Below are 44,520 nucleotides of genomic sequence, written 5' to 3' on the forward strand. Positions count from 1 at the left end.
GGCACCGCGTGGCACCGCCAGAGCCTGCCCGATGTCGACTGGCAGGGCGATCTGCTGTCCGTCGCCGCGACCTCGCCGACCGCCGTCTGGGCCGTCGGCCGCGACTCGGCGGGCGGCGCCCGCCTGCTCCGCTACGACGGCAGAGCCTGGTCCGAGAGCCGGGCGCCGCGCGGTGTCGTGCTGTCCAAGGTCGTCGCGGGCGCCGGTGAGACGTGGCTGATCGGCACGCGGGACAACGCGCAGGTACTGCTGCGCCGGGACGGGCGCGCCTGGCAGGACCTGCCGGTGCCGTCAGGAGCCGTGTACGGGCTGCACATCAAGGCGGCCGACGACGTGTGGGCCGCGGGCGAGACCGTCTCGGGTGCGGCCGTATCGCACTGGAACGGGAAGGAGTGGCAGCAGACGGTCGTGGACGGGTTCCCGCGCTCGGCCGTCGGCAGCGTGCTGGCGGTCTCGTCGACGGAGGTGTGGGCGGGCGGCACGGCCGGGTTCGTCGGCGGCCCGGTGGGCAAGCCGATCCCGCCCCTGCTGGTCCGCTGGGACGGGGAGAAGTGGAACCGGGTGACCGTGCCCACCGACTTCGGCGGGATCACCTCGCTGGCTCCCACCTCGTCCGGCGAACTGGGCTGGGTCGCGGTGGTCCGCTCGCTGAAGTGGGGCCCGCCGGGCAGCTATCCGCCGTGGGGCCCCGGGCCCGACTTCCTCGCCTGGAACGGGCAGTCGTTCACCGGGCACAGCGAACCGGCGGTGGCCGGGGAGGGCGACTCCTCGTTGCTGCGGCTGGCGCCGGTGCCGGGCACGTCGACGGTGTGGTCCGTCGGCCGCGCGGCCGGACCCGAGGGCGCCTTCGCCCCACGTATCCTGCGGTTCGGCTGAGACGGCGAACAGGGCCGGACGGGCGGGGCCTTGGACGACAGGGCCCGTCCGGTCCCGCCAACTCACGTTGCCCGTGGGGAAGATCGAACGCCCTCTTCTGCGCGACCGCGCACGGCGTTAGCGTCCCGTGCATGGTGATACCCGCGCGTTTCGAGCGCCCCAGGCGCCCCAGGCGGAGAACGCTCGCCCTCGCATCGGCCGCCCTGCTCGTGCCCCTCCTCGGCGCAGGCCCCTCGGCCCAGGCCGCGGCACATGAGGCCTACCCCAACCCCCGCACCGGCTTCGAGCGCACGAACGGGAAGGAGTGGACCAGCCAGCCCGACGAGACCCGCTTCCTCGACGCCGTGGACGCGGCCAGCGACCGCGTCGTCGTCGACGAGATCGGCAGCACCGCGCAGGGCCGACCGCTGCGCCTCGTCCGGATCGGCGCCGACAGGCCCGCCGACGAGGACACCGTACGACGCGGCAACTCCGTGCTGCTGGTGTGCTCCCAGCACGGCGACGAGCCCTCCGGGCGCGAGGCGTGTCTGTCCACGGTGCGCGACCTCGCCTTCGCCAAGGACACCAAAACCCGGCGCTTCCTGGAGCGCACCCACGTCCTCGTCGTGCCCACGGCCAACCCCGACGGCCGCGCCGCCGACACCCGAGGCAACTCCGACGGTGTGGACATCAACCGCGACCACATCACCCTCGCGACGGCCGAGGCCCGCGCCCTGGCGGCCGTCTCCCGCGACTACCGCCCCGACGTCATGTACGACCTGCACGAGTACGGGGCCAGCGTGCCGTACTACGTCAAGGACCTGCTCTCCCTGTGGCCGCGCAACCTCAACACCTCGGACGCGGTGCACAAGGAGTCCGAGACACTCTCCGAGTCGTATGTGCGCCCCTCCGCCGAGAAGGCCGGGTACAGCAGTGGCATCTACGGCATCTGGACCGACCCGGAGACGGGCGAGCCGGTCAAGCAGGTCGCCGGTGACGGACAGGAGCGGATCTTCCGGAACACGGCCGGGGTCAAGCACTCCATAGGCCAGCTCGTCGAGACGAGGGTCGATCCGCTGACGGACGAGGAGAAGACCGACCCTGCGCTCAACAACCGTCGGCGCGTGGGATCCCAACTCGCGGCGCTGCACGGCGCGTTCGCGTTCGCGGGCGAGCGCAGGGCGCGCGTCGAGGCCGCCACGACGGCCGCGCGGCTGACGGGGTGGGCCGACCGCGGACCCGTCTACCTCGGCGGCGCGGACAACGACCCCGCCGAGCCCGGCGAGATCATCCAGGACCCGCCCTGCGGCTACCGGCTGAGCGCCGCGCAGTGGAAGGACGTGCGCGACGAACTCGCCCTGCACGGCGTACGCGCGCGGGAGAGCGGCAAGGGCGGCGACGGCGGCGCCTTCGTGCCCCTGCGGCAGTCGCAACGGGCCCTGGTGCCGCTACTGCTGGACGAACGCGCCGCGTACGAGCTGACCTCGGCGGAACCCGTCGCCACCTGCCACTGACGGTACGTCACCGCACGCCGCACGCCGTGTCCCCCGGAGCTGGTGGACCGGATTGTCGGCGGGGCCGCACGCGCGACCGGTGCGGTCCCGCCCGGTGCGTTCACAGGGGCGAGAGCTTTCACCACTTTCACGCCGAGGGCCAGACCGGGTTCCTTGCCCAGGCCAGGCGGGCAGATGCCTGATGGAGGTGTGCCCGCACAGCGGCGGGCCGGGGACACGTCGAAGGAACCATGGTGAGCGATACCCTCAGTCTTCCCTCCTTCCGGATGCCGCTTCCCGAGTACGGGACCTCACCTGGGATGGAGGCACTGGAAGCGGATGTATGGCCCTGGCTGGAAGAGCGGCGCCTCATCGATGACGAACGGATCCGTGAACGCCTGATCCGGGCACAGCCTCACTTCACCACGGCCCTCTACTTCCCCCACGCCGACGCCGCGCACCTGATCACTCCGAACCGGTACATGGCCTGGGCCTTCATCGTGGATGATTTCCTCGACGACGCCCTCGGTTCCCCTTACGGCACATCGGTTCAGCAACTCTGTGAAGAACTGGCCACTGTGCCGCTGGGCGAGCGCACACCTACCCACCCGCTCGGGCACGCCCTCGTCGAAATCATGGACATGTTCCGTGCCGAGGGCCGTTCCTCCCAGTGGTGCCACGCGTTCGCCGTGGCCCATGCCGACTGGGTGCGGACCTATCCCGTGGAGAGTGGCCTCACACGGCGGTGTCGCACTCTCCCGTTCGAGGACTATGTGGAACACCGTCGAGCCAGCGTGGGGGAGGAGACGCAACTGCTCCTACAGGAATACGTGCGGGACGTCGATCTGCCTGCCTGTGTACGCAACCTTCCGGCGATGGCCGAGGCCCGGAACCGGGTCAGCGAATGGATCGGTCTTTACAACGACGTCTACTCGGCGGCAAAGGAACAGTCTGTCGGCTACCCGCACAATTCCGTGCTCCTCGTTCATGACCGCCTTGGCCGTTCACTCGCGGAATCCGCCGATGTCGTCAGCGCCGTCCTCAGCGGCCTGCTGGAGCAGTTCGACGCGTGCTGCCGTGCGATCCCCGGCCAGATCCGCGCTGTTCTCCCTGACAGCTCACCCGTAATCGAGGAAGCTCAACACGTGGTAGAGGGGTACCGGCACCTCCTGCGCGGAAATTTCGATTACCACATCGACAACCCCCGGTACGAAGTCATCCCACCCGCCGATCCTCACGACTCCACGTCGGCCACCAGCCGCGCGGCGTCCACCGCGCACCCCCAGGAGACCGTGACCCCGGCCCCACCGTGCCCGTAGTTGTGCACGCACAGCGTGCCCCCCGGCAGGCGCTCCGCCTCCAGCCGCACACGCGGCCTGTACGGGCGCAGCCCCACCCGGTGCTCCAGCACCCGCGCGTGCGCCAGGGCCGGGTGGACGCGGGCGCAGCGCCGGATGATCGCCTCGGCCGTCGCGGGGTCGGGCACCGTGTCGCCCGAGCCGTCCTGGGCCGTGCCGCCTAGGACGGCGCCGAAGGGCTGGGGAAGGATGTAGGTGGTGTGTACGGGATCGCTCACCGGGTCCGCGTACCACTCCTCGACGCCCGGGTTCTCCACGACGACGATCTGGCCGCGCACGGGGCGCATCAGCGGGTCGGGCACCAGCTCGCGGGCGCCGAGCCCCGTGCAGTTGACCACCACGCCCGCCCCGCCACCCGCCCCACTGGCCGTGGCGCCGGCCGCCTCGTCGAGCGTGGTCACCGTGCGCCGCTCGTACCGGCCGCCCGCGCGCTCCAGCCGTCCGCGCAGATACGGGAGATAGGCGCGCATGTCGATCAGCGGGGCCAGCGTCCTGGGCCCCACGAGCGCGGCCCACTCCGGCGGTACCTCCCCGTCCCGCATGAAGCCGGGCACCAGCCGTACGCCGGTCAGGCCCGGCTGCTCGGCCAGCCAGGCGAAGTTGCGGAACGCGCGCACCGACCAGTCGAGCGCCTGCCGCTCCGGCTCGATGCGGTACGGCCAGCACAGCCCGCCCGCGACCGACGAGGTGGTCTCCGGACCCGGGTCGCGGCCCCACACCCGCACGGGCATGCCGCGCTCGGCCAGCAGCACCGCCGTCGTCAGCCCGATGACCCCGCCGCCCAGCACGATCACGTCACCCATGGACGCGACGGTACCCGCTGTCCGCCGGAAGGCGCCGCTGCCCGTGAGTGCGGTGCCCGTTGCCCGAAGGCGCGGCGTCCACTGCCCGGAAGGGGAACCTCCGGGCGACGGCGGGGGAGGGCCCGACGGACGGAGGGAACACGTCCGTACGGGCACGAGTGCCGTCTCTTTCCGGAACGGGCGCGGCCGGGGGCGCGGCCCCCGGGACGTGGCGATACTCGGGCCATGCATGCCGAGTACGCGAGCTTCGCACTGGCTCCGGCGACGCGCACCGGGGGAGTCCTGCCCGGTGGCGCCTATCAGGCACACCGTGACTTCCTCGACTTCGTCGTGGACGGCAGGCCGCTGCTGTCGCGGCTCGACGACGTGGACGCCGTCTCACCGCTCGCCGCCGACCTGGGCCCGACCGTCTTCACGGCCCATGTCCGGCGCCTGCTGCTGGAGTCCGAGGCACCGCTGGACGGCGGGCGCCATGTGCTCTACGGCTGCCCCGAGTGCGAGGACCTGGGCTGCGGCGCCGTCACGGCGGTGATCGAGCGCGAGGGCGACGGGGGGAGTGGGGACGAAGGGGAGGACGAGGGAGAGGAGGCGGCCGTCGTCTGGCGGGACTTCGCCTGGCAGACGGACGTCAAGGCCGACCTGGAGCACGACGGCTACCCCGGCATCGGCCCGTTCCGCTTCCGTGCGCGGGAGTACCGCGCCGAGCTGGAGCGGCTGCTCGCCGAGGGCGGCGCCGAGGCGCCCCCGCGCCGCGTCCTGCTGGTCGGCGCGCGGGCAGCCGTGCTCACACGGCTCGCCAAGGCGCTGCGGCAGACGGGCATCGGGGCCGAGGTCTCCCGCGAGGCGGCGGGCGCCTCGCCCGAGGAACTGCGCGGCTACGCGGCCGTCGCGTTCGACAGCGCTGTGGGAGAGGAGGAGCGGCGCGCCGTACGCGCCGCCTTCGCCGCCGCGGGCTCGGACGCCGTCTTCGTGGAGGGGCCGGCGCCCATCGTCCCCGTGCTCGTCGCGCAGACGGAACAGGCGCTGGGCAGGGGAGCGCGCGGTCAGCGGCAGCTTGTCGCGCTGGAGGCGTCCGGCACGACGGTCACCGTAGGGACGGCGGTTCCCTGCCGGGTCCGGCTGACCGCCTACCGGCTCGACCGCCTCCACCGCACCCGTACCCGCGAGCTGCTGGACACCACCCTGGAGGCCGGGAACCACCGCCTGGAGCTGGACGCGCGCACGGCACGCGGCGAGTCGTTCGTCGTCGCGCGCACGACGAGCAATGTGCTGGTCGTGCCGGTGACGCGCTCGCGCCCCGCGGCGTGAGACGGCCCCGGACCGGCCCCCGGCCGGGATCTAAGCTGGCCGTGTGAACAGGACCGATCGCCTCTACGCGCTCGTCGAAGAGCTGCGGGCCGTGGCACCGCGCCCGCGCAGCGCGCGCCGGCTGGCCGACCACTTCGAGGTCAGCGTGCGCACGATCGAGCGCGACATCGCCGCGTTGCAGCAGTCGGGCGTGCCGATCTGGGCCGAGCCCGGGCGCACGGGCGGCTACTGCCTCGACAGGTCCCGCACCCTGCCGCCCGTGAACCTCACCCCCGACGAGGCCGTCGCGATGGCCCTGGCGCTGCGCCGGATGGAGGGGACGCCGTTCCGGGCGACGGCGGGCTCGGCGCTGCGGAAGCTGGTAGCGGCGATGGGGCGCGACGACGCCGACGCCGCGCACGAGCGTGCCGGGCGCATCCACCTGCTGGGCCCCCTGGGCCCCTCGGACCCGCCAGGACCGCCCCGCCGGTCGGGACCGTCCCATCTGCCGAGCCCGCCCCACCCGTCGGGCCCGCCCGGTCCGGTGCCGCGTGCCGTGGCCGACGCGCTGTCCACCGGGCGCGTCCTGCGCCTCGCCTACGGGGACCGCGAGGGCGACACGACGACGCGGGACGTCGAGCCGCTCGGCTACGTCGGCTCCTCGCACCACTGGTACCTCGTGGGCTGGTGCCGCCTGCGCGACGCCGTCCGCGTCTTCCGCACCGACCGGATCGTCTCCGTCGCCGTCACCGCCGAGGTGCCCGCGCCGAGGGCGTTGCGGCGCGAGGACCTCGACATCCCGTACGGGGAGGTCCGGCAGCTCACCCTGGGCTGACCCATGGGCGGCCGGTCCCGCGTCAGTCGCGCGCGGCGGGCGGAGCGGGCGGGGTGAACACGGAGAAGTGGTTGCCGGCCGGGTCCAGCAGATGCGCGAACGTCACCCCGACCGGATTGACCTTCGGCTCGCGCTGCACCGATCCCCCGGCCGCCTCGACCCGGCGGCACGTGGCCTCCACGTCCTCGACGAGCACGCTGAAGACCGCGTAGCCCGGCATCCTGCCCTCCGTGGCGAACAGTCCGCCGTGCGCCCCGTCCCCGCCGCCCGTGGTGAAGATCTGGTACGCCGGGTCCGTGCTCTTGGTGTCGTCGTGCGCGACGGTCCACCCGAACACGTCACCGTAGAACCGCTCGGCGCCCGCCGGGTCGTCGGTACCGATCTCGAACCAGACGACCTCGTTGATTCCAGGCATGTCGCTCCATCCCTCATGTGCGCCGGGTCCCTCCCGGCCCGTCCTACGTTCCTCGGCGACGGCGACAGCCCCCTGTCGGTGTTTACGGACCGGATCGGACGGGACCGGACGGGATGGGACCGGACGGGACGGGATGGGAGGTTCACAGTTCCTCCGGGTCCAGCGCGGTCAGCTCGCCGTCGAGCCGGAGCCAGCGCGTGATGCCGATCTCGCGCAGGAACGGCAGATCGTGGCTGGCCACGACGAGCGCGCCCTCGTACGCCGCCAGCGCCTCACCGAGCTGCCGCACGCTCGCCATGTCCAGGTTGTTCGTCGGCTCGTCCAGCATCAGCAACTGCGGCGCGGGCTCGGCCAGCATGAGCGCCGCCAGCGTCGCCCGGAAGCGCTCGCCGCCCGAGAGGGTGCCCACGGGCTGGTCGGCCCGCGCGCCCTTGAAGAGGAAGCGGGCCAACTGCGCCCTGATCCTGTTGTGCGTGGCCTCCGGCGCGAACCGCGCCACGTTCCGTACCACCGACAGGTCCTCGTCCAGCACGTCGAGCCGCTGCGGCAGGTAGCGCAGCGGCACATGGGCCACCGCCTCGCCGCTCACCGGCGCGAGCTGCCCCGCGACGGTGCGCAGGAGCGTGGACTTGCCCGCGCCGTTCGGCCCTGTCAGCGCGATGCGCTCGGGGCCGTGCACATCCAGGTGCGCACGGGCGCCGCAGCGCAGCTCCGCCTCGCGCAACGTGAGCACCTGCCGTCCCCTCGGCACGGCGGTGAAGGGGAGATCGACGCGGATCTCGTCGTCGTCCCTGACATGTCCGACGGCCTCGTCGAGCCGTTCCCTCGCCTCCTCCAGCTTCTGTTCGTGCATGATGCGGTGCTTGCCGGCCGAGACCTGCGCCTCGCGCTTGCGCAGCCCCATGATGATCTTGGGCTCGCGCTTGTTGGCCTGCATCTTGTTGCCGTAGCGCACGCGCTTGGCCAGCTTGCTCCGCGCCTCGGCCAGTTCGCGCTTCTGCCGCTTCATGTCCGACTCCGCGACGCGCACCATGCGCTCGGCGGCCTCCTGCTCGGTGGCGACGGCCTCCTCGTACGCGTCGAAGCCGCCCCCGTACCCGTGGATGCCGTCGGCGCGCAGATCGGCGATCTGGTCCACGCGGCGCAGGAGTTCCCTGTCGTGGCTGACCACGATCAGCACCCCGTGCCATCCGGCCACGGCGTCGTAGAGCCGGTGCCGGGCACGCAGGTCGAGATTGTTGGTCGGCTCGTCCAGCAGCAGCACGTCGGGGCGCCGCAGCAGCAGCGCCGCCAGCCGCAGCAGGACGCACTCGCCGCCCGAGACGTCCCCGATGGTGCGGTCCAGGCCGATGTGGCCGAGGCCGAGCTGGCCGAGCGCGGCCAGGGCGCGCTCCTCCACGTCCCAGTCCTCGCCGACGGCCGCGAAGTGCTCCTCGGCCGCGTCGCCCGCCTCGATGGCGTGCAGCGCGGCCCGCGTACGCGCGATGCCGAGTGCTTCGTCGACGCGCAGCGCGGTGTCCAGGGTGAGGTTCTGCGGCAGGTAGCCGATCTCGCCCTCGACGCGCACCGTGCCCCCGGCGGGCGGCAGCTCCCCGGCGACGAGCTTGAGCAGGGTGGACTTGCCGGTGCCGTTGAGCCCGATCAGCCCGGTGCGGCCTGGCCCGGCCGTCCAGTCGAGCGCTTCGAACACGGTGGTGCCGTCGGGCCAGGCGAAGGAGAGGCCGGTGCAGACGACGGACGCGGTGGTGTGGGTTGACATAGGTGCCTCCAGAGGCGTGACACGTGGGCATGTGGCCACGTGACACGCGGGCGCGTAGGGGTGACGGGCAGCGCGTGGAGACACCGGACCCCGCGGACGGCGGGGTGGAGGAGCGGGGAGACGGAGAGGGAACACGGCTCGCGGCTCGCATCCGAGGTCACACTCGTGGGCACACACGACGGGGCGCACGGTGTCTCAGGACCTCAGACGAGCAACGGCCTCTCCTATCGACGGCAACAGGGCCAGTCCTGGAAGGTACGCCGCGGGGTTGGCGCGTGCAAGTCTTTTTCCGCGCGCCGGGGTGTGCTCTCCTGCGGGACATGGTTCCCGCAGCTTCCGCGTCCGCCCCGGTCCCTTACCCCACGGTTCCGCTCCGCCCTGTCGAGGTGCCCGCCGACGAGGCCGAGGAGCGCTGCCGGGCCTTCCACCAGGTGATGTCCCAGCGCCGCACGGTGCGCGACTTCGACCCGGCGCCCCTCCCCGAAGGCGTCGTCGAGTGGGCGGTGCGCACCGCGGCGACGGCGCCCAGCGGCGCCAACGTGCAGCCCTGGCGCTTCGTCGTCCTCACGGACCCGGACCGCAAGAGGCGGCTGCGCGAGGCGGCCGAGGCCGAGGAGCGGGAGTTCTACGGGCGCCGTGCCTCCGAGGAGTGGCTGGCGGCGCTGGCCCCCCTCGGTACCGACGAGCACAAGCCCTTCCTGGAGACCGCGCCCGCCGTCATCGTCGTCTTCGAGGTGCACAAGGGCCCGAACTCGCCGCGCCCGTACTACACGAAGGAGTCGGTCGGCATCGCCGTCGGTCTTCTCGTCGCGGCACTCCACCAGGCGGGCCTGGCCACCCTCACCCACACCCCCAGCCCCATGCGCTTCCTCAACGAGATCTGCGAACGCCCCGCCGAGGAGCGCGCGGCCTACGTCGTGCCCGTCGGCTATCCGGCCCCCGGAGCGCGCGTGCCCGACATCCACCGCAAGCCCCTGGACGAGGTGATGGTGCGGCTGTGACGGCGTGACGGGCCTCGCCGGGCCCCCGGCGGGCGCCCGGCGCCGGAAAATCCGCGCGACCGCCCCGCTCGGCCGCGGCTACGATCAGTTCACTGTGTCTGCCACCCTTCTCGCCAGAGACCTCGCCGCCGGTCACGGCCCGCGCTCCCTGTTCACCGGCCTCGGCCTCGTCGTCGCGCCGGGGGACGTGATCGGGCTCGTCGGTGCCAACGGCGCCGGAAAGTCCACCCTGCTGCGCCTGCTCGCCGGTCTCGACGAGCCGGAGGAGGGCAGCGTGCAGCTCACCCCGCCGACCGCGACGGTGGGCCACCTGCCGCAGGAGCCCGAGCGTCGGGAGGGGGAGACCGTCCGCGGGTTCCTGGCGCGCCGCACCGGTGTCGCACGGGCCCAGGCGGACCTCGACGCGGGCGCGCAGGCCCTCGCCGACGGCAGCCCCGGAGCCGACGACGCCTACGCCGTCGCACTGGACCGCTGGCTCGCCCTCGGCGCGGCCGACCTGGACGAGCGCGCCGAGGAGGTCACGGCCCAGCTCGGCCTCGACACCGGCCTCGACCGCCCCATGACGGCCCTCTCCGGCGGCCAGGCGGCCCGCGCCTCGCTCGCCTCGCTGCTGCTGAGCCGCTACGACGTCTTCCTGCTGGACGAGCCGACGAACGACCTGGACCTGGACGGGCTGCGCCGCCTGGAGTCCTTCGTCACGGGGCTGCGCGCGGGCACGGTGCTGGTGAGCCACGACCGCGAGTTCCTGGCGCGCACGGTCACCGGCGTCCTGGAGATCGACCTCGCGCAGCAGCGGGTCGGCCTCTTCGGCGGCGGCTACGAGGCGTATCTGGAGGAGCGCGAGCGGGCCCGCCGCCACGCGCGTGAGGAGTACGAGGAGTACGCGGAGACCCGCGCCTCCCTGGAGGCACGGGCCCGCACCCAGCGCGGCTGGATGGACAAGGGCGTGCGCAACGCGCGCCGCAAGGCCCCCGACGGCGACAAGCTGCTGCGCAACGCGCGGATCGAGGCCACCGAGAAGCAGGCGTCCAAGGCCCGCCAGACGGACCGCATGATCGAGCGCCTGGACGTGGTGGAGGAGCCGCGCAAGGAGTGGGAGCTGCGGATGGAGATCGCGTCGGCGCCCCGCTCGGGCGCGGTCGTGGCCACCCTGCGCGGCGCGCGCGTGCGGCGCGGTGACTTCGTCCTCGGTCCCGTGGACCTCCAGATCGACTGGCGCGACCGCGTCGCCATCACCGGCGCCAACGGCTCCGGCAAGTCCACGCTGCTGGCCACCCTGCTGGAGCGGCTGACCCCGGACGAGGGCACGGCGACGCTCGGCTCGGGCGTCGTCGTGGGCGAGATCGACCAGGCGCGGCGGCTGTTCTTCGGCGAGGAGGCGCTGCTCGACGCCTTCCGCGCGGCCGTGCCGGGGCTCGAACCCGCCGACGTACGGACGCTGCTGGCCAAGTTCGGCCTCAAGGCCGACCACGTGCTGCGCCCGGCGGTGACCCTCTCACCCGGCGAACGCACCCGCGCGGCGCTCGCGCAGCTCCAGGGGCGCGGGGTGAACCTGCTGGTCCTGGACGAGCCGACGAACCATCTGGACCTGCCCGCGATCGAGCAACTGGAGTCGGCGCTCGCCTCGTACGAGGGCACGCTGCTGCTGGTCACGCACGACCGCCGGATGCTCTCCGCCGTCGAGGTGACGCGCCGCCTGGACGTCGACGGCGGCACGGTCACGGAGCTGTGACGGCGCCGGGGCCGCTCCGCGAGGGAACGGCCCCGGCCCGTACGGCGGGAGGCGCGGGCTACTTGCCGCCGCCCAGGAGGCCCGCGCGGCGCAGCGCTTCCGCCATCTCGTTGTTCGCGGGCGCCGCGTCACGCCGTTTGCCGCCGCCACCACCGCCCTGACCACGGCCGCCGCCCTGTGCGCCGCCGCCCTGGCCCTGGCCCTGCCTGGCGCCGCCGCCACCGCTGCCGCCCTGCCGCTGACGGGGCGCCCCGCCACGGCGCTGCCGCTCGCCGCCCTGGCGCCTGCCGCCGCCCTCGGCGCCGGATCCTGAGCCCGAGCCGTCGGCGGCCTCGTCGTCCAGCCGCAGCGTCAGCGAGATCCGTTTGCGCGCCGCGTCCACGTCCAGGACCTTCACCTTCACGATGTCGCCGGACTTGACCACGTCGTGCGGGTCCTTGACGAACGTGCGCGACATCGCCGACACATGGACGAGCCCGTCCTGGTGCACGCCGACGTCCACGAAGGCGCCGAACGCGGCGACGTTGGTGACGACGCCCTCCAGGATCATCCCGGCCTCAAGGTCCCCCAGCTTCTCCACGCCCTCCTTGAAGCTGGCCGTCTTGAAGGCGGGACGCGGGTCGCGGCCCGGCTTCTCCAGCTCCTTGAGGATGTCGTTGACCGTCGGCAGACCGAAGGAGTCGTCCACGAAGTCCGCCGCGTTCAGCGACCGCAGCACGGCGGTGTTGCCGACCAGCGACGGCACGTCCGTCGCCGCCGCCTTCACCATCGTGCGGACCACCGGATACGCCTCGGGGTGCACGCTGGAGGCGTCCAGCGGGTCGTCGCCGCCGCGGATGCGCAGGAAGCCCGCGCACTGCTCGTACGCCTTCGGGCCCAGCCGCGCCACGTCCTTCAGCTCCGCGCGGTTCTTGAACGGGCCGTTGTCGTCGCGGTGCGCCACGATGTTCTCGGCCAGGACGGTGCCGATGCCGGAGACCCGCGACAGGAGCGGCGCCGAGGCCGTGTTGACGTCGACACCGACGCCGTTCACGCAGTCCTCCACCACCGCGTCCAGCGAGCGCGACAGCTTCACCTCGGACAGATCGTGCTGGTACTGGCCGACGCCGATCGACTTCGGGTCGATCTTGACCAGCTCGGCCAGCGGGTCCTGGAGCCGCCGCGCGATGGAGACGGCGCCGCGCAGCGACACGTCCAGCTCCGGCAGTTCCTGCGAGGCGAACGCGGACGCCGAGTACACCGAGGCGCCCGCCTCGGAGACCATCACCTTCGTCAGCTTCAGCTCGGGCCGCTTGGCGATCAGCTCACCGGCCAGCTTGTCCGTCTCGCGCGAGGCCGTGCCGTTCCCGATCGCGACCAGCTCGACGGAGTGCGCCTCGGCCAGCGCAGCCAGCCTGGCGAGGGCCTCGTCCCACTGCTTCTGCGGGGCGTGCGGGTAGACGGTGTCGGTGGCGGCGACCTTGCCCGTCGCGTCGATGACGGCGACCTTCACGCCCGTGCGCAGCCCCGGGTCGAGACCGAGTGTGGCACGCGTGCCGGCGGGCGCCGCGAGCAGCAGATCGCGCAGGTTCGCCGCGAAGACGCGGACCGCCTCGTCCTCGGCCGCCGTGCGCAGCCGCAGCCGCAGATCGATGCCCAGGTGCACCAGGACGCGGGTGCGCCAGGCCCAGCGCACCGTCTCGGCCAGCCAGGCGTCGGCGGGACGGCCCTGGTCGCTGACGCCGAAGCGGTGCGCGATGGCGCGCTCGTACGAGGAGGGGCCGCCCGTGCCCTCCTCCTCACCGGCGGGCTCCGGGTCCAGGTTGAGGTCCAGGACCTCCTCCTTCTCGCCGCGCAGCATCGCCAGCACCCGGTGGGAGGGCAGCTCGGTGAAGGGCTCGGCGAAGTCGAAGTAGTCCTTGAACTTGGCGCCCTGCTCCTCCTTGCCCTCGCGGACCTTCGCGGCCAGCCGCCCACGGCTCCACATGCGCTCGCGCAGCTCGCCGATGAGGTCGGCGTCCTCGCTGAAGCGCTCGGCCAGGATCGCGCGGGCGCCGTCCAGGGCCGCCGCGGTGTCCGCGACGCCCTTGCCGTCGTCCACGAAGGCGGCAGCGGCGGCCGTCGGCTCCACCGACGGGTCGCCCAGCAGCCCCTCGGCCAGCGGTTCGAGACCGGCCTCGCGCGCGATCTGCGCCTTGGTGCGGCGCTTGGGCTTGTACGGGAGGTAGATGTCCTCCAGCCGCGCCTTCGACTCGGCGGCCCGGATGCGGGCCTCCAGCGCGTCGTCGAGCTTGCCCTGCGAGCGGACGGACTCCAGGACCGCCTCGCGCCGCTCCTCCAGCTCCCGCAGATAGCGCAGCCGTTCCTCAAGGGTGCGCAACTGCGCGTCGTCGAGTGTCTCGGTCGCTTCCTTGCGGTAGCGCGCGATGAACGGCACGGTCGACCCGCCGTCGAGCAGCTCGACCGCGGCCTTGACCTGCCGCTCCCGTACGCCGAGCTCCTCGGCGATCCTGCCTTCGATGGTCGTCGTCACGATGGTTCGTTCCGCCTTCTCGGTGCTGGTTGTCCCCCGGTGAGGCAAGCATTGTGGCAGGTGGCGGCCGAGAGCGGGCGGTCAGACTCGGTCCGGGCCACACCTGTGACCCGGACCGTGACGATGAGCTGTGCCCTTGTAGGCGGATGTGCGCGGATGCGCCCGTGCGCGGCGCGCTAGACGCGGCGTCCGGTCCGGGACGCGCCGCCGAAGAGACGTGCCAGCAGTCGGAAGGGAAGGGTGACGACGGTCGCGATGGCGCCGCCCACCATGCGGAGTGCGTCTGCGATTGCTCGGAACATGGCGTACGGGTAGCCAGCGCCCCGCCCCGTAAACGGCCCCCGCACGCCGGACGCGCGCACCTGCGGCCTCCGGATGCGCGCACCCCCGGCCCCTCCGCGTCAGCCCTTCCCCATGAGGTCGGCCGGGAAGGCGCCCGCGCCGAGGGCCGTCGCGGTGAAGGCGCCGGCCAGCTCGGTCAGCCGCTCGACGGCCTCGGCGCCCAGGTGCTCGTACGGTGCCCGGTCCATCAGGTCGGTCCGGTGCTCCACGTCCTTGCGCAGCGCCGCGCCGCTCTCGGTCAGCTCGCCCGAGGCGTCCAGCAGCCCGCGCCCGCGCAGCCGTTCCTGCGCGGCGGCCCAGTCCTGCTGGTTGTAACCACGGGTGGCCAGCAGCCACTTGGGGTTCTGGCCCTTGCCCGTCGCGCTGTGGCTGACCAGGGCCTCCAGCGGGTCGAGGTCTGCCTGCTGGAGCGCGGCCAGGTGCGCGTCGCCCCGGTGCTCGCGCAGCAGGGTGGCGCCGTGCCAGAGCGCGAGGTGCGCGTCGTCGGGCACGGGGAGGTCGGCGTTGGCCGCGTAGAGCGGCCGTCCCGGACGGGTGCACGCCTCGGCGGCGCGCAGCGTGAGGCGGGCTGCCTCCGCCATCTCCGGCGAGGCGATGGCGTCCTCGCCCAGCAGCCTGCGCAGCGTCGCGTCGGCGGCGCGCAGCCGCGCGGCGATCACGGTGTCGGGGGAGGCGAACTCCCACGCCTCGGGTATGAAGCGCGCGACGAGCTTGTGGTGGAAGTTGTAGAAGGTCGCGGTGACGGCCCCCGCACCCACCGCGCCCAGCGGCGCCGCGCGCGCCATCAGATACACGGCGCTCGGGTCTTCGACGCCGTAGGGGGCCAGCTCTTTGCCCAGGTCAGGGGCGAAGTAGAGGGTGGAGTGCAGCGGGTTGATCACGTTGTGGCAGCGGCGCCCGGCGCGCTCGGGGAGTGACGTCATGCCCGTACGCTACCTATGGGTAATAGCCTCCATGAGCGCTGGGCGGAAGAAAACCCTCCGTGTGCGCGGACCGCACGTTCCCTCCACGCTCTCTCCATGCCCTCTCCACGGCACCCCGTGGTGTCCGGCGCCCGTTTCCCTGCGCCCGCTCACGGCCGCCAGGTGAACCGCGGCGCGCGGTGCTCCAGGAACGCGGCGACGCCCTCGGCCGCCTCCCCGCTGCCCTCCGCCTCGCGCTCCCAGTGGGCGACGCGTGCCGCGTCGGCCGGCCCGTCGGCGAACTCCTTCGCCGCGGCCTGTGTGAGCTGCGAGCGGGCGGCGAGCCCGCGCGCGAAGCCGGTCACGCGGGCTTCGAGCGCGTCGTCCGGATGGGTCTCGTCGACGAGTCCGGTGCGCAGCGCGCGGTCGGCGCCGATCAGCTCCCCGGAGAAGAGCAGGTGCTTGGCGGCCGAGGGGCCGACGAGGCGCACCAGCCGCCGCGTCGAGGAGGCCGGGTAGACGATGCCCAGCTTCGCCGGGGTGATCCCGAAGAGCGCGCTCTCGGCCGCGAAGCGCAGGTCGCAGGCGACGGCGAGCTGACAGCCCCCGCCCACGCAGTGCCCGCGCACGGCGGCCACCGTCGGCTTGGGGAACGCGGCCAGCGCCTCCTCTGCCGCCACCGCGAGCCCTTGCGAGGGACCGGCGGAATCGCGCAGCGTGGAGATGTCGGCCCCGGCGCAGAAGGTGTCGTCGGCGCCGGTGAGCACGAGGGCCCTGACGTCGGGGTCTGCGGCCAGCTTCTTGAGCAGCGGGGGCAGTTCGCGCCACATGCCGGGCGTCATGGCGTTCCGCTTGGCGGGGTGCCTGATGGTGAGGGTCGCGACGCCGTCTTCGGTCCGGCTGAGCAGGGCGGGCGGGGCTGGCTCCATGAGTCGGATCGTATCCGCGGAGCAGTCAGGGACAGCCGCGGCGTACATGCAAGATCAGTCACAGAACTGATCGGCGCGTAAGTCTTCTGTCAAATGCCATCGATAAGTGCCGACTTGCAGTCACACGACCGGACCAGGGCCGTTCCCTATCAACACTCGTGCAAGTACAGATGCACGTACGGTGCGGAGAGCGGGGTGCGGGAGAGATGGAGAGCCGCGGGAGTTTCCCGCCCGAAGCGGGAGGTCAGGCACCCGTCGCGACACCGGTGGCGACGCCGGTCGCCACACCGGTGCAGGAACGTGCCGAACCTCGCCCGCGCGAGGGGGCCTGGAGATTCACGGCACCCGCGCTGGATTCCTCGGTACCACGGCTGCGGCACACCGTGCGCGACCTGATCCGGCGCCAGGACCCGCTGATCCCCGACGACCTGGTCCAGGGAGTGCTGCTCATCCTCTCCGAGCTGGTCACCAACGCCGTGCGGCACGCGGCCCTGCTCTCCCCGGAGATCGGCGTCGAGGTGTCGCTGACCGGCGGCTGGGTGCGGGTCGCGGTCGAGGACAGCCACCCCTACCGGCCGAAGGCGCTCGCCGCCGACCCCGAGCAAGAGGAGACCGGAGGGCGCGGGCTGCTGCTCGTCAAGACCATCACGCTGGAGGCGGGTGGCATCTGTGACGTGGAGCAGACCTGCACCGGCGGGAAGGTGGTCTGGGCCGCGCTGCCGCTGCCCGTCGGCTGACCGCCCTTCGGCCGGCCGTCGCCTGCCCGCCCGCCTCCGGCCGCCCCGTGCGGGCCGCCGCCCCGCCGCGCCCTCGCCGCGGGGCGTCCGCCCCGTGGTGAGCCGCCGATCCCCGCCGACCGGCTCACCGCCGGCCGGGGCGGCCGCCGTCCAGGCCGCCCCGGCACCCCCTCCAATGCCGCTCGGGCTCACCAGCCCGCGGCCGCTCCCGTCACCTCGCGGATGCCCGGCCTCGCCGCGTCCAGCACCGTCATGAACCAGGCCGAGAAGGGCTGCGAGCCGTGGCGCTCGGCCAGCTCGTCGGGCGTCACGAACGCCGTCTCGCCGATCTCCTCGGGGTCCGGGCGCAGCGGGTCGCGGATCAGCCCGGCGAAGAGGTGGTTGTACTCCTGCTCGACGAGCCCTGAATCCGGGTCGGGGTGGTTGTAGCGCACGGTGCCCGCCTCCCGCATCAGGAAGGGCGCGGCGCCCAGTTCCTCGCCCACGCGCCGCGCGGCGGCGACGAACGGCGGCTCGGCGGGGTAGGGATGGCCGCAGCAGGTGTTCGACCACACGCCGGGCGAGTGGTACTTGCCCACCGCCCTGCGTTGCAGCAGCAGTCGGCCCGTATCGTCGAAGAGGAAGACGGAGAACGCGCGGTGCAGTCGTCCGGGTGCCACGTGGGCGGAGAGCTTCTCGGCGGTGCCGATCGTCGTCCCGTCCTCGTCGACCAGTTCCAGCAGGATCGGGTCCGCTGAGCCGTTTGCCATGTTCATCCTTCTATTGGGCCTATCCGACGACGCGCCCCAGTGTGCCGTAACTCAGTGGCACAGTTTCGCTTCATGCGCCGCATGTCCGCGCGGCTCGAGCTGGAAGGTGCAGTGTTCGACGTCGAAGTGGTCGCCCAGGCACTCCTGAAGCTCGTGCAGTATCCGGCCCTGGCCCACGGAGTCCAGCGTCTCCCGCGCCACGACGACGTGCGCGGAGAGCACGGGCAGCCCGGACGTGATCGTCCAGATGTGCAGATCGTGTACGTCCTCGACGCCCTCGACGGCCAGCATGTGCGTGCGCACCTCGTCGACCTCGACGTCCCTCGGCGCCGATTCCAGGAGCACGTCCAGCGCCTCGCGGGCCAGCTTCACCGTACGGGGCACGATCATCAGCCCGATGACCAGGGAAGCGATCGGGTCGGCCGCCTGCCAGCCGGTCGTGACGATCACCGTGGCGGAGACCAGCACCGCCACCGAGCCCAGGGTGTCGGCCAGCACCTCCAGGAACGCGCCCCGCACATTCAGGCTGTCCTTCTGGCCGCGCATCAGCAGGGAGAGCGAGACGGCGTTGGCGACGAGGCCGACGGCGGCGAAGACGATCGCCAGCCCGCCCTTGGTCTCGGCCGGGGTGACGAAGCGGTCGACGGCCTCGTAGAGGATGTAGCCGCCCACGACGAGCAGCAGCAGGCAGTTGGCGAGGGCCGCGAGTATCTCGGCTCTCGCGAGGCCGAAGGTGCGGCGCCCCGTGGCGGGCCGGTTGGCGAAGTGGATCGCCACCAGGGCCATGCCCAGGCCCAGCGCGTCCGTCGCCATGTGGCCCGCGTCGGCCAGCAGCGCGAGGGAGTCGGCGAGGATGCCGCCGATCACCTGGAGCACGAGGACGGACAGGGTGATGCCCAGCGCGATCCGCAGCCGCGTCCGGTACGCGGCCGCCGCCGTACCGTCCCCCTGCGGCGGGGGTCCTCCGTGATCGTGCCCTGCGCCCATCGCTGAAGCCTCCCGAATCGACGGTTCGCACCGTGCTCACACCGGTCGCTCTGCACACCGGCCGACTTCAGTGAACTAGGGGAGGGGGGTATCTGGCAACGCGACGCTGAACACCGTTGTCATGTGCCCTGACCTGCGGTTTTCTTTCCGCAGGTCAGGGTGGGCGCGGGCCGGGTGGGGGGCCTTCCCGCGTCCTTACGCCGCCTCGGGATGACGCAGCAGCCAGCCCTCCCAGGCCGAGGCGACCATCGCGCGCACATCGTGCCGTGCCGTCCAGCCCAGCTCCTTGGCGGCCAGCTCGGCGGAGGCCACCACCCGCGCCGGGTCCCCGGCGCGGCGCGGGTGGACCTCGGCCGCGGGCTCGCGCTTGCCGGTGACCTCGGCCACCAGATCGGCCATCTCGCGCACGGACACGCCCTTGCCGGTGCCGATGTTGACGGTCAGATCGCCGCCCGTGCCGTCGGGCAGCGGCCCGTCGAGGCGGCGGGCAGCCGAGACGTGGGCCTCCGCCAGGTCCTCGACGTGGATGTAGTCGCGCACACAGGTGCCGTCGGGCGTCGCGTAGTCGTCGCCGAAGATGCGCGGGGCCTGACCACGGGTGAGCGCGTCGAAGAACATCGGGACGATGTTGAAGACCCCGGTGTCCGACAGCTCGGGGTGCGCCGCGCCCGCCACGTTGAAGTAGCGCAGACAGGCGGTGTCGATGCCGTGTGCACGCCCCGTGGCCCGCACCAGCCACTCGCCGGTGAGCTTGGTCTCGCCGTACGGGTTCATCGGCACACACGGCGTGTCCTCGGTGACGAGGTCCACATCCGGCATGCCGTACACCGCCGCGGAGGAGGAGAGGACGAAGCGGTGGACGTCGGCGGCGACGCACGCCTCCAGCAGCACCGTCAGCCCGTGCACGTTCTCCCTGTAGTAGAGCAGCGGCTCCTCGACGGACTCCCCGACCTGCTTCTTGGCCGCCAGGTGGATCACTCCGTCGATGCCGTGCCCGGTGAGCGTGCGGTCCAGCAGCGCTCTGTCCAGGACCGAGCCCCGCACCAGCGTGAGCTTCCCCCCGCTACCGCCGTCGTCCTCGATCCGCCGCAACCGCTCCGCGATCCCGCTGGAGAAGTCGTCCAGCAGGACGACCCGCTCACCGGCCTTCAGCATCGCCCGCGTCACATGCGCGCCGATGTAACCCGCCCCACCTGTGATCAACCACGTCATAACGGCACCCTATCCGCCGGGTGGGAGCCCTCCGGCTCCGTCCCGCAGTTGTGAGCCGACACCATGATCGGCAATGCTGTCACCCGGCACGGCAAGACGAGTCCGGTGAACGCGTGGTGAAAGCTCGCGTCGGCCATCCGATAGCCTCTGCCGACGTGCCGCCCGCCCCTCGAACGGGCGATGGCGCACCCTGACCGCTGCCCGGCCACTCCCAGGGCCCGGCTCCGCGGACATGTCAGCTTCCAAGGAGTGAGTTCGTCTGTCGACCGCCATTCTCACCGGTCCGCCGGTCGCAGGGTCGTCGCTCGAAGGCGGCCTGCGGTCGCTCGGCTTCGACGTGCGCGTGGCGGACGACGCCGCCGGAGTGGCCGCCGAGCTGGCCGCCGTCCCCGCGCGGGAGCGGGTCGCGCTCGTGGACCCGCGCTTCGTGGGACACGTGCACAGCCTCCGCCTCGCGCTGACCGACCCCCGCTTCCCCGCCGCAGCCGTCCCCGGAGCGCTCACGGCCCAGCCGGAGGCCCGCGCCGCGCTGGCCGGCGCCCTCGCGGACGCCGCAGGGCAGGGCACCCCGGAGCCCGTCGGCGCCCCCGAGCACCCCGGCACCTCCGGCACCCCCGGCGAGGCCGCCACCGCCGTCCGCGCGCTGCCCGACACCCTCGGCGCCCTCCTGGAGGACGGGGGGACGGCCGTGCACCGCCCTGACCTGGGCGTCCTCGTCGCCGCCGTCCCCGACAGCGAGGACGCGCGCGCCGAGGCACACCGGGCCGTGGAAGCGGTGGACGACGAGTCCGTACGGCTGCGCTCGGCGGTGAAGGCCCGCGACGGCTTCTTCACCACCTTCTGCGTCAGCCCCTACTCCCGCTACCTCGCGCGCTGGTGCGCCCGCCGCGGCCTCACCCCGAACCAGGTCACCACCGCCTCCCTGCTCACCGCTCTGCTCGCCGCCGCCTGCGCGGCCACGGGCGAGCGCGGCGGCTTCGTCGCGGCCGGTGTCCTGCTGCTCGCCTCCTTCGTGCTGGACGCGACCGACGGACAGCTCGCCCGCTACGACCTCCAGTACTCCACCCTCGGCGCCTGGCTGGACGCCACCTTCGACCGGGCCAAGGAGTACGCGTACTACGCGGGCCTCGCCCTGGGCGCGGCCCGCGGCGGGGACGACGTATGGGCCCTGGCGCTCGGCGCGATGGTGCTCCAGACCGCGCGGCACGTCATCGACTTCGCCTTCAACGAGGCGAACCACGACGCCGACGCCAACACCAGCCCCACCGCCGCGCTCTCCGGGAAGCTCGACAGCGTCGGCTGGACCGTCTGGCTGCGGCGCATGATCGTGCTGCCGATCGGCGAGCGCTGGGCGCTGATCGCCGTCCTCACCGCCTGCACCACCCCGCGCGTCACCCTGATCGTCCTCATCGCCGGCTGCGCCCTGGCCGCCTGCTACACCACGGCGGGCCGTCTGCTGCGCTCGCTGACGCGCAGGGCGCGCCGTACGGACCGCGCGGCGCTGGCCCTGGCCGAGCTGACGGACAGCGGCCCCCTCGCGCAGGGCTTCGCCGCCGCGTTCGGGCGGGTGCGGCTCGGGGGCTTCGGCGTCCCCGCCGTCGCGCTCCTCGGCACGGCGGGGCTGCTCGCCGCGGCGCTGTGGGCCCCGCTGGGCAGCCTCTGGGTCTGCGTGGCCGCGCTCGGCTACGCGCTCCTGGCCGGGCTCGCCGTCGCGCGCCCCCTCAAGGGCACGCTCGACTGGCTCGCGCCGCCCCTCTTCCGTATCGCGGAATACACCACGATCCTTGTCATCGCCGCCCGCTCGGGGGTGAACGGCGCCTTGCCCGCGGCTTTCGGGCTGGTGGCGGCCGTCGCCTACCATCACTACGACACGGTCTACCGCATCCGCGGTGGCACCGGCGCCCCGCCGCAGTGGCTGGTGCGGTCGATCGGGGGGCACGAGGGACGGACCCTGCTGGTCACGTTCGCCGCCGCCCTCTGGCTGGGCGGTCTCGCGCACTCCGACCGCAGCTTCACCATCGCGCTGACCGCGTTCGCCGTGGTCATCGCGGTCGCGGTGCTCATCGAGAGCATCCGTTTCTGGGTGTCCTCATCCGCACCCGCCGTACACGACGAAACAGGAGAACCCGCATGATCGGCCTCGTGCTGGCCGCCGGCGCCGGACGGCGTCTGCGTCCCTACACCGACACCCTCCCCAAGGCCCTGGTGCCGGTGGGCCCGGAGCTGGAGGGCGAGGAGCCCAAGAGCGTCCTCGACTACACCCTCGCCAACTTCGCCGAGGTCGGCCTGACCGACGTCGCCGTCGTCGTCGGGTACCGCAAGGAGGCCGTCTACGAGCGCAAGGAAGCGCTGGAGCAGAAGTACGGCGTCAAGCTCACCCTCATCGACAACGACAAGGCCGAGGAGTGGAACAACGCCTACTCCCTCTGGTGTGCCCGCGAGGTCATCAAGCAGGGTGCCCTGCTCGCCAACGGTGACACCGTGCACCCCGTCTCCGTGGAGAAGACCCTCCTGGACGCGCGCGGCAACGGCCAGAAGATCATCCTCGCCCTCGACACGGTCAAGGACCTCGCCGACGAGGAGATGAAGGTCGTCGTGGACCCCGAGAAGGGCGTCCAGCGCATCACCAAGAAGATGGACCCGGCCGAGGCGTCCGGCGAGTACATCGGCCTCACCCTCATCGAGCCCGAGGCCGCCGAGGAGCTGGCCGACGCGCTGAAGGCCGTCTTCGAGCGGGACCCGCAGGAGTTCTACGAGAACGGCTACCAGGAGCTGGTCAACCGCGGCTTCAAGATCGACACCGCGCCGATCGGCGACGTCGACTGGGTCGAGATCGACAACCACGACGACCTCGCCAAGGGCAGGGAGATCACGTGCCGGTACTGACCCGCCTCATCCCGTCCCCGGTCGTCGTCGACATCAGCCGCGGCGCCCTGGACGACCTGGCGGGCCTGTTGGCCGATCAGCGGATCTCCTCCAACGGCAAGCTCGCCTTCGCCATCAGCGGCGGCTCAGGCGCCGCCCTGCGCGAGCGGTTCGCGCCCGAGCTGCCCAACGCCGACTGGTACGAGGTCGGCGGCGGCACCATCGACGACGCGATCAAGCTCGCCGACGCGATGAAGACCGGGCGCTACGACGCGGTCGTGGGCCTCGGCGGCGGCAAGATCATCGACTGTGCGAAGTTCGCAGCGGCGCGCATCGGCCTCCCGCTGGTCGCCGTCGCCACGAACCTCTCGCACGACGGTCTCTGCTCGCCCGTCGCGACGCTCGACAACGACGCGGGCCGCGGTTCCTACGGCGTGCCCAACCCGATAGCGGTCGTCATCGACCTCGACGTCATCCGCGAGGCCCCGGTCCGCTTCGTGCGCTCCGGCATCGGCGACGCCATCTCCAACATCTCGGCCGTCCGGGACTGGGAGCTGGCACACGAGACGCGCGGCGAGGACATCGACGGCCTGGCAGCCGCCATGGCCAGGCAGGCGGGCGAGGCCGTGCTGCGGCACCCCGGAGGCGTCGGCGACGACGCCTTCCTCCAGGTGCTCGCCGAGGGCCTGGTGCTCACGGGCATCTCGATGTCGGTCGCCGGGGACAGCCGCCCGGCCTCCGGCGCCTGCCACGAGATCAACCACGCCTTCGACCTCCTCTACCCGAAGCGCGCGGCGAGCCACGGCGAGCAGTGCGGCATGGGCGCCGCGTTCGCCACGTTCCTGCGCGGGGACAAGGAGACGGCGCATCTGATGGTGGAGGTGCTGCGGCGCCACGGCCTGCCCGTCCTGCCCGCCGAAATCGGCTTCTCCGTCGAGGAGTTCGTGAAGGTCGTCGAGTACGCGCCGCAGACCCGGCCAGGGCGCTACACGATCCTGGAACACCTCGACCTGTCCACCGACCAGATCAGGGACGCGTACGCGGACTATGCAGAAGCCATCGGTAGCTGAGCTGCGGCCGGTCGTTCACCCCGCCGGGGTGAAGGACCGACGCAGCGGCGAGCACTGGGCGGGCCGGCTCTACATGCGGGAGATCTCCCTGCGTGTGGACCGGCACCTGGTGAACACCAGGGTCACGCCCAATCAGCTCACGTACGTGATGACCGTCGCAGGCGTGCTCTCGGGACCGGCGCTGCTGGTCCCGGGGATCGGCGGCGCGGTCCTCGGCTGGCTGATGGTCCAGCTCTATCTGCTGCTCGACTGCGTCGACGGCGAGGTGGCCCGCTGGAAGAAGCAGTTCTCGATGGGCGGCGTCTACCTGGACCGCGTCGGCGCCTACCTGTGCGACGCCGCGCTGCTCGTCGGCTTCGGCCTGCGCGCCGCCGATGTGTGGGGCGACGGCAGGATCGACTGGCTGTGGGCGTTCCTCGGGACGCTCGCCGCGCTCGGCGCCATCATGATCAAGGCGGAGTCCGACCTCGTCGGCGTCGCCCGTCACCAGAGCGGGCTGCCGCCGGTGAAGGAGGAGGCGTCGGAGCTGCGCTCGTCCGGCATGGCGCTGGCACGCAAGGCCGCGGCGGCGCTGAAGTTCCACCGGCTGGTCCTGGGCATCGAGGCGTCCTTCCTGATCGTCGCGCTGGCGGTCGCCGACACGGTGCGGGGCGACCTGTTCTTCTCGCGCCTCGGCGTCGCCGTCCTCGCGGGCATCGCCGTCCTCCAGACGCTGCTGCATCTGGTGTCCATCCTCGCCTCCAGCAGGCTCAAGTGACGGAGGGAGAGCGGCCGATGAAGCTGGGAGCCGTCATCCTCACCATGGGCAACCGCCCCGAGGAGCTGCGCGCCCTGCTCGACTCCGTCGCCAAGCAGGAGGGCGACCCGGTCGAGGTTGTCGTGGTGGGTAACGGCGCGCCGCTGCCGGAGTTGCCCGAAGGTGTACGGACGGTCGAGCTTCCGGAAAATCTCGGCATCCCCGGTGGCCGCAATGTCGGGATCGAGCAGTTCGGCCCCTCGGGCGCCGAGGTGGACGCGCTGCTCTTCCTCGACGACGACGGGCTGCTGCCGAACGGCGACACCGCGGCGCTCGTGCGGGAGGCGTTCGCCGCCAACCCGAAGCTGGGCATCATCAGCTTCCGCATCGCCGACCCCGACACGGGGGAGACCCAGCGGCGCCACGTGCCCCGGCTGCGGGCCGCTGACCCGATGCGCTCCTCCCGTGTCACCACCTTCCTCGGCGGCGCGAACGCGGTGCGCACGAGGGTGTTCGCCGAGGTCGGCGGCCTGCCCGACGACTTCTTCTACGCCCACGAGGAGACCGACCTCGCCTGGCGCGCGCTCGACGCGGGCTGGGCGATCGACTACCGCGCGGACATGGTGCTGTACCACCCCACCACCGCGCCGAGCCGGCACGCGGTCTACCACCGCATGGTCGCCCGCAACCGCGTCTGGCTCGCCCGCCGCAACCTCCCGGCCCCCCTCGTCCCCGTCTACCTCGGCGTCTGGCTGCTGCTGACGCTGGCGAGGCGGCCCTCGCGCCCCGCGCTGCGGGCATGGCTGGGCGGCTTCAAGGAGGGCTGGACCTCGGCCTGCGGTCCTCGCAGGCCGATGCGGTGGCGTACGGTATGGCGGCTGACCCGACTGGGCCGCCCTCCCGTGATCTGACAAGCTCGACCCTGAGAGCATCAGTCCCCAGGTACACCTGCGCAGTGTGAGGACGAAAGTTTCCAACGTGACCGAGACAACGCACGGCGGTGCGGTCGGCGTGACGCCTCCGCCATCACCGGACGACCGTCTGTCCCAGGCCGAACTCGCGGCCAAGTACGGCCTGACGGTGAGCGGGGCGCGACCCTCGCTGCCCGCCTATGTACGCCAGCTCTGGGCGCGGCGGCATTTCATCCTCGCCTTCTCCCGGGCCAAGCTGACGGCCCAGTACAGCCAGGCGAAGCTCGGCCAGCTCTGGCAGGTGGCCACGCCCCTGCTGAACGCCGCGGTCTACTACTTCATCTTCGGCGTCCTGCTGGGCGGCCGTGACGGTACACCCGGCGGCAAGGAGAACTACGTCCCCTTCCTGGTGACGGGCGTCTTCGTCTTCACCTTCACCCAGACCTCCGTGCTCAACGGCGTCCGGGCGATCTCGGGGAACCTCGGCCTGGTGCGGGCGCTGCACTTCCCGCGCGCCTCGCTGCCGATCTCCATCTCGCTCCAGCAGCTCCAGCAGCTCCTGTACTCGATGATCGTGCTGGTCGTCATCCTCTTCGGCTTCGGCCAGCTCCCCCAGTGGTCCTGGCTGCTGGTGCTCCCCGCGCTCGCCTGCCAGTTCCTCTTCAACACGGGCATGGCCCTGATCATGGCCAGGATGGGCAGCAAGACGCCCGACCTGGCGCAGCTCATGCCGTTCGTGATGCGGACGTGGATGTACGCCTCCGGCGTGATGTTCCCGCTGGAGCACATGCTGAAGGAGCGCGCCGGCGCCTCGCCGTGGCTCGTCGACATCCTCCAGGCCAACCCCGCCGCGGTCTACATGGACCTGATGCGGTTCGCCTTCATCGACGGCTACACCAGCGCCGACCTCCCGCCGCACGTGTGGGCGCTGGCCCTGGGCTGGGGGCTGCTCGTGGGCATCGGCGGATTTGTATTCTTCTGGAAGGCGGAGGAGCGTTATGGCCGTGGCTGAGCAAACGGAGAAGGCCGGGCAGAGCGCCGTCGAGCAGGCCCCGCAGGACCGGGCGCCGCAGGAGCCGTGGGTCCCGACCGTCATCGCCGAGGATCTGCACATCGTCTACCGCGTCTACGGCGGCGCCAAGGGCAGGGGCAGCGCCACCGCGGCCCTCAACCGCATCGTCCGGCGCAAGCCGGGCGGCGGCGGCATCCGCGAGGTGCACGCGGTCAAGGGCGTCAGCTTCACGGCGTACAGAGGTCAGGCGATCGGCCTCATCGGCACCAACGGATCCGGCAAGTCCACGCTGCTGCGTGCCATCGCCGGGCTGCTGCCCGCCGAGTCCGGGCACGTCTACAGCCACGGGCAGCCCTCGCTGCTGGGCGTGAACGCGGCCCTCATGAACGACCTCACCGGCGAGCGCAACGTCGTGCTCGGCGGCCTCGCGATGGGCATGACCCGCGAGGAGATCGACGAGCGGGCCGAGAAGATCATCGAGTTCTCCGGCATCAACGAGAAGGGCGACTTCAGCACCCTTCCGATGCGCACGTACTCCTCTGGCATGGCGGCGCGGCTGCGCTTCTCCATCGCCGCGGCCAAGGACCACGACGTGCTCATGATCGACGAGGCGCTGGCGACGGGCGACAAGAAGTTCCAGAAGCGCTCCGAGGCCCGCATTCGCGAGCTGCGCAAGGAGGCGGGCACCGTCTTCCTCGTCAGCCACAACAACAAGTCGATCCGCGACACCTGCGAGCGGGTCCTGTGGCTGGAGCGCGGCGAGCTGAAGATGGACGGCCCGACGGAGGAAGTCCTCAAGGAGTACGAGAAGTTCACGGGCAAGTAGGCAAGCAGGCGGGGGCGCCGTCCGAGGCGCCCCCTTCCCTCGTTTCCCACGTCACGCACACAGCGGCCGATCCGGACCCCCGTCCAGGATCGGCCGCCGTGCGTGGTGCGGGGCCCGCTCAGACCCCGGCGGGGGTGCGCTCCCTCTCCGCGTCCCTGGGGTCTCGCCCGTCGGCCTCGTTCCCGGCAGGCACTGACTCGTCCAGGCCGACGCGCGCGTGCAGCCGCCGCAGCGCCTTCGGCGCGTACCAGGCGGAGCGCCCCAGCAGCCGCATCGCGGCGGGCACCAGCACACCGCGCACCGCGACCGCGTCGATGAGGATGGCCAGGCCGCTGCCGAGCCCGAACATCTGGAGGAAGCTGACGCCGCTGGTGGCGAAGGCGAAGAAGCTGACGGCCAGCAGACCCGCCGCCATGGTCACGATCCGCCCGGTGCGCGAGAGCCCGTGGACGACGGCGGTGCGGTTGTCGGCGCCCGACTCGTGCAGCTCCTTGATGCGGCTGGTCACGAAGACCTCGTAGTCCATGGACAGGCCGAAGACGATGCAGAACATCAGCACCGTCATCGAGGTGTCCATCGGCATCGGCGTGAAGCCCAGCACGGACGAGAGATGGCCGTCCTGGAAGATCCAGACCATGGCCCCGATGGCGGCGGTCAGGCTCACCGTGTTCAGCGCGAGGGCCCGCAGCGGCTGCACGACGCTGCCGGTGAAGAGGAAGAGCAGCGCGAACGTGGTGACGACGACCATGCCGACCGCGAGCGGCAGCCGGTCGCCGATCGAGCGCTTGGAGTCGACGAGCTGCGCGTCCGTGCCGCCGACGAGCGCCTCGGTGCCGCCGGGCGCCGGGACGTCGCGCACGGTCCCGACCAGGTCCTGCGCCGCGCCTGACTTGGGCTCAAGACCTGTGGTGACGGTCAGGAGCTGTGCGTCCTCGCGCCCGAGCGCGGCCTCCGCTGGCCCGGGGCGCGCGGCGCGCCCGTCGGTGTACGTGCCGGTGGCGGCCTGGACGCGGGTGACGCCGTCGAGCCGGGAGAGCCGCTCGGCGTACGCGGCCAGCGGACCCTTCGCGACCGGGCCCGTGGTGACGACGCGGACCGCGTCCGTGTCGCTAACGGCGAAGTCCTCGCGCAGCGCCGTCGACACCTGGCGGCTCTCGGCTGCCTCGGGCAGCACCCGCTCGTCGGGGGTGCCGAAGGACGCGCCCAGCAGCGGGCTCGCGGCGAGCAGCAGCACGGCCAGTACGGGCAGCGCGGTGAGCGCGGGGCGCCGCATGACGGTGCGCGCGAGGCGGCCCCACAGCGGCGCTTCGGGCTTGCGGACGGCGTCGGCCCACGGGAGGCGGCCCGCGTTGACGCGGTGCCCCAGCACGGCGAGCAGTGCGGGGACGACGACGAGCGCGGCGACGGCGGCGATGGCCACGACGCCGATCCCGGCGTAGGCGAAGGAGCGCAGGAAGAACTGCGGGAAGAGCAGCAGCGCGGCGAGCGCGGCGACCACGGTGGCTGCCGAGAAGGCGATGGTGCGGCCCGCCGTGCGCACCGTCGTGCGCAGCGCGTCGGGCACCTCGTCGCCCTCGGACAGGCGCTCGCGGAACCGGCTCACCAGCAGCAGCCCGTAGTCGATGCCGAGCCCGAGGCCGAGCGCGGTGGTGAGGTTGACGGCGAAGACGGAGACGTCGGTGACGCTGCCCAGCAGGTACAGCTCGGCGAAGGTGCCGAGGATCGCGATCAGTCCGATGGCCAGCGGCAGCAGCGCTGCGACGAAGCTGCCGAAGGCGATGACGAGCAGGATCAGGGTGACGGGCACGGCGATGGCCTCGGCGACGGCGAGGTCGCCGGAGACCTGCTGGGTGACGTCGTTGTTGAGCGCGGCGGGCCCGCCTGCCCGGACGGTGAGGGCGCCCCTGTCGCCCGCCCACTTCCGGGTGACGTCCTCGGCGTGCTCGCTGACGGTGGTGCTGTCGCCCTTCACATGGGCCAGCACCAGGGCCTGGGTGCCGTCCTTGGAGGTGAGCGCGGCGCCGCCCCTGTCCCAGTACGAGGAGACACGGGTGACCTGGGCCTCGCCCTTGAGCCCCGAGGTCAGCTCGCGGCCGGCGCGCTCGGCGGCGGGGGAGCGGAGGCCGCCTTCGTCGGCGCGTACCAGCAGGACGAGGTTGTGGTCGCCGCCGAACTTCTCGTCGATCAGCGTCTGGGCGCGGCTCGACGGCGCGTCCGGGTCTTCGAAGCCGCCGCCCTGGAGCTTGCCGAAGGCGCCGAAGCCCACGGCGCCCATGACGGCCACGGCGAGAAGGGTGAGCAGCAGCAGGGCCCGTGCCCTGCGCAAGGTCAGCTCTGCGATACGTCGGAGCACGGTGGTTTCCCCCTGGGTCTGCGCACGGCGAGAAGACACGGCGAAGGTGCGCGGCGCCGCGATGTTTACGGTGTCAACATGGACTGTCGCAGGGGATGTTAATGCTGTCAACATCGGGCAGGATGGAGGCATGCAGGCGAAGACCAGTGCGACCCCCGGGCCCGGCGACGACGAGGGCTCCGGCTCCGCTTCCACCACTTCCGCCAGGGGCGCCGGGTCGGCGCAGGCGGGTGCGGCGGGCAAGGCGGGCTACCACCACGGCGACCTGCGCAACGCGCTGACCGAAGCCGCCACGGCACTCGCCCGCGAGGGCGGCCCCGAGGCCGTGGTGCTGCGTGCCGCCGCGCGCCGCGTGGGCGTCTCGCCCACGGCCGCCTACCGGCACTTCGCCGGGCAGGCCGAGCTGCTCCACGCGGTCAAGGAGCGCGGGCAGTGGCGGCTGGCCGAGTTCATGGCGCAGTCCATGGGCGAGCCGGAGGGTGGGGGCGGGGGTCGAGACGAGGGCGAGGGCGCCTCCGGCGCTCCCGATCCCGCCGAGGTCGTGCGGCGCGTGCGCGTCATGGGGCACGGCTATGTCGCCTTCGCACGCGCGGAGCCCGGCCTCTTCCGCGCGGCCTTCTGTCATGAGCCGTTGACCGGGGAGTCGGGCCCGACGGCCACCGGGCTCCCGGACTTCGCCTCGGGTGAGGGGTGGGAGTTCAGCTCCTTCGGGCTGCTGGTGCAGGCCATGGACGACCTGGTGGCGTGCGGCCTGATGCCCGCGGACCGCAGGCCCGGTGCCGAGATCACGGCCTGGGGGATGACGCACGGTCTGGCCATGCTCTTCCTCGACGGTCCGCTCTCCGGGCTGGCACCCGAACAGATCGACGGGGTGGTCGAACACGCCCTCTCCGTGACCATTGCCGGGCTTACCGCACCTTGACCTGTTCTCAACTCTCCCGGCTCGTACAGACGATTGATGTACGGCGTAAGCTGTGCGAGTGCTGAATCACGTCATGTCGCGTCAAGATGCCTGTGTCATGCCTTGTCATTGATCATTTCGCAAGACCGATTCGCGCGGCGTGTCCGAAAAGGGATGTTCTGTGTCGGCAGTGTAGAAACGGAGATGTGACGGCAATGGCTACGGGCAGTACGCGGTGACCGCGGATGCCGACGCGCAGACGCGCGCCGTACTCGCCAAGGCCGCGCGCGAGAACTTCCCCGTCGCCCCGTGGTTCCTGCCGCGCGAGTGGCGCGACGATCTGATGGCCGTCTACGGCTTCGCGCGCCTCGTCGACGACATCGGCGACGGCGACCTCGCCCCCGGCGGCCACGACGCGGCGCTCCTCGGGGTCGCCCCCGGGCAGGCGGGGGACCGGCTCGCGATGCTCGACGCCTTCGAGGCAGACCTGCGCCGCGTCTTCGGACACACCGGCGCGACGGCCCCCTCCGCCGCACCCGTCGGCGCCCCCGCGCCCCCCGGACCCGCACCGGGGCCCGCGCCCGCGCCCGGCGCCGCCGTCGCCCCGCCCGGCCACCCCCTCCTGCGTGCCCTGGTCCCCACCGTGCGCCGCCACGGCCTCACCCCCGAGCCGTTCCTCGGGCTGATCGAGGCCAACCGCCAGGACCAGAAGGTCCGCCGTTACGCGACGTACGACGAACTGCTGGCCTACTGCGAGCTGTCGGCGAACCCCGTCGGGCGGCTCGTTCTGGCCATCACCGGCACCGCCACACCCGAGCGCGTGCGGCACTCCGACGCCGTCTGCACAGCCCTCCAGGTCGTCGAACACCTCCAGGACGTCGCCGAGGACCTCGGCCGTGACCGGATCTATCTCCCCGCCGAGGACATGGACCGCTTCGGCGTGACCGAGAAGGACCTCGCGGCGCCGAGCGCGGGCGCCGCCGTGCGCACGCTCGTGGCCTTCGAGGCCGAGCGCGCCGAGCGGCTGCTGGAGCGGGGCGTTCCGCTGACGCACAGCGTGCGCGGCAGGCTCCGCCTCCTGCTCGCGGGGTTCACCGGTGGCGGCCGCGCGGTCGTACGGGCCCTGCGCGAAGCGCGCTACGACGTGCTGGCCTGCCCTCCCCGGCCCACCAAGCGCGGCCTCCTCCTCGAAGTGGTCGCGACACTGCGAAGAGAGGGGTGACCCGACCGTGGACAGAGCCCGGCCGGCAGCGAAGCTGCCCCCTGCCGTGGCGGCGGCCTACAGCTACTGCGAAGCCGTCACCGGAGCGCAGGCCCGCAACTTCGCCTACGGCATCCGGCTGCTGCCGACCGGCAAGCGCCAGGCGATGTCCGCGCTCTACGCCTTCTCCCGGCGCGTCGACGACATCGGCGACGGCGCCCTGGACGCGGCGGCGAAGAAGTCCCGGCTGGAGGAGACCAGGGGGCTCCTCGCCCGGATCGCCGAGTGCCGCGTCGACGAGGACGACACCGACCCCGTCGCCGTCGCGCTCAGCGACGCCGCGCGCCGGTACCCGCTGCCGCTCGGCGGGCTCGACGAACTGATCGACGGCGTGCTGATGGATGTGCGCGGCGCCGAGTACGAGACCTGGGACGATCTCAGGGCCTACTGCCGCTGCGTCGCGGGGGCGATCGGTCGGCTGTCGTTGGGGGTGTTCGGTACTGCACCAGGCGCACGCAACACGGCGCACGCCCCGGAGTACGCCGACACACTCGGCCTTGCGCTCCAACTCACCAATATTCTCCGCGATGTGCGGGAAGACGCTGACAACGGACGTACGTACCTGCCCCGGGAGGATCTTGAGAAATTCGGCTGCGCGGCGGGATTCCACACCGACACCCCGCCGCCCGGAGCGGATTTCGCGGGACTGGTGCACTTCGAAGTCCGGCGCGCACGCGCCCTGTTCACCGAGGGGTACAAGCTGCTGCCCATGCTCGACCGCCGCTCAGGCGCCTGCGTCGCGGCCATGGCGGGGATCTACCACCGCCTCCTCGACCGCATCGCCGCCGACCCCCACGCCATCCTGCGGGAGCGGGTCTCGCTGCCCGGAAGGGAGAAGGCGTACGTCGCTGTCCGCGGCCTCTCGGGCCTCGACGCCCGGCAGGCCGCCAGGAGGAGCGTGAGCACATGAACCGCCCAGAGCCCGGGGCCGGTCCCCCCGGCAGTGGTCCCGGCAGCGGCGGACGGCGCCGGGCCGTCGTCATCGGCGGCGGCATCGCGGGCACCACGGCGGCCCTGCGGCTCGCCGACGCGGGGGTCGAGGTCACCCTCGTCGAGACCCGCAGACGGCTGGGCGGGCTCGCCTTCTCGTTCCGGCGCAACACGCCCGAGGGCACCCTGACCATCGACAACGGACAGCATGTGCACCTGCGCTGCTGCACCGCCTACACCTGGTTCCTCGACCGCGTCGGCGGCGCGGACCTGGCCCCCGTGCAGCGCCGGATGGACGTCCCCGTACTCGACGTCGCACCGGAGCGCCCACGGCTCGGCAGGCTCCGGCGCACCGCGCTGCCCGTCCCGCTCCACCTCGCCGCGAGCCTCGCCTCCTACCCGCACCTCTCGCTGGCCGAGCGCGCCGCCGTCGGGCGCGCCGCACTCGCGCTCAAGGGGCTCGATCCGGCCGACCCGGCGCTCGACGGCATCGACTTCGCCACCTGGCTGCACCGGCACGGCCAGTCCGAGCGGGCCATCGAGGCGCTGTGGGACCTGGTGGGCACCGCCACCCTCAACGCCCGCGCCCCGTACGCCTCCATGGGCCTCGCCGCCATGGTCTTCAAGACCGGGCTGCTCTCAGAGCCGGGCGCCGCCGACATCGGCGTCTCGCGCGTGCCGCTCGGCGACATCCACGACACCCTCGCGCGTGCCGCGCTCGACAAGGCGGGCGTGCGCGTCCTCCTCCAGAGCCGCGCCCGCTCCCTCGTGCCGGCGCCAGGGCCGGTCGGGGGCTGGCGGGTCGGCGTCGAGAGCGGCGGCGGGCCCGTCGAGGAGCACGAGGCGGACGGCGTCGTCCTGGCCGTACCGCAGACCGAGGCGCACGGGCTGCTGCCCGAGGGCGCGCTCGTGAACCCCGGCAGCCTGCTGGAGATCGGCACGGCGCCGATCCTCAACGTCCACGTCATCTACGACCGTAAGGTGCTGCGGCGGCCCTTCTTCGCCGCCCTCGGCAGCCCCGTCCAGTGGGTCTTCGACCGCACCGCTCCCTCCGGCCTCACGAGCGGCCAGTACCTTGCCCTGTCACAGTCGGCGGCCGGTGACGAGATCGACCGGCCCGTGGCAGTCTTGCGCGAGCGCTATCTCCCCGAACTGGAGAGGCTCCTGCCCGCGGCACGAGGTGCGACGGTGCGGGACTTCTTCGTCACCCGCGAACGCACCGCCACCTTCGCACCGTCCCCCGGAGTGGGACGGCTGCGCCCTGGGGCCCGCACGGGGGTGCCCGGTGTCTTCCTCGCGGGCGCGTGGACCGATACTGGCTGGCCGGCAACTATGGAGAGCGCTGTACGCAGTGGGGCGACCGCCGCCAGGGAAGCCCTCACGGCCTTGGGCAGACCGCACGACGACGACCCGGTGCCCGGCACGGAAGGAAGGGCGGTGGCATGACCATCGACAGCCCCATCGAGGCAGCGAGCAGCACGGCCAGCACAGCGGGCAAGGCGAGCACGGCCAGCACAGAACGTGAGGGAGAACCTGTGACCACGGCGAACGAGCGCACCGTCGTCGACAACGCGAGCGTGAAGGCGCTGCTGGAGCGCGGGCGCACGCTCGCGACGCCGGTGCTGCGCGCCGCCGTCGACCGGCTGGCCAAGCCGATGGACACCGTCGCGGCCTACCACTTCGGCTGGATCGACGCCGCGGGCCGCCCCTCCGAGGGCGACGGCGGCAAGGCCGTACGCCCCGCGCTGGCGCTGCTCTCCGCCGAGGCCGCGGGCGCTTCCCCGGAGACGGGGCTGCCGGGCGCCGTCGCCGTCGAGCTGGTGCACAACTTCTCGCTGCTGCACGACGATCTGATGGACGGTGACGAACAGCGCCGCCACCGCGACACCGTCTGGAAGGTCCACGGCCCCGCGCAGGCCATCCTCGTCGGGGACGCGCTCTTCGCGCTGGCCAACGAGATACTGCTGGAGCTGGGCACGGCGGAGGCGGGCCGCGCCACCCGCCGTCTCACCACCGCCACCCGCAAGCTCATCGACGGGCAGGCCCAGGACATCTCCTACGAGCACCGCGAGCGGGTCACCGTCGAGGAGTGCCTGGAGATGGAGGGCAACAAGACGGGTGCCCTGCTCGCCTGCGCCGTCTCCATCGGCGCGGTGCTCGGCGGCGCCGACGACCGTACGGCCGACGCGCTGGAGTCCTACGGCTACCACCTGGGCCTCGCCTTCCAGGCCGTCGACGACCTGCTCGGCATCTGGGGCGACCCGGACGCCACGGGCAAGCAGACCTGGAGCGATCTGCGGCAGCGCAAGAAGTCCCTGCCCGTCGTCGCCGCGCTCGCCGCGGAGGGCCCCGCCTCCCGGCGGCTGGCCGAGCTGATGACGGCCGACGCGAAGAAGAGCCAGGCGGAGTTCGAGGACTTCGACGAGGCGGAGTTCGCCGCGCGTGCCGCGCTCATCGAGCAGGCGGGCGGGCGCGAGTGGACGTCCCAGGAAGCACAGCGGCAGCACACCACCGCCATCGCCGCGCTGAACACCGTGGACATGCCGGGGCACGTGCGCGACCAGCTCGTGGCGCTGGCGGACTTCGTGGTCGTACGACAGCGGTAGGACCCCGTCGCGCAAACGGCCCACAAGTGGCTGGCCCGACCGTGAAGCAGGGGGCAAACTCGCTAACTTCGGACACATCGGAAGGGGAAGCGATGACAGCCACCACAGACGGCAGCACCGGGTCCGTGGGCCCACGCGCGCTCTCCGCCACGAAGCACCCGGGGGAGGGGCAGAGTCCGGACGCCGCGGACCCGGACGGCCCCGAAGCCCTCGCGGCGCGCGTCACGGCGCGCGCCGTCGAGCATCTGCTGGCCCGTCAGGACGAGGCGGGCTGGTGGAAGGGCGATCTGGAGACCAACGTCACCATGGACGCCGAGGACCTGCTGCTGCGCGAGTTCCTCGGCATCCGCGACGAGGCCACCACCGAGGCCGCGGCCCGCTTCGTCCGCGCGCAGCAGCGCGAGGACGGCACCTGGGCCACCTTCCACGGCGGTCCTGGCGACCTCTCGACCACCATCGAGGCGTACGTCGCGCTCCGGCTCGCCGGGGACGCGCCCGGCGAGCCGCACATGGAGCGCGCCTCGCGGTGGGTCAGAGAGCGGGGCGGGGTCGCCGCGAGCCGCGTCTTCACCCGCATCTGGCTGGCGCTCTTCGGCTGGTGGCGCTGGGAGGACCTGCCGGAGCTGCCGCCCGAGCTGATCTACCTCCCCAAGTGGTTCCCGCTCAACATCTACGACTTCGGCTGCTGGGCCCGCCAGACCATCGTCCCGCTGACCGTCGTCTCGGCGAAGCGCCCCGTGCGCGCCGCGCCCTTCGCCCTGGACGAGCTGCACCGCGATCCCGCGCGGCCGGGCCCGGCGCGACCCATGGCCCCCGTCACGAGCTGGGACGGGGTCTTCCAGCGGCTGGACCGCGCGCTGCACGCCTACCGCAAGGTCGGCTCCCGCAGGCTGCGGCGCGCCGCGCTGCGGGACGCGTCGCGCTGGATCATCGAGCGGCAGGAGAACGACGGCTGCTGGGGCGGCATCCAGCCCCCCGCCGTCTACTCGCTGATCGCGCTGCGCCTCCTCGGCTACGACCTCGACCACCCCGTCATGCGCGCCGGACTGGAGTCCCTGGACCGCTTCGCCGTCTGGAAGGACGACGGCAGCCGCATGGTCGAGGCGTGCCAGTCCCCGGTCTGGGACACCTGCCTGGCCACCATCGCGCTCGCCGACGCCGGGCTGCCCCGCGACCACCCCGCGCTGGTCAAGGCCGCCGACTGGATGCTGGGCGAGGAGATCGTACGGGCCGGGGACTGGGCCGTGCGCAGACCCCAACTCCCGCCCGGCGGCTGGGCGTTCGAGTTCCACAACGACAACTACCCCGACATCGACGACACCGCCGAGGTCGCCCTCGCGCTGCGCCGCGTGCGCCATCAGGACCCGGTACGGCTCGACGGCGCCGTCGAGCGGGCCGTGCGCTGGACCTTCGGCATGCAGTCGCGCGACGGCTCCTGGGCCGCCTTCGACGTCGACAACACCAGCCCCTTCCCCAACCGCCTCCCCTTCTGCGACTTCGGCGAGGTCATCGACCCGCCGTCCGCCGACGTCACCGCGCACGTGGTGGAGATGCTCGCGGCCGAGGGCAGGCAGCACGACCCGCGCTGCCGCAAGGCCATCGCCTGGCTCCTCGCCGCGCAGGAGGCCGACGGCTCCTGGTTCGGCCGCTGGGGCACCAACTACCTCTACGGCACCGGCTCGGTCGTCCCCGCGCTCGCCGCCGCCGGGCTGCCCGCCTCGCACCCCGCGATCCGGCGCGCCGTGGCCTGGCTGGAGAGCGTGCAGAACGAGGACGGCGGCTGGGGCGAGGACCAGCGCTCCTACCGCGAGGCCGACTGGGCGGGACGCGGCGCGTCCACCGCTTCGCAGACCGCCTGGGCGCTGCTCGCACTGCTCGCGGCCGGTGAGCGGGAGTCGCCCGCCGTCGGACGCGCGATCGGCTGGCTCGCGCGGACGCAGTGCGAGGACGGCTCCTGGGACGAGCCCTACTTCACGGGGACGGGCTTCCCCTGGGACTTCTCGATCAACTACCACCTGTACCGGATGGTCTTCCCCGTCACCGCGCTGGGCCGCTATCTGCACGGCGACGGACTCGTACCCCGGGAATCCTGATGGGCGCGGCGCGGGGTCCGGTTCCGGAGGGCGCGCCGGACGTGCGGGGCGCCCCCGGGGCCTCCGGCACCCCGGGGGCCGCTTCGCCGGATCCGCTGCTGGTCGCCTGCGCGCTGGGCATCGAGCGGCTCGCGCTGCGCGGTGCCGCGCAGCGCGCGGGCGCCGCCGTCACCCTCCTGCGGACGGGGATGGGCCCGCAGGCCGCGGGCGCCGCCGTGGCCGCCGCGCTGCGCGGCGAGCCGGTGCCGGGCCGTACCGCCGTCGTGGCCACCGGCTTCTGCGCCGGGCTCGTGCCCGGCATGCACCCCGGCGACCTGGTCGTGGCCGACGGCACCCTGGACGCCCCGGACACCTCTGAGGGCCCGGACTCCGCGGGCAGCACCGCGTGCACGGGCACGGCCGCGCTCGCCGCAGCCCTGGAGGGCCTCGGGGCGGTGCACACGGGCCTGCTCGCGGGTTCGGGCCACGTGGTGCGCGGCGCGGCGCGCGAAGAGCTGAGGGCCGCCACGGGGGCCGTCGCCGTGGACATGGAGTCGGCCGCCACGCTGGCCGCCGCTTCCGCCGCTTCCGCCGCTTCCGCCGTACAGGCCGGGCCCGGCGGGCCGGGCGCTCCGGGCAGGGGCAGGCCGGGTGGTCCCGCCGCTTCCCGGGCCTCCCCGGCCTCCTCCGCGCCCGCTGAGCACATCGCGCCCGTCGCTCCCGCACCCGCCGGGGCGCGTCCGCTTGCCGCCGTACGGGTGGTGGTGGACGCCCCCGGCCATGAGCTTGTCCGGATTGGGACACTGCGAGGTGGAATATCGGCATTCCGTGTTCTTCACGGTGTCCTGCCCGCGTTCCTCGAATGGCACCGATCCTTGCTGCTCCCCTGGAGGTGAGCGAGAAATGGCCATGCCCCTCCGCCAGACCGTGCGTATCGGCACCTATCTCTTCCAGCAGAAGCTCCGCCGCCGTGAGAAGTTCCCCCTGATCGTCGAGCTGGAACCGCTGTACGCCTGCAACCTCAAGTGCGAGGGCTGCGGCAAGATCCAGCACCCGGCCGGGGTGCTCAAGCAGCGCATGCCCGTCGCGCAGGCCGTCGGCGCCGTGCTGGAGTCCGGTGCCCCGATGGTCTCCATCGCGGGCGGCGAACCGCTGATGCACCCGCAGATCGGCGAGATCGTCCGGCAGCTCGTGGCGAGGAAGAAGTTCGTCTTCCTGTGCACCAACGCGATGCTGATGCGCAAGAAGATGGACGAGTTCACCCCGTCTCCCTACTTCGCCTTCGCCGTGCACATCGACGGGCTGCGCGAGCGCCACGACGAGTCCGTGGCCAAGGAGGGCGTCTTCGACGAGGCGGTGGAGGCGATGAAGGAGGCAAAGCGGCGCGGCTTCCGCGTCACCACCAACTCCACCTTCTTCAACACCGACACGCCGCAGACCGTCATCGAGGTGCTGAACTACCTCAACGACGACCTCAAGGTCGACGAGATGATGATCTCCCCGGCCTACGCCTACGAGAAGGCGCCGGACCAGGAGCACTTCCTCGGCGTGGAGCAGACCCGCGAGCTGTTCAAGAAAGCGTTCGCGGGCGGGAACCGGGGCCGCTGGCGGCTCAACCACAGCCCGCTCTTCCTCGACTTCCTGGAGGGCAAGGCCGACTTCGCGTGCACGGCCTGGGCCATCCCCAACTACTCCCTCTTCGGCTGGCAGCGCCCCTGCTACCTGATGAGCGACGGCTATGTGCCCACGTACAAGGAGCTGATCGAGGAGACCGACTGGAGCGCGTACGGGCGCGGCAAGGACCCCCGGTGCGCGAACTGCATGGCGCACTGCGGTTATGAGCCGACCGCCGTCCTCGCCACCATGGGCTCCCTCAAGGAGTCGATCCGGGCCGCGAAGGAGACCGTCAGCAGCGCCAAGTAGCCGACAGCCGAACGCGAACAGCCAGAGGCCAGAGGGGGGCCGGACCATGTCCTTGCTGGAGAGCATCAGAGGGCCACGGGATCTCGACGCACTGTCCATCGCCGACCTGGACGAACTCGCGGGTGAGATCCGCGAGTTCCTCGTCCAGGCGGTCTCGCGCACCGGTGGCCACCTGGGGCCGAACCTGGGCGTGGTCGAGCTGACCATCGCCCTGCACCGGGTCTTCGACTCGCCCGCCGACCGCATCCTGTGGGACACCGGGCACCAGTCCTATGTGCACAAGCTGCTGACGGGCAGGCAGGACTTCTCCAAGCTCAAGGGCAAGGGCGGCCTCTCCGGTTACCCCTCGCGCGAGGAGTCGGAGCACGACGTCATCGAGAACAGCCACGCCTCCACCGTGCTGGGCTGGGCCGACGGGCTGGCCAAGGCGGACGGCCTGTGCGGGCGCGAGCGGCACGTGGTGGCGGTGACCGGCGACGGCGCGCTCACGGGCGGCATGGCCTGGGAGGCCCTCAACAACATCGCGGCGGCCGACGACCGCCCCCTCGTCATCGTCGTCAACGACAACGAGCGCTCCTACGCGCCGACCATCGGCGGCCTCGCCGACCACCTGGCGACGCTGCGCACGACCAACGAGTACGAGCGCGTGCTGGCCTGGGGCAAGGACGTGCTCCAGGCCACGCCCCTCGTCGGCAGGCCGCTCTACGAGTCCCTGCACGGAGCGAAGAAGGGCCTCAAGGACGCGGTGGCGCCCCAGGGCATGTTCGAGGACCTGGGGCTCAAGTACGTCGGGCCCGTCGACGGGCACGACATCGCCGCCGTCGAGTCGGCCCTGCGCCGCGCCAAGCGCTTCCGCGGCCCCGTCCTGGTGCACTGCCGCACCGAGAAGGGCCGCGGCTACGAGCCCGCGCTCGCGGACGAGACCGACCGCTTCCACACCGTCGGCCGGATGGACCCCGCCACCTGCGCACCGGTCGGCCCGGCCGCCGGACCCTCCTGGACCTCCGTGTTCGGCGCGGAGATGGTGCGGCTGGGGGCCGAGCGGCCCGATCTCGTCGCCGTCACGGCGGCGATGCTCGACCCGGTGGGGCTGAGCCCGTTCGCCGCCGCGTACCCGGAGCGTGTCCACGACGTGGGCATCGCCGAGCAGCACGCGGCTGTCTCGGCTGCCGGCATGGCGGCGGGCGGGCTGCACCCGGTCGTCGCCGTCTACGCCACCTTCCTGAACCGCGCCTTCGACCAGGTGCTGATGGACGTGGCCCTGCACCGCTGCGGGGTCACCTTCGTCCTCGACCGCGCCGGGATCACCGGGCCCGACGGACCCTCGCACCACGGCATGTGGGACATGTCGTTGCTCCAGGTCGTCCCGGGGCTGCGCATCGCGGCACCCCGCGACGCGGACACGCTGCGCGCCGAACTGCGCGAGGCCGTCGAGGTGGACGACGCGCCGACGGTGGTGCGCTTCCCCAAGGAGACGGTGGGGGAGCCCGTGCCCGCGCTGCGCACGGCCGGCGGCATGGACGTGCTGCGCGAGGTGCCCGAGGGTCAGGGGCACGACGTGCTGCTGGTCTCGGTCGGCGCGCTGGCGCCCGCCTGTCTGGAGGCGGCGGCGCTGCTGGAGGAGCGGGGGCTGGGCGTCACGGTCGTCGACCCGAGGTGGGTCAAGCCCGTGGACGCGACGCTCCCGGAGCTGGCGCGGCACTACCGGGCCGTCGCCGTCGTCGAGGACAACTGCCGTGCGGGGGGCGTCGGTTCGGCCGTGGCGCAGGCGTTGCGCGACGCGGAGGTGCGGGTGCCGGTGTGCGCGCTGGGCATCCCCGCACGTTTCCTGGCCCACGCCAAACGCGGCGAGATCCTGGCCGACATCGGGCTCACCCCCGCCGAGATCGCGGGCAGCGTGGCCACGACGCTGGCCCGCGCGTCGGCGCCGGCGCGCGCGGCCGGGTCCCGTACGAACGCGTCCCGTAATGGCGGAAGCCCACAGGAGAGCGCCAGGAGCGCCAAGGGCACCAGGGGGAGCGCGAGAACGAGCGAGGAGAGCACCGCGTGACCGACTTCGATCTGCCCAGGCTCCTCGCGGAGCGCGCCGACGAGCGCTACGAGCTGCACGCCAGGCACCTGAACCACCAGTTGCCCCGCATGCTGCACACCATCGGCTTCGACAAGACCTACACGCGTGCCGAGGGCGCCTACTTCTACGACGCCGAAGGCCGCGACTACCTCGACATGCTCGCGGGCTTCGGCGTCATGGGCCTGGGCCGCCACCACCCCGTCGTACGGCAGGCACTCCACGACGTGCTCGACGCCTCGCTCGCCGACCTCACCCGTTTCGACTGCCCGCCCCTGCCGGGGCTGCTCGCCGAGAAGCTGCTCGCCCACGCGCCGGGGCTCGACCGGGTCTTCTTCGGCAACAGCGGCACGGAGGCCGTGGAGACGGCGCTGAAGTTCGCCCGCCGCGCCACGGGGCGGCCCAGGATCCTCTACTGCGACCACGCCTTCCACGGGCTCACCACCGGCTCCCTCTCCGTCAACGGCGAGGAGGGTTTCCGCAAGGGGTTCGGGCCGCTGCTGCCGGACACCGCCGTGCCGCTGGGCGACCTGGCGGCCCTGGAGAGGGAGCTGCGCAGGGGCGACGTGGCGGCCCTGGTCGTCGAGCCGGTCCAGGGCAAGGGCGTGCACGAGGCGCCCCCCGGGTATCTGCGCGCGGCCCGCGAACTGCTCCACCGGCACGGCGCCCTGCTCATCGCCGACGAGGTGCAGACGGGGCTCGGGCGCACCGGCGACTTCTTCGCGTACCAGCACGAGGAGGGGGTCGACCCCGACCTGGTGTGCGTCGCCAAGGCGCTCTCGGGCGGCTACGTACCGGTCAGCGCGACCCTCGGCAAGGAGTGGATCTTCAAGAAGGTCTACTCGTCCATGGACCGCGTCCTCGTCCACTCGGCCAGCTTCGGCGCGAACGCGCAGGCCATGGCCGCGGGCCTGGCGACCCTCGCGGTCATGGAGGACGAGGACCTGACGGGCAACGCGCGCCGCACGGGCGAGCTGCTGCGGGAGCGGCTGGCTGCGCTGGTGGACCGTTACGAGCTGCTGCACGACGTACGCGGCAGGGGCCTGATGATCGGCATCGAGTTCGGCAGGCCCAAGTCGCTGGGGCTGCGCGGGCGCTGGACCATGCTCCAGGCGGCACGCAAGGGGCTGTTCGCGCAGATGGTGGTGGTGCCGCTCTTCCAGCGGCACCGCATCCTGACGCAGGTCTCGGGCGACGAGCTGGAGGTGATCAAGCTGATCCCGCCCCTGATCATCGGCGAGCGCGAGGTCGAGCGCTTCGTGGACGCCTTCACCCAGCTCATGGACGAGGCGCACAGCGGGGGCGGTCTGCTGTGGGACTTCGGCCGTACGCTGGTGAAGCAGGCCGTCGCGGCGCGGTAGCGGCCGGGAGCGCACCGGGCGTGCGTGGCGTCGGGGATTTTTGCCTCTGAGGCAAGAAAATTGCCCAGCAGGCAGGTCTCTGGCTCAATCGGAAGCATGAGCCCTGAATCCAGCGGCCTCCCCGACGAGCTGTCGGCGGTCGCCCCACAGCTGCGTGACCTGCGAAGGGCCGCCGGACTGACCCTGGAGACGGCCGCGGGCAGGGCGGGCCTGTCACCCGCGTATCTGTCCCGTCTGGAGACCGGCCAGCGCCAGCCCTCGCTGCCCGTGCTGCTGGAGCTGTCCCGCTGCTACGGCACGACCGTCTCCGAACTGCTCGGCGAGACCCTGCCGGGGCACCGCCCGGTGCTGCGCGCGGACGAGAGCGAGCCGACGGAGGCGGGCGGCTGGACGTACTGGCAGGCGGGCCGTCAGGGCCGGGCGATGCAGCCGCTGCGCGTGCACGTCCCGCAGGGCGCCCAGGGCGACCTGGTGCGGGTCCACCCCGGCGAGGAGTGGCTGTACGTGCTCGGCGGGCGGCTGCGGCTGGCGCTGGGCGAGGCCAGGCATGTGCTCGGGCCCGGGGACTCGGCGCACTTCGACTCCACCACCCCGCACCGCATCTCGGCGGCCACGCCCGAGGGCGCCGACCTCCTCTTCGTCCACACCCTGCTGCGCAGCACGGCCACCGAGCTGTGCGTCGGCGGGCAGGGCTCCCGTACCCCGTGAAAGGCCAGGTCACCGCCATGGATACCGAGCAGCACGGGCCGCCTCCCGGCGAACAGGGCCCGCACATAGCGTCCGCCGTACCGGCCGCGTCGCGGATGAACGAGGAGAGCCGCATCCCGCGCAGCCTCGCGGTCAGGCTGTTCGTCTACCTGGTGGCCGGGCACCTGATCGCGTTCTTCTTCTTTCTGCTCTTCGAGCTGGGCGCGAGCCGCCAGTAGCCAGGGGCGCTCCGGCCCGCGTGCCGTCGGCCGGAGCCGTGCGTCACTGGCCGCTGCCCTGGCGGGGGCCTCAGCCGTCTTGGGCGACCGGTTCGGGATCGGACCGATCAGCGTTCCCCCGAGCGGGGTGAGTTCGTACTCGACGCGGGGCGGCGCCTCGGCGTAGGCGTGTCGGCGATCAGCTCGACCGCCAGCCGCGCAGGGCAGTCGGCGAGGAAGGGGCCACCGGGCCCGAAACCGCTCATGACCAGCAAAGGTACCTGCTGGTTCCTTTCGGGAACATAGCTTGGGTTCTCCCCCCTTTCACAGCCAGGTTTCCGAGCCAGGAGAATCATGCGAGTCATCACCCAGCGGACGCTCGGCGGTCCCGAAGCGCTCACCATCGTGGACGCGCCCCAGCCCCGGCCCCTCCCGACCGAGGTCCTCGTCCGCGTCAAGGCGGTCGGGCTGAACCCGCTGGAGGCGCTCCTGCGCTCCGGCGAGTTCCCTCCGATGCTCGGCCGGCCGCCGTTCGTCCTCGGCTGGGACATCAGCGGCGTGGTCGAGGAGTCGCAGACGTGGCGGTTCAGGCCCGGCGACGAGGTGTTCGGGATGCCGCTGTTCCCGCGGGCGGCGAACGCGTACGCCGAGTTCGTACCGGCACCGGCGCTGCACCTGGCGCGCAAGCCCGCTTCGCTCTCGCACGCCGAGGCGTCGGCGCTGCCGGTCGTCGGGCTGACGGCGTGGCAGGGCCTCGTCGACCTGGGCGGCGTGACCGAGGGCGACCGCGTCCTGGTCCACGGCGGCGGTGG

Annotated in this window: 39 protein-coding genes and 1 pseudogene (1 of these 40 running past the window's edge); 28 read left to right on the forward strand and 12 right to left on the reverse strand. The window is 72.5% G+C overall.

The features are described from left to right. The 3 genes from ACWGJ2_RS13190 to ACWGJ2_RS13200 all read left to right on the forward strand — a co-directional run. Positions 1 to 876, forward strand: the 3' portion of a protein-coding gene (locus ACWGJ2_RS13190; RefSeq protein ID WP_453346147.1) for a hypothetical protein. Its footprint begins 234 nt before the window's first position; the window shows 876 of its 1,110 coding nt (coding positions 235–1,110); its start codon lies beyond the left edge, outside the window; it ends in the stop codon at positions 874 to 876. Positions 877 to 1,007: 131 nt separating this feature from the next. Continuing rightward, on the forward strand, positions 1,008 to 2,369 hold the full coding sequence (locus ACWGJ2_RS13195; protein ID WP_453346148.1) for a M14 family metallopeptidase: 1,362 nt from the start codon (positions 1,008 to 1,010) through the stop codon (positions 2,367 to 2,369). A gap of 233 nt (positions 2,370 to 2,602) precedes the next feature. After that, on the forward strand, positions 2,603 to 3,667 hold the full coding sequence (locus ACWGJ2_RS13200; RefSeq protein ID WP_453346149.1) for a terpene synthase family protein: 1,065 nt from the start codon (positions 2,603 to 2,605) through the stop codon (positions 3,665 to 3,667). Here ACWGJ2_RS13200 and ACWGJ2_RS13205 read toward each other — a convergent pair. Beyond that, on the reverse strand, positions 3,583 to 4,509 hold the full coding sequence (locus tag ACWGJ2_RS13205; protein ID WP_453346150.1) for an FAD-dependent oxidoreductase: 927 nt from the start codon (positions 4,507 to 4,509) through the stop codon (positions 3,583 to 3,585). The genes ACWGJ2_RS13200 and ACWGJ2_RS13205 overlap by 85 nt on opposite strands. A 225-nt stretch (positions 4,510 to 4,734) precedes the next feature. Here ACWGJ2_RS13205 and ACWGJ2_RS13210 point away from each other — a divergent pair, with 225 nt between their 5' ends. Then, positions 4,735 to 5,817, forward strand: a complete 1,083-nt coding sequence (locus ACWGJ2_RS13210) for an oxidoreductase (protein ID WP_453346151.1) — start codon at positions 4,735 to 4,737, stop codon at positions 5,815 to 5,817. Between the two features lie 43 nt (positions 5,818 to 5,860). Beyond that, positions 5,861 to 6,631 carry a helix-turn-helix transcriptional regulator gene (locus ACWGJ2_RS13215; protein ID WP_453346152.1) on the forward strand — a complete coding sequence of 257 codons (771 nt, stop codon included), beginning with the start codon at positions 5,861 to 5,863 and terminating at the stop codon, positions 6,629 to 6,631. Between the two features lie 22 nt (positions 6,632 to 6,653). Here the strand turns inward: ACWGJ2_RS13215 and ACWGJ2_RS13220 are convergent, their stop codons facing one another. Together ACWGJ2_RS13220 and ACWGJ2_RS13225 are read right to left on the reverse strand one after the other, a co-directional pair. Beyond that, a complete protein-coding gene (locus ACWGJ2_RS13220) occupies positions 6,654 to 7,046 on the reverse strand; it encodes a VOC family protein (RefSeq protein WP_453346153.1) in 393 nt (130 codons plus the stop codon). Between the two features lie 142 nt (positions 7,047 to 7,188). After that, positions 7,189 to 8,805, reverse strand: a complete 1,617-nt coding sequence (locus tag ACWGJ2_RS13225; protein WP_453346154.1) for an ABC-F family ATP-binding cassette domain-containing protein — start codon at positions 8,803 to 8,805, stop codon at positions 7,189 to 7,191. A 320-nt stretch (positions 8,806 to 9,125) separates the two neighbouring features. Here ACWGJ2_RS13225 and ACWGJ2_RS13230 point away from each other — a divergent pair, with 320 nt between their 5' ends. Together ACWGJ2_RS13230 and ACWGJ2_RS13235 are read left to right on the forward strand one after the other, a co-directional pair. Continuing rightward, on the forward strand, positions 9,126 to 9,806 hold the full coding sequence (locus tag ACWGJ2_RS13230; RefSeq protein WP_453346155.1) for a nitroreductase family protein: 681 nt from the start codon (positions 9,126 to 9,128) through the stop codon (positions 9,804 to 9,806). A 94-nt stretch (positions 9,807 to 9,900) separates the two neighbouring features. After that, entirely contained in the window at positions 9,901 to 11,538 is a 1,638-nt protein-coding gene (locus tag ACWGJ2_RS13235; protein ID WP_453346156.1) for an ABC-F family ATP-binding cassette domain-containing protein, read from the forward strand. 58 nt (positions 11,539 to 11,596) lie between these two features. Here the strand turns inward: ACWGJ2_RS13235 and ACWGJ2_RS13240 are convergent, their stop codons facing one another. The 4 genes from ACWGJ2_RS13240 to ACWGJ2_RS13255 form a co-directional block, all read right to left on the reverse strand. After that, positions 11,597 to 14,050: a Tex family protein gene (locus ACWGJ2_RS13240; protein WP_453346157.1), complete on the reverse strand. Its 2,454-nt coding sequence runs from the start codon at positions 14,048 to 14,050 to the stop codon at positions 11,597 to 11,599. A 176-nt stretch (positions 14,051 to 14,226) separates the two neighbouring features. Continuing rightward, positions 14,227 to 14,352 (reverse strand): LPFR motif small protein, encoded by a 126-nt coding sequence (locus ACWGJ2_RS13245; RefSeq protein ID WP_386449778.1) that lies wholly within the window; start codon positions 14,350 to 14,352, stop codon positions 14,227 to 14,229. 99 nt (positions 14,353 to 14,451) lie between these two features. Then, on the reverse strand, positions 14,452 to 15,315 hold the full coding sequence (locus ACWGJ2_RS13250) for an SCO6745 family protein (RefSeq protein WP_453346158.1): 864 nt from the start codon (positions 15,313 to 15,315) through the stop codon (positions 14,452 to 14,454). 149 nt (positions 15,316 to 15,464) lie between these two features. Continuing rightward, entirely contained in the window at positions 15,465 to 16,223 is a 759-nt protein-coding gene (locus ACWGJ2_RS13255; protein WP_453346159.1) for an enoyl-CoA hydratase/isomerase family protein, read from the reverse strand. A 206-nt stretch (positions 16,224 to 16,429) separates the two neighbouring features. Here ACWGJ2_RS13255 and ACWGJ2_RS13260 point away from each other — a divergent pair, with 206 nt between their 5' ends. Then, positions 16,430 to 16,960, forward strand: a complete 531-nt coding sequence (locus tag ACWGJ2_RS13260; protein ID WP_453346160.1) for an ATP-binding protein — start codon at positions 16,430 to 16,432, stop codon at positions 16,958 to 16,960. Between the two features lie 188 nt (positions 16,961 to 17,148). Here the strand turns inward: ACWGJ2_RS13260 and idi are convergent, their stop codons facing one another. The 3 genes from idi to galE all read right to left on the reverse strand — a co-directional run bounded on the left by idi (position 17,149) and on the right by galE (position 19,908). Further along, positions 17,149 to 17,709 (reverse strand): isopentenyl-diphosphate Delta-isomerase, encoded by a 561-nt coding sequence (gene idi, locus ACWGJ2_RS13265; protein WP_453346161.1) that lies wholly within the window; start codon positions 17,707 to 17,709, stop codon positions 17,149 to 17,151. A gap of 51 nt (positions 17,710 to 17,760) precedes the next feature. Continuing rightward, entirely contained in the window at positions 17,761 to 18,696 is a 936-nt protein-coding gene (locus ACWGJ2_RS13270; protein ID WP_453346162.1) for a cation diffusion facilitator family transporter, read from the reverse strand. A 195-nt stretch (positions 18,697 to 18,891) separates the two neighbouring features. Then, positions 18,892 to 19,908 carry a UDP-glucose 4-epimerase GalE gene (galE, locus tag ACWGJ2_RS13275; protein ID WP_453346163.1) on the reverse strand — a complete coding sequence of 339 codons (1,017 nt, stop codon included), beginning with the start codon at positions 19,906 to 19,908 and terminating at the stop codon, positions 18,892 to 18,894. A gap of 259 nt (positions 19,909 to 20,167) precedes the next feature. On the opposite strand from galE, the gene ACWGJ2_RS13280 reads away from it, so the two are divergent. The 7 genes from ACWGJ2_RS13280 (at position 20,168) to ACWGJ2_RS13310 (ending at position 27,328) form a co-directional block, all read left to right on the forward strand. Then, positions 20,168 to 22,042: a DUF5941 domain-containing protein gene (locus ACWGJ2_RS13280; protein WP_453346191.1), complete on the forward strand. Its 1,875-nt coding sequence runs from the start codon at positions 20,168 to 20,170 to the stop codon at positions 22,040 to 22,042. Continuing rightward, on the forward strand, positions 22,039 to 22,794 hold the full coding sequence (locus ACWGJ2_RS13285; RefSeq protein ID WP_453346164.1) for a phosphocholine cytidylyltransferase family protein: 756 nt from the start codon (positions 22,039 to 22,041) through the stop codon (positions 22,792 to 22,794). Before ACWGJ2_RS13280 ends, ACWGJ2_RS13285 begins: the two co-directional genes overlap by 4 nt. Continuing rightward, positions 22,782 to 23,843 carry an iron-containing alcohol dehydrogenase family protein gene (locus tag ACWGJ2_RS13290; RefSeq protein WP_453346165.1) on the forward strand — a complete coding sequence of 354 codons (1,062 nt, stop codon included), beginning with the start codon at positions 22,782 to 22,784 and terminating at the stop codon, positions 23,841 to 23,843. The genes ACWGJ2_RS13285 and ACWGJ2_RS13290 overlap by 13 nt, the downstream gene beginning before the upstream one ends. Continuing rightward, complete coding sequence (locus ACWGJ2_RS13295) at positions 23,821 to 24,600, forward strand: CDP-alcohol phosphatidyltransferase family protein (protein ID WP_453346166.1); 780 nt, start codon at positions 23,821 to 23,823, stop codon at positions 24,598 to 24,600. Before ACWGJ2_RS13290 ends, ACWGJ2_RS13295 begins: the two co-directional genes overlap by 23 nt. Positions 24,601 to 24,617: 17 nt before the next feature. Further along, the gene (locus tag ACWGJ2_RS13300; protein WP_453346167.1) at positions 24,618 to 25,490 is read left to right on the forward strand and encodes a glycosyltransferase family 2 protein; all 873 of its coding nucleotides are present in this window, start codon (positions 24,618 to 24,620) and stop codon (positions 25,488 to 25,490) included. Positions 25,491 to 25,557: 67 nt separating this feature from the next. Then, a complete protein-coding gene (locus ACWGJ2_RS13305; protein WP_453346168.1) occupies positions 25,558 to 26,502 on the forward strand; it encodes an ABC transporter permease in 945 nt (314 codons plus the stop codon). Continuing rightward, positions 26,489 to 27,328 carry an ABC transporter ATP-binding protein gene (locus ACWGJ2_RS13310; protein ID WP_453346169.1) on the forward strand — a complete coding sequence of 280 codons (840 nt, stop codon included), beginning with the start codon at positions 26,489 to 26,491 and terminating at the stop codon, positions 27,326 to 27,328. Before ACWGJ2_RS13305 ends, ACWGJ2_RS13310 begins: the two co-directional genes overlap by 14 nt. Before the next feature lie 118 nt (positions 27,329 to 27,446). Here ACWGJ2_RS13310 and ACWGJ2_RS13315 read toward each other — a convergent pair whose 3' ends face one another. Further along, positions 27,447 to 29,681 (reverse strand): MMPL family transporter, encoded by a 2,235-nt coding sequence (locus ACWGJ2_RS13315; RefSeq protein ID WP_453346170.1) that lies wholly within the window; start codon positions 29,679 to 29,681, stop codon positions 27,447 to 27,449. 130 nt (positions 29,682 to 29,811) lie between these two features. Here ACWGJ2_RS13315 and ACWGJ2_RS13320 point away from each other — a divergent pair, with 130 nt between their 5' ends. The 12 genes from ACWGJ2_RS13320 (at position 29,812) to ACWGJ2_RS13375 (ending at position 43,729) form a co-directional block, all read left to right on the forward strand. Beyond that, complete coding sequence (locus tag ACWGJ2_RS13320; RefSeq protein ID WP_453346171.1) at positions 29,812 to 30,603, forward strand: TetR/AcrR family transcriptional regulator; 792 nt, start codon at positions 29,812 to 29,814, stop codon at positions 30,601 to 30,603. Between the two features lie 214 nt (positions 30,604 to 30,817). Then, a complete protein-coding gene (gene hpnC / locus ACWGJ2_RS13325; protein WP_453346172.1) occupies positions 30,818 to 31,804 on the forward strand; it encodes a squalene synthase HpnC in 987 nt (328 codons plus the stop codon). Positions 31,805 to 31,811: 7 nt separating this feature from the next. After that, positions 31,812 to 32,753, forward strand: a complete 942-nt coding sequence (gene hpnD, locus ACWGJ2_RS13330; RefSeq protein WP_453346173.1) for a presqualene diphosphate synthase HpnD — start codon at positions 31,812 to 31,814, stop codon at positions 32,751 to 32,753. Beyond that, complete coding sequence (gene hpnE, locus ACWGJ2_RS13335; RefSeq protein WP_453346174.1) at positions 32,750 to 34,219, forward strand: hydroxysqualene dehydroxylase HpnE; 1,470 nt, start codon at positions 32,750 to 32,752, stop codon at positions 34,217 to 34,219. The genes hpnD and hpnE overlap by 4 nt, the downstream gene beginning before the upstream one ends. Then, complete coding sequence (locus ACWGJ2_RS13340; protein ID WP_453346175.1) at positions 34,216 to 35,379, forward strand: polyprenyl synthetase family protein; 1,164 nt, start codon at positions 34,216 to 34,218, stop codon at positions 35,377 to 35,379. The genes hpnE and ACWGJ2_RS13340 overlap by 4 nt, the downstream gene beginning before the upstream one ends. Positions 35,380 to 35,471: 92 nt before the next feature. Beyond that, a complete protein-coding gene (gene shc / locus ACWGJ2_RS13345) occupies positions 35,472 to 37,472 on the forward strand; it encodes a squalene--hopene cyclase (protein ID WP_453346176.1) in 2,001 nt (666 codons plus the stop codon). Further along, positions 37,472 to 38,347, forward strand: a complete 876-nt coding sequence (locus tag ACWGJ2_RS13350; RefSeq protein ID WP_453346177.1) for a phosphorylase family protein — start codon at positions 37,472 to 37,474, stop codon at positions 38,345 to 38,347. Before shc ends, ACWGJ2_RS13350 begins: the two co-directional genes overlap by 1 nt. 7 nt (positions 38,348 to 38,354) lie before the next feature. Continuing rightward, a complete protein-coding gene (hpnH, locus tag ACWGJ2_RS13355; RefSeq protein ID WP_453346178.1) occupies positions 38,355 to 39,374 on the forward strand; it encodes an adenosyl-hopene transferase HpnH in 1,020 nt (339 codons plus the stop codon). A 46-nt stretch (positions 39,375 to 39,420) separates the two neighbouring features. Beyond that, entirely contained in the window at positions 39,421 to 41,424 is a 2,004-nt protein-coding gene (dxs, locus tag ACWGJ2_RS13360; protein ID WP_453346179.1) for a 1-deoxy-D-xylulose-5-phosphate synthase, read from the forward strand. Next, the gene (locus tag ACWGJ2_RS13365) at positions 41,421 to 42,803 is read left to right on the forward strand and encodes an aspartate aminotransferase family protein (RefSeq protein ID WP_453346180.1); all 1,383 of its coding nucleotides are present in this window, start codon (positions 41,421 to 41,423) and stop codon (positions 42,801 to 42,803) included. Before dxs ends, ACWGJ2_RS13365 begins: the two co-directional genes overlap by 4 nt. 96 nt (positions 42,804 to 42,899) lie before the next feature. After that, on the forward strand, positions 42,900 to 43,511 hold the full coding sequence (locus tag ACWGJ2_RS13370) for a helix-turn-helix domain-containing protein (protein WP_453346181.1): 612 nt from the start codon (positions 42,900 to 42,902) through the stop codon (positions 43,509 to 43,511). Positions 43,512 to 43,528: 17 nt separating this feature from the next. Beyond that, a complete protein-coding gene (locus ACWGJ2_RS13375; RefSeq protein WP_453346182.1) occupies positions 43,529 to 43,729 on the forward strand; it encodes a DUF6126 family protein in 201 nt (66 codons plus the stop codon). A 96-nt stretch (positions 43,730 to 43,825) separates the two neighbouring features. Here ACWGJ2_RS13375 and ACWGJ2_RS13380 read toward each other — a convergent pair. Beyond that, positions 43,826 to 43,974: pseudogene (locus ACWGJ2_RS13380) on the reverse strand (winged helix-turn-helix transcriptional regulator); the annotation flags it as partial. A gap of 88 nt (positions 43,975 to 44,062) precedes the next feature. Between ACWGJ2_RS13380 and ACWGJ2_RS13385 the strand changes: the two are divergent. Next, the coding region (locus tag ACWGJ2_RS13385; protein ID WP_453346183.1) for an NADP-dependent oxidoreductase at positions 44,063 to 44,520 on the forward strand (458 nt) is incomplete at its 3' end.

It is taken from the genome of Streptomyces sp. NPDC054796 (genome assembly GCF_053611545.1).

Coding starts and splice junctions, on each gene's coding strand:
- ACWGJ2_RS13195 (WP_453346148.1), top strand. CDS start 1,008: ATGGTGATACCCGCGCGTTTCGAGCGCCCCAGGCGCCCCAGGCGGAGA.
- ACWGJ2_RS13205 (WP_453346150.1), bottom strand. CDS start 4,509: ATGGGTGACGTGATCGTGCTGGGCGGCGGGGTCATCGGGCTGACGACG.
- ACWGJ2_RS13210 (WP_453346151.1), top strand. CDS start 4,735: ATGCATGCCGAGTACGCGAGCTTCGCACTGGCTCCGGCGACGCGCACC.
- ACWGJ2_RS13220 (WP_453346153.1), bottom strand. CDS start 7,046: ATGCCTGGAATCAACGAGGTCGTCTGGTTCGAGATCGGTACCGACGAC.
- ACWGJ2_RS13225 (WP_453346154.1), bottom strand. CDS start 8,805: ATGTCAACCCACACCACCGCGTCCGTCGTCTGCACCGGCCTCTCCTTC.
- ACWGJ2_RS13230 (WP_453346155.1), top strand. CDS start 9,126: ATGGTTCCCGCAGCTTCCGCGTCCGCCCCGGTCCCTTACCCCACGGTT.
- ACWGJ2_RS13245 (WP_386449778.1), bottom strand. CDS start 14,352: ATGTTCCGAGCAATCGCAGACGCACTCCGCATGGTGGGCGGCGCCATC.
- ACWGJ2_RS13250 (WP_453346158.1), bottom strand. CDS start 15,315: ATGACGTCACTCCCCGAGCGCGCCGGGCGCCGCTGCCACAACGTGATC.
- ACWGJ2_RS13255 (WP_453346159.1), bottom strand. CDS start 16,223: ATGGAGCCAGCCCCGCCCGCCCTGCTCAGCCGGACCGAAGACGGCGTC.
- ACWGJ2_RS13260 (WP_453346160.1), top strand. CDS start 16,430: ATGGAGAGCCGCGGGAGTTTCCCGCCCGAAGCGGGAGGTCAGGCACCC.
- idi (WP_453346161.1), bottom strand. CDS start 17,709: ATGGCAAACGGCTCAGCGGACCCGATCCTGCTGGAACTGGTCGACGAG.
- ACWGJ2_RS13270 (WP_453346162.1), bottom strand. CDS start 18,696: ATGGGCGCAGGGCACGATCACGGAGGACCCCCGCCGCAGGGGGACGGT.
- galE (WP_453346163.1), bottom strand. CDS start 19,908: ATGACGTGGTTGATCACAGGTGGGGCGGGTTACATCGGCGCGCATGTG.
- ACWGJ2_RS13285 (WP_453346164.1), top strand. CDS start 22,039: ATGATCGGCCTCGTGCTGGCCGCCGGCGCCGGACGGCGTCTGCGTCCC.
- ACWGJ2_RS13295 (WP_453346166.1), top strand. CDS start 23,821: ATGCAGAAGCCATCGGTAGCTGAGCTGCGGCCGGTCGTTCACCCCGCC.
- ACWGJ2_RS13300 (WP_453346167.1), top strand. CDS start 24,618: ATGAAGCTGGGAGCCGTCATCCTCACCATGGGCAACCGCCCCGAGGAG.
- ACWGJ2_RS13310 (WP_453346169.1), top strand. CDS start 26,489: ATGGCCGTGGCTGAGCAAACGGAGAAGGCCGGGCAGAGCGCCGTCGAG.
- ACWGJ2_RS13320 (WP_453346171.1), top strand. CDS start 29,812: ATGCAGGCGAAGACCAGTGCGACCCCCGGGCCCGGCGACGACGAGGGC.
- hpnE (WP_453346174.1), top strand. CDS start 32,750: ATGAACCGCCCAGAGCCCGGGGCCGGTCCCCCCGGCAGTGGTCCCGGC.
- ACWGJ2_RS13340 (WP_453346175.1), top strand. CDS start 34,216: ATGACCATCGACAGCCCCATCGAGGCAGCGAGCAGCACGGCCAGCACA.
- shc (WP_453346176.1), top strand. CDS start 35,472: ATGACAGCCACCACAGACGGCAGCACCGGGTCCGTGGGCCCACGCGCG.
- ACWGJ2_RS13350 (WP_453346177.1), top strand. CDS start 37,472: ATGGGCGCGGCGCGGGGTCCGGTTCCGGAGGGCGCGCCGGACGTGCGG.
- hpnH (WP_453346178.1), top strand. CDS start 38,355: ATGGCCATGCCCCTCCGCCAGACCGTGCGTATCGGCACCTATCTCTTC.
- dxs (WP_453346179.1), top strand. CDS start 39,421: ATGTCCTTGCTGGAGAGCATCAGAGGGCCACGGGATCTCGACGCACTG.
- ACWGJ2_RS13370 (WP_453346181.1), top strand. CDS start 42,900: ATGAGCCCTGAATCCAGCGGCCTCCCCGACGAGCTGTCGGCGGTCGCC.
- ACWGJ2_RS13375 (WP_453346182.1), top strand. CDS start 43,529: ATGGATACCGAGCAGCACGGGCCGCCTCCCGGCGAACAGGGCCCGCAC.